Genomic DNA, 57,671 nt, shown 5'->3' with positions numbered 1-57,671 from the left:
ATGGGAAGAAAGCATTGCGTTACAATACTGAGTTGACACGTATGATGAAAGAACATGGGATTTTATTTGTATGTCGTGCTTTTGAATTGTGGCGTGTTGATGAAGAACAGTGTAAAAATATTTTGCGCAGTTTTAATGAAAAAACTATTGATCAGCGGCGGCAAGAGATTGGCGTAGTGCTAAAAGCCATTATGGATACCAATGCAGAAAAACGTCTGGAAAAGAATGAAGCATTGGGCAGTAACTACATAGAACAGTTTAAGCGATTGTCTGATATTACTTTGCTATATGGAGCAGATGATGTGATAAAAATGTTACCGTCTGTTCAGGAGAAAGATTACCAAGATACTATGAAAGAGCGATATGGATATGAAGTAGAATATGGGACAGGGGGGAAACGTGATGGAACTGATTGATCGTGCTGCTGTTTATGAGGATATGATGTATGCAATGTGTGGTACGGGGTTTCAGGCCAATGCGCTATCGGTAATTAATAGGCAGCAGGAAATAGAAGCTATACCTGTTCATTACGGACAATGGGTTAAACAATATCGGTCTGGCGTATCAGTAGCCAGTGGTGTTGTATCAAGCTGTTGTGATATGTGGAATGAGCGAAAAACTAAGTATTGTCCTCATTGTGGGGCAACAATGAATTTGGAGGAAAAAGATAATGGAACTTAGTAAAGTACAGCAAGAAGCTGTAAATTTTTATGAAGGGTGCTGTAATGTAATTGCTTCTGCGGGTAGTGGAAAAACCCGTGTGCTTGTTACTCGAATTGTAAAACTGATTGAGGACTATGACGTTGATCCCGGAAATATTTTAGCGATTACTTTTAGCAAGAAAGCAAAAGAGAATATGGTAGAACGGCTTGCAAAAATGATTCCGGGTTATGTAAAGTTCATCAATGTTGAAACTTTTCATTCTTTTGGATTCCGTATTGTTCGGAAGTTCAACAGAGAAGATTTTGAGATTTTGGATGCAGATTGGAAAAAAGTTAAAATTATTGAGGAAATTTTGCAACATTATTTTAGAGAGAAAGAGCCTGATGGACAAGAAATCGCAGATATTCTAAGTTATATTTCAATTCAAAAGAACCAGATGAAAAAGCCAGATACTTCTACAAAGTTTGGAAAAGTCTATAAGTATTATGAGAAATACAAGGCAGAACATAATCAGTTGGATTTTGACGATATGCTGGTAAAGTGCTATGAGATTTTGAACACTAATGAGGATGGCCTTCGTTATTGTCAGGAGCAGTATCAGTTTATTTTGGCTGATGAGATGCAGGACACAAATGCTGTTCAGTATGAAATTATCAGACTAATTGGCGCAAGGCATAAAAATGTTTTTGTTGTTGATGATCCACTTCAGAATATTTTTATGTGGCGGGGTAGTGATAACAAGTTTGTAATGAACTTTGATGAGGACTGGCCTAATGCAAAGATTATTCACCTAAACAAGAATTATCGGAGTAGTCAAGATATTGTAGCAGCGGCAAATCATTTTGCTGAATGTATTCCAGAATCGAAGCATCGACATTATGTAGAAAGTATTGCAGATAAGAAAAAGTTTGAAGAGCCACAGTATACCAGGTATGATGATGAAAGTGCAGAAGCAAATGGGATTGCGAAAAAGATTCAGACATATATTGAAGCAGGATATGATTACAAAGACATTGCAATTCTAACCCGAACAAATGCTCAGTTGCAGAATTTTGAAACGGCATTGTATCGAAGTGAAATTCCGTATTCGATTGTAGATGGTATGTCGTTTATTGATCGCCGTGAGATTAAGATTGTTTTGTCGTATTTGCGGTTAGTTTGTGACATAAATGACGATGAAGCATTTGAGTATATTTATAATCGGCCTAATCGTTATCTTGGTCAATCATTTTTACAGGAAGTTAAACGTACTGCCAGAAAAGAAAAAATGTCTCTTTATTGTGCCATGTTCAGAGTAAGTAGAACTAATTGGAAAGTAAAAAATAGCGTAAATAGTATTCATGCAACGATCAAGTCAATTAGTGAGTCAAAGTATAAAACAGTTGCAGATATGATTGCTGATCTGCGGGAAACGTTGAATCTGGATTCTTATGTTTCAAAGGATTTGTGTGACAACGATGATAGCCGCACTGATAACTTGAATACGCTTCAGCGTATGGCCTCGAATTACAATGATACAAAGCGGTTTATTTCCTTTATGATGAAATTTTCAAAGGAGAAAAAACATGATCCTAATTCCGTCCAGCTTATGACGATTCATAAGTCTAAGGGACTTGAGTTTCCGATTGTTTTTGTTGCTGGAGTTAATCAAGGATTGTTGCCTCATGAGAAAAGCGAAAACATTGATGAGGAAAAGCGACTTATGTATGTTGCAATTACGAGAGCAGAAAAAATCTTAAATATTTCTTCTACGTATTCTTATAATGGCAAAGATGCTATGGAAAGTGAATTTGTAGCAGCTATTTTTAACTAAATAACAACATTTATAATTACAAAGGAGGAATATTATGTGAATAGGAGTGTTTTGTTAATATGGAAACTGAAAAGTATACGTGCTTAGATTGTATTTGGCATGACCAATGTGAAAGTGATGAACCTTGCGACTTTTTTGATAGAGGACAAAGTGTTTTAGACTTAGAGGATACCGAAATTGAAAAAAATATTGAATCTGGTCGCAAAGAATATGGTCAGGCATATCAAAAATATATTCAAGAGTTTAGCGATGGGAATAAGGAGTGATTAAATGATCTATCTTGATAATGCTGCAACTACTAAAATTTCCAGAGATGCTTTTGAAGCTGCTTGTTGGGCAATTCATGATTGTTATGGAAATCCAAGTAGTTTGCATAAGGCGGGAACTGAAGCAGCACAGATGGTTGCGAAGGCCAGAAAACAAATCGCAAGATGTATAGGCGCAATGGATGATGAAATAGTTTTTACTGCTGGTGGTAGTGAAAGTGATAATTTAGCTTTGCGTGGTATTGCACCTTATTTGAAAGAGAACGGCAAGACAACAATTATCACAAGCCAGATTGAGCATCATGCAGTTCTTAATACTTGTAAGGTTCTTGAAAAGGATGGATTTAAAGTTATTTATATGCCAGTTGATGAGGATGGACGAGTAGATATTGAAGAATTGGAACGTGTTATGAAAATTTTCAAGGATACCCTTGGCCTTGTTTCAATTATGGCAGTTAATAATGAAATTGGTTCTATTCAGCTTATTGATGACATTGGCGATCTTTGTCAGGAATATGGTGTACTTTTTATGACAGATGCAGTTCAGGCATTGGGACATATTCATTTGGATGTAAATACAAGCCATATTGATTTGATGGCAATGTCTGGTCATAAGATTCATGCAATGAAGGGAATTGGCGCATTGTATGTGAGGCGTGGTATTAAGTTGGAGCCTGTTATTACAGGCGGAGGCCAAGAGAATCATCTTCGGGCAGGAACAGAAAATGTTCCGGGGATCGTGTCTATGGGTGAGGCTGCGGAAAAAATTATAAAGAATATTGATGCAGATAGAGCCTATTATGAACATTTGCGAAAGCTGTTTTTGGGTGAGTTAGATCGGCTTGGTGTCAATTATGTTGTGAATTGTTCTGGCGGTGTACCAAATATTATTAGTTTAACTTTGCCAAAGTGTGAGAGTGAAGCAATGTTGCTATTGCTAAATGAGAAAGACATTTGTGTGTCTGCTGGGTCTGCTTGTACTGCTGGTTCTCTTGATCCATCTCATGTTTTAAAGGCATTGTATCTTGATGATCAGGATGCAAGCTGTACTATCAGAATTTCTATGGGAGCAAATAATTGTAGTGATGATATGATAAAAACTGCTAATGCGATTTTTGAAAGTGTGCAGCAGCTTCAGGCGATGATGTGATGGAACAAGAAATATGGGCTGGTGCTTGGTATGATGGCATAGATTATTCTTGGCGTTTTGAAGTATCGACATGGGGTAGGATTCGGAACGCCAAGACTAAGCGAGTATATGCGCTTCATGCTGGAACAAATGAGTATTTACAAATTTGCACCTCAGTTTGTGGAAAGAATAAGAATATTAGAGTACATAGATGTGTAGCAGAAACATTTATTCCCAATCCAGATCATCTTGAAATTGTAAATCATAGGGATGGAAATAAGAGGAACAACCAGTTATCAAATCTTGAATGGTGTTCACGAGAATATAACTACGAACACGCAATGGATATGGAACTGATTAATCCGATTCATACATGGAAGTTTGCGTCTGATTCACATTATGGTCAATATCGTGGCAGTAATAATGGAATGGCAAAACTAACCGAGGAAGATGTTAGATATATTCGTGAACATTACATTCCTAAAGGCAAAGGGCAACAATGTAATCGTAAGCAATTAGCTGACCATTTTAGAGTAAGTGTTGGACTTATTTCAAGAATTGTTAAAAATCAGATTTGGACGCATATTTAGGAGGTTGTATGACAGCAGAAAACACATTGCAATGGATGATGGATTTTTATTCTGACTTATTTCCAACAAGGCAACGATGTTTAGATCATTTGTTTTGTACTATTGGAAATGGGTATGAATGGGTAAATGGAGAATTGGTTTGTGAAGATTTTCTAAGCAAAAGATATGTTATGGTTGAGCAAATTGAACGGGCTAAAGCATGGCATGAAGATTTATACGAGCAACATAGAAAAATTGAACTTGAATTAGCCAAAAAGCATCCCGATCACAAACCAAATCCTAAATATTTTCATCATTGGTATCCATTATGTAAGAAATATTCGTTTTTGTATAATTACCCGTCAGACATTAAACCAGATTGGTTTAAACTTTTGAATGAATGTAAAGAAATGCTTATTGCAGATGGAATCGAAGTTTGAAAGGAGAATCTTTATTGGATAAATTTTATACAGTCAACGAGGGATCATCACTATATGATGATTATTGGGCTTGGAAGAATTGCCTTGTACCAAATAAAAAGATAGTAGATGATTTCTTTAAAGAATTTGGAATTGAAGCAGACTTGTATTGTCAAAATTCTACGGTAATTGGAATTGTGCCAACTGAAAATGATAAGATTAAGTTTGCAAAACAACTTTGCTCAAAAGAGACAGATGAAGGACTTCGGTTCTTTTTGAAAAATTCTGCTATTAACAAGGAATGGGTAAAACGTGCTGTTGGTTTGAAGAATGTTCATAAACCTTCTCCTGCATGGCTCAATAAATATATGGGACGAAGTTCAAGTCGTTTGTTTGATCATAATGGTATTTTGTATTGTTCTTTTAGTGCTAATCAAATTGAAATGCCATCTGATGTATTTACTGAAATCAAAGGCAGCGAATTTTATAAAGTTATGGAGGAAATTGAAAATGGTAAAACTGATTAATGGTGATTTGCTGGAGGCCAAGGAAACTTATATTGCTCATCAAGTAAATTGTTATGGAGCAATGGGACGTGGGGTTGCTTTACAGATTAAAAACAAGTATCCCGATGTATACCGCCGTTATCATGAATACTGTGAAGATCATAGAGCGAAGAATCTTCTTGGGCGGATGCTGATTGTTCCTGCGGATAATGGTAAGGTAATTTGTAATCTGTTTGGACAAGAACGGTTTGGGTATGGGAAACAGTATACCGACATTGCTGCGCTTAGTAAGGCTATGAGCAGCTTGGCAGATATTGTACCCACATCTGAGGCTATTGCTATGCCGTATCAGATTGGATGTGGTCATGGCGGTGCTGACTGGAATATTGTTCACCAGCTTATTCAGGATATTTTTAAGAAGCATACAGTAGTGCTTTATAAACGATAATAGCAATATTTATAATTATATGGGGGTGGTTTAGTTGCTGAAATGTAAAATCTGCGGTAGAGAAATTGAAAAAAGTCAGTATCTTGGTGATGTTCTTTGTAGTGATAAGTGCTTTACAATTAATTTTTGGCGTGAAATCATTGCCGAAAAAGATAAACACATTGTTATTCATGGAGAATGTTATTGTGATGGAGGGGAAAATGCCCCCGGAGCCTTTCGTGGATTTTCTGGTCGTAGATTCTGGATCAGATTCAAGGATGGTTCGACATTGACTACAAACAATTTATGGTATCAAGGGAAGATTCCAGATGAATTTCGTGATGAACTTCCTGATACAGCAGAGTTCTATACGCCAGATCATATTAAGTTTGCAAATAGTCTTAAAAATCCATTTTGAACGGAGGGATTAAATGCTTGAAAGCGGCGTTCACATTCCATCATTAGACGGGAAAGATATTTACATATCAAATAGCTATTTAGTTCCCAAGGTGAATGATAAGGGATTGAAAATTGGATATAAGCTGCGAGATCAGAATGGTGATTTGAATTTAAAGAGATTTATCAATACGCTTGATTATAGTCTGGATTTGATTAAGATGCAGGAAGTATATGAAAGTGTATATCGGCGGAGAGATTTTTCATTTAATAAGAATGGCAAAGATTATACGCAGAGAGTAATCAATGTGACTTTTAAATACAACAACAAAGCATTCAATAGAATTCGGAACGGTGTTTATGTCAAATTTGGTTATGCTTATGAAGATTTGTTATTCAAAGATTGTATTGCAATGCAGGACGGAGTTTTAGTTGGCATTGAAGTTGATATACAAGTGGAGAATCCTGTACCTAATGATGTTCTTGGGAAGTGCTTTTATTATGAAGATGGAATGTATAAGGCCAAATCTAATATTCCAATTCTTAATAGTGTTGCTAACATTCGAGAAGAACTTTATAAAAATGGTTTTCTTTGTGATGGAATTAGGTATGTACGATTCAAACGGAGTGCTGGTTCAAGTCGTGTAGGAAAGTGTCTTTTTATTGATGAAAGACTTTATCGACAAATGCACAAGTGGGAAATGTGTGGCATTAAAGTGAAAAGGGGACAAGACATTGATCTTGCTGCGTTGGAGCCATACATCGCTTTAACATTAAGTAGTATTATTGATACAATTCAAATTCATCCTGAAAACATTCTGGTAGTAAAAGATTATAAGAGTGTTTTTAGGGATAGGGTTGTAGCAACACGGTTTGTTGATGGTAGACTGGTATCCAAGGTTGAGGATGTAGAAATCGGTAATAGCATTTGGGATGGTCAGTCCCTTATGGATCGAAGCGTATTTCTGGATTTTCAAAAGCAACAGCAGAAAACTAATCCTGATGTACGTGAACATGGTATGCTCTTGCTTCGTGCCAGATTTTTCAAGTCGTGTTGTTTTAATGCCAATATCCAACAGTGGTTTTCGGATAATGGTATAACCGATGTAGGCCAGTTGAACGGTGTAACTACAGCTAAAAGAATTGAAGATATTAAGTTGATTACTACTCTAAGTTCAATTAAATATGTGAAATTTGGGAAGTTAGAAGATTGGCTTAATACTTTGGAGTCTACGTTTGGTGTAGTAAAGCATGAAAAGCCGACACATTTTTTTAATGGACGCATGGTGCAGACTCATTATCAGTTATTGAATACTTTGCAGATGACATATGATGAAGTTGAACGATTGGTAAAACCGTCTTTGGATTATGCAAGAATGATTAAAATTGATATTGCTGTAATGCGGCATCAGATTGGGTATCAATATCAGAGTTTTAATGAGGATTTTTACAACAAAGCAATTACATCTAAAAACGACATAATATACAGAATGCTTGGGCTTACAGACAAGTTTGCTGAAACAAAGATATATCAACAGTTTAGAGATGATCTTGTAAAATCTTTTATAAAAAATCTGAGATTGGGCCATTTGCTTGTGCAGGGTAATTACAGTACCATTTGTGGAAATCCGATTGAAATGCTTAAACAGGCTATTGGAGTGTTTGATGGCAGTTCTGTTATAGAAAAGGGGACGGTTCATAGTACACGTTTTGAAAATCATAAAGAATTACTTGGTTCTCGAAGTCCACACGTGACTATGGGGAACATACTTGTTACTCGAAATGTGTTGCGTTCAGAAATTAATAGATATATGAATCCTACAAAAGAGATCGTATATATCAATAGTATTAATGAAAATATCTTGGAACGGTTATCTGGAGCAGATTTTGATAGTGATACTGTTATGCTTACAGATAATGAGATACTGGTTCAAGCAGCCAAGCGAAATTATGATCGTTTTCCTGTTCCAACAAAATTAGTTGAATCCGAAACTCGGCAAAGAAAATACACAGACATTGATAAAGCTGATTTGGATATAAAAACGAGTATTAATAAAATTGGCGAGATCATTAATCTTTCGCAGGAGTTGAATTCTATTCTTTGGGATCGTCTATATCATGGAGCCAGTATTGATAGTGTTATGGAACTATATTGTGACATTGCACAGTTGGATGTTATGAGTAATCTGGAGATTGATTCAGCAAAGAGGGAAAATCCTGCCGATAATACTTTTGAGTTACAATGTTTAAAGAAAAAGTATGATTTACGTGATAAGAAAGGTAGACATATAAGACCGCTATTTTTTAGATATATTGATGGTTATAAGGGTTATCGTGATGGATATTACATTTATGTAGAAGAAGATGGAGAATATGTTAAACAAGGAGTTGTGGAAAGTTATAAAGAAGCAAAAAAATTGAAAGACAATGAAAATGTTACCGTAGAACGTGGGAGAATGACATATAAGAAACATGAAACAAGTATGGATTATTTAGAACTCTGTATTAATAGATTTAGAAACGTTAGGTCAAAAAATGGTAGTAAAATCGAAGGATTACCCTTTAGTTCGTGCTTGATACCAGCATATAAATTAAATGGACAAGTAAGATCATATCAAGTAAAAAGAATTATTGATTGTGCAAATGAGTTTAAACAAAGTTGCAATGATATTTGGAATAGCGAAGAATTATCATTGTCAGAAAAACGAAAAATAGCAGACTGTTTAAAAGATGAATGTGTTCGATATATAAACTCAATGACACTTGATTTAAAAACAATGAGGCATTTGTTAGCTGTGATTGAGTCAAAAGAATTGTCGAAAATATCTAAATTCTTGTTCTATGTATGTTTTCAATCAAAAGACGGGCAGTTTTATGATTTGTTAGAGCAAAGCAGAACTCAAATATGCAAGTTAAAAGAGTCAGCGGATGGAAATATACACATTTATGATTTCACTTATTCCCTTGAACTCGTTCAAAATTCGCAAAAATGGGGGTAAATTTTGATACTTCGTTTTTTGTTAGGCTTTAGAATTTCCCCATTTTGGGGAGATTCTAAGGAAAATTTAAAAAAGATAAGGGAAGGATAACTCTAACCCAAAAATTTATTGTAAAGGACTGAATATTTTGATTTCTATTACTAAGGCAGAATCGGAGCGTGTGCGTGAGGTGTTCCCTCGTGCGGAGATTGTAAGAACCTGTATCCAGAAAAGCAAGCGGCATCACTATTATCTGCCAGAGGCCGAAAAGTATTTGCGGTTGATTGTTGATAGTAACTATGCGGCAGCTTCAATCTGTAAGCAGATTGACAAGGAACGTGAGCGCAATAAGCGCAGATACCGTCATTGATGGAGGTAAGTTTATGAGCAAACGTGGATTTTATGATATTGATTGCAGCTTCGATGAAGGGGCAGTTCTGAAATCTTGGGGGGTCGATGAACTTTTCTATTTGCGTAATTTGCAAAATAGAAAGCTGTATCTTAATGAAGATATTGATGAATGTGTCATTGATAATGTGGTACGACATATCCTCCAGTATAATGCAGATGATAAGGGCAAACCTGTTGAGGATCGTAAGCCAATTCTACTGTATTGTTCTTCTAATGGCGGTTCTATTGATCCGGGGTTTGAACTGGTTGATGTAATTCTCCAAAGTAAGACACCTGTTTACACAATTAATCTTGGTTATCAATATTCTATGGGATTCCTGATTGGCCTTGCAGGACACAAGCGTTATGCGTCTAAGACAGCTAAGTTTTTGATGCACGATGGAACAAATTTTGTTATTAATTCTGGTGCAAAGGCGCAAGATCAAATGGAATTTAATAAGCGCATTGAGCAGAGAATTAAGGCATATGTTTTGTCCAGAAGCAAGATTACGTCTGAGGAATATGATAGCAAACTTCGTGTTGAGTGGTATTTGTTTGCAGATGAGGCCAAGGAGAAGGGATTCTGCGACTATATTATTGGCGAGGATTGTAGCCTTGACGAAATTCTGTAAAGGTGGTTAGGATATGGATGAATACCGTGGATTTCAGGAAATTATGTGTGATGATTCACGCTTAAATGATTTTTATGGAAATCGTAACGATAACATTTTCGATTGTCTGCAAAATGAATATGTTTTGATTTATGACATTGAGGGTCAGGTTAAGGACTTTTATCAATGGAATGGTTCTACATATGTTCCCGTTGCTTACAAGGCAATCAAGAATTCTTATACTGGAAATATTAAGCCAAGAAATCCCCAACAGCGACTTGCTATGGATTTGCTTTATAATGATGATATTACAGTAAAAATTCTATCTGGTTGTTTTGGATCTGGTAAAGACTATCTTATGGCATCAGCAGCACTGGATTTAGTGTTGCAGGGAAAGTATGATAGGATTATGTGGGTTCGGAATAATGTTGAGGTCAAAAATTCTAAGCCACTTGGATTTTTGCCGGGTGATGCGTTTGATAAGCTGTTACCGTTTGCAATGCCGCTGGCAGATCATGTTGGCGGAGTTGACGGACTTGAATCATTAATGGATGAAGGCAAGGTCGAGGTTGAACACTTAGGTTTTATTCGTGGACGTGATATTAAGCATACGATTATCATGTGTAGCGAAGCTGAGAATATGACGAAGGAACACGTTCAGCTTCTTTTAGGCCGTGTTGGTGATGGTTCTGCTCTTTGGTTAAACGGTGACTATAAACAGACAGATCATAAAACATTTGCGGAAAATAATGGGCTTATGATTGCTGTAGATCGGCTCAAAGGACATAAGCGGTTTGGCTATGTCAAGTTTCTCAAGACTGAGCGAAGTGAAACAGCAGCAATGGCTGATTTGCTTGATTAAAATAACAATAATTATAATCAAAAGGAGAGATGTTATGATTAACAACTTTATGTGTGAACGTTGTGACCATTATATGGTTTGTGAAAAGCTGAAGCCTCTGATGAAGTTTCATGAGAGCGCAAAGAAGGATATGATGATTACACTGACAATGGAAGAGTGTATGGATTATGCGCCTGATGCAGATGTAAAGGGTGATGATTCTGCAAGCGAAGATTAAGGGTAAAATATTTGCCCTTAGAAGGGAGTGATAACAGTTGGAACAAGCAGAGTTTTTAAGCCGACAGTTTGATTTGCTCTCTCAACGTTTGACTGATCCTGCTATTGAATGGCAGGATATAGCGGACTTACGTGCTGAACATACAGGTGAGGATGAACACCGTGATACAATTCGTAAGGGAGCAAAATTGTTCTATGAGTATTTGGAGGCTGGTTGGATTAAAAATCCGCAAGAAAGTTCCACTGTTACTCCCACCGAAGCAACTGTTCAAATGCGTGAATTACAAAAAGAACGCTACAAAGTTCAAACTGAAAAGTTAGAATTAAATCGTTGGCTACGTGAAAATGCTCGTGATGAATTGATTGTAGAGCATATTTGTCAAGCAGTTGCACAGTTGAAACCTTTAGTGATTCCTGATCCAATTTATACTGAATTGTCTGACAGAGAAGGTGTTTTGTTATTTGGTGATGAACACTATGGTACTGAATTTGAAATTCGTGGCCTCAGTAATGAGGTAATTAACTCTTATAGTCCTGAAATATTTGAAAATAGAATGTGGAATTTGTTAGATCAAACTATTTCTATTGTTAGAAAAGAAGGTTTTTCAAGAATCCATGTATTTTCATTAGGCGATTTTGAGGATGGTTTACTTAGGGTTAAACAGTTAATGCAGCTTCGGTATGGCGTAGTAGAGGGTACTGTTCGATATGCGGATTTTATTTCAAACTGGCTGAATGAATTGAGCAAATACGTTGAAGTTGAATTTCAGACTACTAATGGAAATCATACAGAATTACGTATGCTTGGTCAGCCCAAAGGTACATTTACAAAAGAAAATATGAGTCTTGTGGTAGAAGCAATTATTACTACAAGGCTTGTGAACAATCCTAATTTTACTTTTACCAAGAATCCGACAGGGTACATTTATGCTGATATTCTTGGATATAAGTTACTTGGTATTCATGGTGAAGTGAAAAGTATGGAACAGGCCATTAAAGATTTTTCGCAGATATATCGTGTTCAGCTTGACTTTCTGATTGCTGGTCACAAACATCATTCTCGTAGTGAAACTGTGGGTATTAATCAGGAAGTGATCAATGTCCCAAGTATTATCGGCGTTGATGATTATTCTTTGTCTATTCATAAAACCTCAAATGCTGGAGCAACATTCCTTGTTTTTGAAAAAGGTAAGGGAAAATCTATTGAGTATGCAATTAAATTGTGAGGTGGTATATGAATAGAAATGAATTAATCGCAGATATTGCAAGTAGAACAGAACAATCTAAAAAGGATGTTGCAACTTTTATGGACGCATATGAGGCAGCGATTGTAAATGCAATTAGTAATGGTGATTCTGTTTCATTATATGGGTTTATGAAGATTGAACGCAGAGAGAAGAAAGAGTATGTTGGGCATGGATTTGGAACAAAAGATAGGAAAGTAATTCCAGCACATGATTTTGTAAAAATTCGTCCCGGTAATTCTCTGACAGATTGTGTCAAATGATTGGTGCAGGAGGATCGTCCCTCCTGCCCGGTATGGGAGAATAGCTTAACAGGCAGAGCATTTGGTTGAAGCCCAAAGGGAAAGGGTTCGAGTCCTTTTTCTCCCACCAAAATTTTTTGAAACAAAATTTAAAAATCTCTTGACAATAACAATATTTCTAATTATAATAAGTAGTGTCAGGTGAAGAAATAAACCTGACGCAAACAAAGTTAAATAGCAACATTTCTAATATGGGGTGTTGGTCAAGTGGTTAAGACTCCGCCCTTTCACGGCGGCATCACGGGTTCGAGTCCCGTACACCCTACCAGTGCCGTTTTGAGAGCAAATGTTCGGTTGGGTCAGTTAAACCGAGATGTGCTGTGTGGGCTATCATTAAGCCCTATGACTGTGGATAGACACTAAGATGTAATATCATTCCGATGTGATCACCGTATCGGTTAATACAGAGAGAAACTGTACGGTGATAACTACAAATAAGTTAAAAAGGTAGATGTAGAAATGACTCCGATTGCAAATATGAGTGTTTATAATGATGGAATGCGAAAAAGTATGCTGGATAAGATTTGGTTTTTAGATAAGATTGATGGCAGTATAAGTACCATTTATGATTATGGTTGTGCAGATGGATCGTTACTAAAAATGGTTGGCGAAATCTGTCCGAGCATGAAATTAGATGGTTATGATATTAGTCAAGAAATGATTGATATTGCCAAACAAAATGTTCCTAATGCCGATCTCCTTTCAACTGATCCGAAATCTAATTTGCATAATGCTGTTTTAAATGCTTCGTCTGTATTCCATGAAATTCATGCGTATTCGCCCGATGTTGAATGGGATTATCGGAATATTTTTGATAGTGGGGCAGCATACATTGCAATTCGAGATATGTTTTATTCTAAACATTCTTGTCATCCAACCAATCCTATTTCTTTAGCAAAAGTTCTTCAGCGTGAAAATCCTGATAAGATTTCAGAGTTTGAGGCTTTTAATGGGGGGGTTGACCAGTAACAAAAATTTTTTACATTACCTATTGACTTATCGTTATGTGGAAAATTGGGATCGAGAAGTTAGAGAAAATTATTTCCCACATAGCATTGAAGAATTTCTGAGTAAGATTCCTACAAAGTATGAAGTTATATATTTTGAACATTATACACTTCCATTTCTTAGGGATCAAGTTTGGAAAGATTTTGGATTTACATTATCCGATCCAACTCATGCAAAAATTCTTTTGAAATTAGCTGATTAGTAAATAAGCAAGTGTATACGGGGTATGAAAGTTTTGTGGTGTTCTCGTCATATAGCCCATAAACCACCGCTTGCTTTATATATTGCGGAGTAGAGAAGTCTGGTCTATCTCGCCATCCTCATAAGTTGGAAATCATGGGTTCAAATCCCATCTCCGCAACCATGTGGTATGTTGTAGGTGGATAGCATACTAACCCATAATGGGTTAGTGGGATAGGGTTCAAGTCCCTTTTACCACTTTATTAAAATGGCCTCGTAGTTCAGAAGAGTAGAACGCCAGCCTGTCACGTTGGAGGTCGAGGGTTCAAGTCCCTTCGAGGTCGCCATATTTGCCACTGTAGCACAACTGGTAGTGCAGCGCACTTGTAATGCGCAGGTTGCAGGTTCGAGTCCTGTCAGTGGCTCCAATGGGGTCATAGTTCAGTTGGTAGAACGTCTGCTTTGCAAGCAGAAGGTCGTGAGTTCGATCCTCACTGGCTCCACCATATGTCCCAATAACTCAGATGGTAGAGTAGCAGCCTTTTAAGTTGTCTGTCGTGGGTTCGAGTCCCGCTTGGGACACCATAAATTTTTAAGGAGCGTAATAAAAATGCTTGCTGAACATACTCGCATAGTTGAAGAAAATCATAATTTGATTTATGGATTTTTACATAAATACAAGTTAAGCGAAGATTTTTATGGTGATGCTGCAATCGGTTTGTGTAAAGCAGCACAAAGCTATGATGAATCAAAAGGTAGTTCGTTTGCAACATATGCGTATAAGTGTATGTTTAATGAATGTGGAATAACAATCAGAGCAGACAAACGCAAAGTTCAAACAATATCTTTTGAAGCACCAATAGCTGATGGCGAAAATGTAAATTTGGAATCTGTATTACCAAGTGATTTTTCAAATGAACACATGGAGTCTATTCCTTATATACAATGGTTTCTTGAAAAAATGTGCCTTGTTGATTTGCAAATTCTTTTGTATCGCTTAGAAGGTGATTCATATAGAGATGTTGCAAAGAAAATAGGGTATAGTTATCAGTATGTTAAAAATAGACTTTTTAAAATTGGGGAAGCGTATAAAGCGAAAAAACGTCCAAATACGAGAAATAGTTCAGATGATTGCTTTAAGTGCAGAAGTGTAAAAAATGAAATTCTTGCATTAGTTGGCGTTTAATAGTATGAAGAAGTAACATTCGCTGGTATGATGGAATTGGCAGACGTGGCAGACTCAAAATCTGTTGGTAGCAATACCGTGTGGGTTCAAGTCCCACTACCAGCACCAAATAAAGAAAACTCTGTGGTCAGCAGAGTGCGCCGGGTTGAACAAAGGGCGCATTTGCGTGGAGGTGGAGAAATTCTTTGGACTGTAAATGCCGGGAGGTGAAGAAGCCAAGGGAAAGCGGCTTCAATCGACTATGCGGAATCTCAAGTAATTAAATAGTCCTGAATAATCAGGACATGACATTGTAGCCAAGATTGGTAAGGCAATAGTCCGCAAAACTATGATCGTGGGTTCAAATCCCACCAATGTCTCCATATCCCGTATTACAATGGTCTTAGTACATTTCACTGTGACGTGAAGGCGGCTTGCAACGCAGCGGGATTTTATATAGGGGTATAGCCAAGCGGTAAGGCTGAGGACTTTGACTCCTTGATCGTAGGTTCGATTCCTACTACCCCTGCCATATTTTTAAGGTAGGTACTTTATGAGAAAGAAAGCAGAAGAAATAACTGAAAAGATTGTAAAAAATATTCCTACATCTGATAATGGTGCTGGCGTGTTATGTATGACAAAATCTGGTCAGAAATATCAGATCAGCCAGAATGTAGAAAAGATGAAATTTACTTTATGGAAAGTTGTTGATAAAGGATTTATAAAGATTAGAACAGCAAATTCGCCAGTTGATTTGTATGATCTTGTTCCTTGGGATGAGTAAATAGTTTATATGCGGGAGTGTCGGAATTGGTAGACGATGCGGACTTAAAATCCGCTGGCCTGTGGTCGTGAGGGTTCGATCCCCTTCTCCCGTACCAGCCGCCTTGGGTAAGCGGTGTGATGTTCTCCCTTTCTTTGCTATAACAAACTTTGTTGCTGGAGTTACAATATGACTTGACAAGGCACATTGAAAAGTAATTGTTTTAGACAGCAATACCACAATAGAGGATAGAATGGGCAGCTATCACCATGCCAGATTGTGCGTACTGGCGAAAAGGAGATGCCGAAGTGTCGCTCGGCCTATTGTGGATTTATCTGGATGTAGCTTAATGGTAGAGCGCATGATTTGGGATCATGTAGGTTTCAGTTCGAGTCTGAATATCCAGACCAGAGTATTCTTGTTTACACATTTCCTCCAAAATGTAATATGATCTGTGTTAGATAAGGGTCACGGTTGCAGCCGCTCCAGTGCAATTCTGGTGAATCTAACGTAAAGACCAAGGATTAATAGTCCTTGGTCTTTTTATATTCCTGTGTAGTTCAGTTGGCAGAACACTTGACTGTTAATTAAGGAGTCGCTGGTTCGAGTCCAGCCGCAGGAGCCAAAATAATTATAAGTGAGGTGGCAGTATGGCGAGAAAAACAGGCAGTTCTAATACTGCCAGAAAACCAGTTGTTAAAAAGGTATGTTCTGCTTGTGGGAAAGAAAAGTCGATTACACGTGACTTTTTTGTAAGTTATAATCCATTGCATAAAGATGGAAGAATCCCTATGTGCAAAGATTGTATTAGGAATGCTTGCTATAATGATGATGGTGAGTTTGATATTGAAAATTTCAAATCGCTATTGCGTCAATTAGATAAACCTTTTATTCAAGCATTGTGGGATAAATCTGAAGAAGAAGTAAAGAAAAATATTGGTTCCGATGATGTATCTAATGATGGCATTATTGGAAAGTATTTGAAAAACATTTCTTTACAGCAACATAGAAATAAAACTTGGAAAGATAGTAATTTTAGTGGTGGTTCAGAATCCGCTATTGAAAGTTCACGGCGAAAGTCAATGAACGCCGAAAAAGTTTATTATTTATCTGATGAAGATTTTGTTGTTACTGAGGATGTAATTCGTTTGTTTGGTGAAGGATATACTGCAAAAGAATATCAAACAATGAAACGAATTTATGAAGATAGTAAACAAGATTATCCGAATATTTCAAGCAGTCAAAAGAATCTACTTTTGCGATATGTTAGGTTTGCTGCAAAGGAAGAAATAGCAACCAGTTCTGGCGGCATTGCAGACGCAGAAAAATGGTCTAAGTTGGCTTCTGAAGCACTTAAACAGTTGAATGCTATTGATGTTCAAGGTGGTGTCACTTGCTTTTCTGAGTTTTTTCAAAAGTTTGAACGAGTTCAGGATGTTACAAGAATACTGCCTGAATTTAAGTACAGGGCAAATGATGCTCCAGATTTTATTATTTGGTGCTATGTGAATTATTGTCGCCGCTTGGAAGGAAAGCCAGAAGTTGAGTATTCTGACGTATATAAATTCTATGATGAAAAGGTTGCGGAATATATAAAGCAATATGGCGATCTTGGTGGGATTTTTGAGGATGATCCAACTTTATCTAATCGCAAAAATATTGAGGAATTCATTAAATTGCCTCCTGATTATTATGGGGATGGTGAGTAAATGACTTCTGAAGAAATTAGGAAAGCTGAATATTTTGCAAGTTGGTGGATTTGGTATCCAGATTTGGCCCTTGATTTAATGGCTCCAGAAGAAGGAGCGATTAAGCTGCACACTGATCAGCGTGTGTTTATGAGAGCAGGAACAAGATTTTTCAGCGAACATGGTTGTTTCAATCGAGGATATGGAAAGACATTTCTTGAATTTGCAAACATGGTTATTGTTTGTATTCGGTATCCTAACATTGAACTATCATTAACTGCGCAAACAAAAGAGAACGCCGCAGCATTGCTTAAAGATAAATATAATGAACTTGTTCGTTATTATCCAATGTTGGCAAAAGAAATTGTAAAAACCAGTTTTATTAAAGGTGATGCTCTTATTGTATTTAGAAATGGTGCAAGAATTGACGCATTAGCAAATGCACAAACAAGTAAAGGTCAACGTAGAAAAAGAATTAGTATTGAAGAATCTAACTTGATGGATAATGTTATCTTTGAAGATGCGTTGGAACCTGTTGTTGAAGTTGGTCGTACTACTTGTGGTAAGCTGGCAATCGTAAATCCAGAGGAACTAAATCAGCAGATCAATTTCTATACAACTCCCGGATTTAGAGGTTCGGATGAGTACAATAGAAATTTGGCAATGTTTCATGACATGAGAGATTTGAATGGAAAGATTGTTTTAGGGTCTAACTGGATGCTGGGCTGTTGGTATGGGCGTGGATCAAGCAAAAGTACAATTCTAAAAAAGAAAAAGGATATGTCTCCTATTGCTTTTGATATGAACTACGGCGGTAATTGGGTTGGTAGTTCTACAGGTGCGCTTGTTAATATCAATCGTCTTATGAATTGTCGAACGCTTACAGCACCAGAAGTAAATGCAACAAGCGATGAAGATGAATACTATTTAGGTGTTGACGTTGCTCGTTCTCAGAACAAGAGTAACAACCAATCATCTATTGCTGTTGGAAAAGTAATTCGTGGGACAGATGGAAAGATAACTGAAATTCAGTTAGTCAATCTTATTCATATGTCAAATACTTTGAATTTTTCAACGCAAGCAATAATGGTAAAGCGTGTTAGAAAGCGGTATCATGCACGAAAAGTTGTTGTTGATGGTAATGGCCTTGGTTCTGGATTAATTGATGAATTAATGAAGTCAAATTTTGATCCGCTTACTGGAGAAACATATCCTGCATGGGATACTATGAATACTACCGCAGAACCAGAGTCTCCAAAGGCAGAACAGTGTTTATATGATCTTAAAGCACAATCTTGTCAGACACAAATTCTTTCAAATTTTATCAATGTTATTGATTCGTGTATGCTAAAATTTCTTGAAAGTAGAAATGGCGGCGATGATTATTCAATTCGTACAGATGAAGATTTGAATTCAAAGGTTATGCCATATGTTCAAGAAGAATTGTTCTTCCAAGAAGTAGGCAATTTGAAACTTGTTCAAAATGGTAAAAATCTATCTGTTGAAAAAGTCGTTGGAAAGTTTGACAAGGATAGATTTTCAGCAACGGCTTACTTATTGTATTTTATTATCAAGGTTGAAGAAACTGATAATAACAAAAGCGATGTTGACATGAAATCTTTTGCAAAGCGGCTACAAGCATTGAATCGTAAGCCGAGAATGTATTAAGGAAGGATGGTGATTAAGTGTCAAAAACAAAGGTAATTTATTCTAAGCTGGATTATGACAGAGATTCAAAATCATTTGAAGATGCTGTCAGTGGCAAAGGCCGTCTTGACTTAGGTGCATTTAGAAGGCTTATGGTTCATGATTTGTGTGCAAATACGGAAGTATTAAAATCATATAAGATTGGTAGTTATCCTATTGAACGAATACAAGATGCTTTGAATAATCCAGCGGCTCATTCAAATATGATTATTGATGTTAGTCGCCAGCTTATGGGTACATCTCAATTTTATATGAGACTTAATAACTATTTTTCAAAAATGGGCTTATTCAATTATAACATTGATGTGTATGATGCAAAAACAAGCGAGTTAGATTCGGAAGAAAAAATGAATAAGCTACGAGATTCTTTCGCAAGTGTTTGTTCTGAATTTGAAAAAATGGGATTCAAACATGAAATGTTCAAAATTATGAGTACGCTTATTGTAGAGGATGTTTTCTATGGTTTGATTTTTGAAGATAGCTATGATTTTTTTATTCATAAGTTGAATCCTTCAATTTGTAAAATTCGGCAAATTCAAGATGGCGTTTTCAATTTTAGAATTCGTTTGAGTGGTATTGATCCATTAGAGATTGCTACTTATCCTACATATGTTCAACAAGCATACATTGAATATAGAAACGGTGATGATTATTTTGATGGGTGGTATATTCCTCCAGCAGATAAACAGGTATGCTTTAAGTTGAATGAATCGTGTTTGTATCCAATGCCGTTGCTACTGGCCTTGGTTAAGGATATTCTTGATTTGGATGTTTATAAGAAATTGAAGATGCAAAAGGCCAGAGTAGATAACTATAAGGCCATTGTGATTGAAATTCCTATTGATGAAAACTATGTTGATAAGCCGCTTTTGACAGATGAGACATTGGCTGTATTTGCGGAAATGAATAAAGCTAATATGCCTGATGATATTGGTTTGATTCATGCTCCGGGTAAAGCTACTGCGGTAAGTTTTAAGGACAACACAAATAATGCAAATAATTTGAGTGATGCAATTAAGAATATTTATGATAATGCTGGTGTATCAAGTGAAATGTTTAACAGCGGATCGTCTGGAACAGCGTTTAAGCTGTCTCTTGAGAATGATGCCGCTTTTATTTATGCCTTTTACAGACAGTGTGAAAGATATTTTACACGGTTTATAAAGTTGCGCAAATATAATAAACCAGCATATAAATTTGCATTGAGAATTCATGATTCTACTGTTTTCAATCGGAATGAAGTTGCAGACGCATTTTTGAAAGCTGCACAAAATGGTGAGCCTTTTAAGATTGATTATGGTGTTGCATTAGGAAAGTCACCAAGTAGACAGCTTGGCAGCATTTTCTTGGAAAATCATGTTTTGAAATTGCACGAGGAATATATTCCTTTAGCAACTTCTTATACATCTACTGGTGAAGATGTTTCAGGTGGTCGCCCTACAAATGAAAGTAGGGGGATTGATTTATCTGAAGAAGGCGAAGCTACAAAAGATAGCGATGCCAATTTGAATCGTTAATATCACCTTTTGGTGTTATTAAAATCTTTATAGAAAGGCGGTGATGAGGAAAGTGGGTCATGAACGAAATAGGTTGCCAGTTGCATTTACGATCAATAGTTGTGTAGATACTGAAGATTCTCGTTTTCTTGCCATTACGATTGATGTTCTACATACAGGTTTGAATTTTAACGGCAGTATTTTTGAAAAGGAAGTTGTTGATGCTAATGCCGATAGTATCATGAATACTCCAGTGTTGGGGTATATCGCTCTGAATCCAGACGGAGAATTGGACTTTCAAGGTCATGAATACAAGACTGTTAAAGGTGAAAACGGTAAAGATTATGTATATGCTGGTTCTGCCTATGGTGTAATTCCAGAGTCATGCAATTATCGTTGGATTGAAAAAGTTTGTTCCGATGGAATTTGCCGTGAGTTTTTTCAAGTTGATGCTATTTTATGGCGCAAATTTGATGATGCAGTTACAATTTTTGAGCGTGATGGCGGCAAGCCGCAAAGTATGGAATTAGAACTTTCTTCAATCACTGGCGAAGAAAATGATGATGGCACATTCACATTTACAGGTTTTAAGTTTGAAGGATGTTGCTTATTATCGTCAACAGATGAAAAAATTCAGCCAGCTATGATTGATAGTGGTGCTGTATCTAAATTTACTGCTCAGACTATTGCTCAAGAAATTAAGAATAAACTGACAGAATATAGTATGTCTGTTGAAAAGACAAGTGAAAATCAAGAAAGTGAGGAAGGTGAGAATATGCCAAAGGCTAATTTTACCTTGAATTTGATGGAGCAGATTGATGAAATTCGTGCTGTGCTGGGCGAGAAGAAGTATCGTGACAGTTGGGGCTATGAATGTTCTCAGTATTGTTTTGTTGATGTTCAGGGCGATGAAGTAATTGTTATGGATCGTGCTGACCATTATCGTATTTATGGTATGAAGATGACTATGGATGGCGATAAGATTAGCGTTGATTTTGCATCTGCTACTCGGAAGAAAACTACATATGCTGATTTTGATGAAGGTGCGGATGATTCTGCGCCTTTTGTGTTTGAACAGGCTGTTTCTGATGTTGCTACGTATATGAGCGGTCAGGTGGACGCAGCCAATGAGGAAAAGGCTACGGCGGAGGCCAATTATACTGCCGTTAAGGACGAGTTGGATGAAATGAAGCCAAAGTATGATGCTTATGTTGTTGCAGAGCAACAGCGTGAGGCCGCAGCTATTGAAGCCGCCAAGGATGCAGAGTTTAGAAAGTTTGATCAGCATTTGGCTGATAGTGCTGATTATACTGCGTTGAAGAAAGATCGGGATAAATACACTCTTGAGGATATTCAGAGTCAGTGTGCAATTATGTTCACACAGAAAAACTTGAATACAAACTTTAGTCGTAAGCCTAAAGATGGTGGTGCGCCTTTGACCGCAGATGTGTTTGAACAGAAACCACAGGCAGAGGTAAATTCTCGTTATGGTGTGCTGCCTACAAAGACTAATTAAAATGAAAGAGAGGGATTAAGACTATGGATAAGAATTATACTGTCGTTGAGACTTCTAAGATTGCCGCTGTTCGTGGTGGAGGTCATTTGTATAGTCTGATTGCTGATGTTGATGTGGAGAATGGTCACATTGGCTATGTTGGTGATCTGGCTGATGATGTGGAGGGTCTTGAAACTCATGAGTTCTTGGCTCCTACTGCTGATTTGATTGGTAAGGATCGTGTTGTACTGGTTGCAAATCCTGAGTGGGATTATGACGAGACACGGCGCACTAATCAGGCTCTTTATAACTATATCAATGAGGCTGATCGTCCTTTCCGTGGTTATGATCTGATTGCCCGTGATGTGTATGCTGTGAGCAAGGAAGGTATTAACTATGGTTCTGCCGATGCTCCTGAGATTGGCAAGTACGTGATTGTTGAGGCTGGTAAGACTACCGTGAAGATGGTAGAGAAGGCCGATACTACTGGTCAGGGTTTTGTTGGCAAGATTATCGGTACGGCAAAGCGTGGCCTTGGTTGGAAAACTGAGGGTGGTAAGCAGTATGGTCGCCCTTACATTATCTACTTTATCGAGATTCTGCGGAACGATATTGTGGGTTAATTGAAAACAAGAAAGAGAGGTATTGAATATGGCTTGTGATATGAGTAAGCTGGCTAATTTCTCTACTGAGAAGCAGCAGTTGATCGCACTTGGTATTGATACTTATACTGGTGATGTGGCTAATTATGTTGCCAAGGATGTTGATACAAGTGCTGGTAGCATGGATGATGTTATGCGTGAACGTTTTGAAAAGGATGTCCTGCATGGCGAGAAGTATAATTATCGTACTTATCGTAAGTACAAGAATGAAATTTTTGAAATTATTGAAACTGTTCTGGATCAGACTTTACCTGAAGGCTGGAGTGAGAATGAGTTCTTCAATCGTTTTGTTGAAACTATTCGTGTTGACTTGGGTGATAAGAATGAATTTTATGCCGAGGATAATGGTAATTTCATTGTTTCTAAGTTTAGCGGAAACCATTGGGATACTATTCGTGAGCGTATGGATATTGGCAAGTCTTTCTCTGTTGAAACTTCTTGGTGGGAGGTTCATTTCTATAATGAGTTTGAGCGTTTTATGAAGAACATTGATTCTTGGACTAAGCTGATGGATAAAGCCCGTAAGTCCTTCTTGCAGGCGTTCCAGAATGCTGTGTACGCTGCGTTTGCTGATATGGCTGATATGTCTCCAGAGGGTTTTGTTGGTCATGGTGCGCTGTCTACTGATACTGAACGTGATAATTTGCTTGAACTGATTGAGAAGGTTGAAACCGCCAATGGTGTGAAGCCCGTCATTGTTGGTACTGGTTCTGCTTTGCGAAAGCTGCAAAAGAATATTGATGAGAACTGGATTCCTGATTCTGCAAAGGAAGAGCGCAAGCGTAATGGTGTAATCTCCAGTTGGGAGGGGTATGACCTGATGCCAATTCCGCAAGTGTTCAAGCAAGGTACTTTTGACTTTATGCTGTCTACAACTAAGATTTTGATTGTGGCTACCAATGCAAAGCCTATCAAGTTTGTGTTTGAGGGCGATTCCCGTCTGAAAGAAACGACTGATAATCGTGAGAATAGGGATATGACTCTTGAAGGTCAGATTCAAGTTAAGGCTGGTTTGGCTGCTGTTACCAGTGACTTTATTGGGCATTGGGATTTGGCCTAATTAAATCCTAAATATATATTGGGAGGCGTTAAAATTGGCACAGGAAAATAAGAATTTAAATCCTGATAATGGGGCGGAAGAGCAAGTCGCCCCTGCCACTTCCAACGTTTTAAATGATGATACAAGGATTGTAGTAGAAGCACGTGTTCCTGCTGTTTATTATAGTTGTCCAGTTACATTTGAAACTTTTTCATGGTTGGAAGTCGGTGATACACAGGAAATGACTTTTAAACAGCTTCGTATTATGAATACAAAGCATCCACGTTATTTTACTGAAAAGTGGCTTCTGCCTAATAATGAAATTGTTATGAAGAAGTTGCACTTGGATAAGATTTATGCGACAAAGGTAAATCGTTCTGATATGAAGCGGTTTTGTGGAGATAACATCAAAGATGTTGACGAATTGCTTTCTGGCTTGGATTCAACAGTAAAAGCAGAATTAACACCCAAGATTGTCAAGTATGTTAAAGACGGAAAGATTGCAAATGTTAAGATGATTCGGTTGCTTGAAAAGAAGTTGAGCATTGAATTGATGGATTTGGTGTAACGGAGGTGATTCCTTATGGGTACACCTTTTACTGAACTTTATGGAAGTGTTTTATCAAAAATAAGGAACTATGACTTTATACATCTGGAGGAAGATGAAATCAATGAAATTCTTTCAGATTATATACGTCCTGCGGTTGCAAACTTTAGAGGTTGCAGACAAGATTTATCACAAAGGAACAAGGTCAAATTTAAGTGTAAGTTGACAGATGCGGAAATCGAAATTCTATCTAATTATATGGTAATTGAATATCTTGATAGTAATTATATCCGTGTCCCTCTTATGTTAAAACCAACACTTTCAAGTAAAGATTTTAATGCTTTTTCGCCAGCAAATCATTTGAGTAAAGCGTTAGAAACACGTGAGACTTTTCGTAAAGATAATGAGGCAAAGTTATCAAGGTATCGCTGGATCAAGCGTGATGAAGATAAATAGGAGGTGATCGTTTGTGGGTGCATATCAAAATTTCCTCCGTAGAATGAAAGCTGGAGGAAATTCGATGCGTGATGACCAAATACATAATGCCTTGCATATGGTTCAAGAAACTTTTGCAGACGATCCTTCTTATGTACCAGATGGTGTAACTATATGGAATTCAGATAGAATTATTCATCCAAGAATCTATAATCAAACATATCGCTCTACATCGCCAGCACAAGCAAATATTCATACAATGATTCATGAGCCTATTTATATGGGTGATGTGATTCCTTGGCCTGAACATGGATATTGGTTGTGTGTTAATGCTAATAATTTACATGGGATTCAATGGGAAGGAAAATTATCTTTTTGTAATCATAAGGTTAAGTTTTTTTCACCATTAACACATGAAATCGTGGAATATCCAATTAGTGTTATTAACTCAACACAATATGGTAGCGGTGAAACGGATAGATATGATGAGAAGTTGCATATGACGATTGGTACATCGCAGATGATTGTTTATATTACTTTTGATGAGCATACGAGATTAATTGATGGTGGATTCCGTTTCTTGTTAGATAGGAATTTAGAAAAGCCTACTGCTTTTGAAGTAAAACAGGCTGATACTATTAGCTATTCTGATGCTGGAGAAAGAGGATATATTCATCTTACTGTTGCGGAAGATCAGTTTGATCCTAAACGTGATAATAAGGAATTAATGATTGCGGATTATGTTTTCGATCCGATTGGAACAGGAGCAGAATTGAAAGATAATCCTGATATGTGGATTTGAGGTGATAAAAATGGCTATGTTGTGTGAATTAAAAGAATTTCGCAGTCGAATTAATGAAAAACTTTGTAGTGATCAAACGATTGTTGATTTGATTAATGATAGGCCAAATTCCTCAATTCCAGATCGTGATTTGATGTATAAGCAGATATTTCCTTATGCTTATACTCCAGATGCAGTTAAGGATACAGGTACTTTTATTTGCCATCGAATTTATGTACCAGAAGTAATGAACAAAACATTTAAAAATATGACTATTGCCTTTTACGTGTTTGTTCATCAAGATAATATTCGTACAAGTAAGGGTTTAAGATATGACTTGATTGCAGAAAGAATTGAGGATTTATTTAATGGTTCTTTTGATTTAGGTGTTGGAAGAATGAAACTTTACGGTTTTAATGATATTAGCCCAGCCCCTAAATTTCATGGTGTATCTTTAGAGTATACTGTTACAGACCTTAATCGGCCTACCATTAATGGAAATTCTGGAACTGGTGCAAAGGTATGATTCAGAAACCAAATTTACTTAAAGTCAGCGATTACAAAATAAACGATAAAATTTCAGTTCATGTTCCAACTGTTGATGAAATTTTTGATTTTGGAGATATGAAATATTATAGTATTATTCAAACACTAATTGCAACTCCGTTCGATCTTATGGTTGAACTTGATGATATTGGAATTGATTATGAGACAATTACCAATTTTCAGTTATTCATGTTGATGATGGAGTCGATTATTGCCAATGAAGATGATACGTCCATTTTGTTTGGTGGCTTGAACCTAAAGAACTTCCAAGAAGCGGTTAATTGCAAGAATAACGAAAAAGTTCTTTGGGACAAAGAGAATGATATTGTAATTGACCAAATGATCGCTTTAGAAATTTGCAATACGATTCGTAAAATTCATTTTTGGGAGGCTCCTGTTGGTCAGGCTGGTAATGCAGAAGCAAAAAGATATTTGATTGAACGAAATCGAAGGAAGAAACAGCGACTTGCTAAGAAACCATACAAGTCATTTTTGGAAAATATGATTATTTCTTTGGTTAATACTGAAGAATTTCCATACAATTATGAAACTGTTATGGGGCTTAGTGTATATAAGTTAAATGCAAGTTGGAGGCAGATTCAAAAAAAGAAACATTGGGAACAAACAATGAATGGTGTTTATTTTGGAACTGTCGATACGTCAAAAATTAATCTGGAGAAGATTAATTGGTTGTCACCAGAATGAATTTCTGGTGATTTTATTATGTGAAAAATGAAGGAGGATTAGATATGTCTAAGGTTGTTGTTAATGATCTGATTATTTCCAGTCTTGAGACTATTATGGCATTTGGCATCAATGGCGGCGCACATCGGTTTACGTTGGATGAGTTGCAGAATGCTACTATTGCCAATAGTCAGGACAATACTGCTCTGACTGGTAAGGGTGGTCGTACCATCGGTCAGTTGAAGCGGAATAAGTCTGTTACTGTGTCTGGTACAAACGGTATGGTGTCTATGGGTCTGGTCGAGGTCGAAGTTGGTTCTGCTGGTGAGCATAAGGATTCTACTCCTGTAAAGGTTCCTGATTATCTGGTTGTTGCGGGTAATAAGGCTACTACCAGTTATAAGGCTGTCGGTACGGCTGGCAACGAGATTCAGGAAGTTATTGTCAAGAACTCTGATGGTACAATTAATAAGCGACTGACACAGGATGCTACTGCTACTGAGGGCAAGTTTGCTTATGATCCTGCTACCAAGGAACTGACTTTCGCTGATGGTGAGATTGAGGATGCTACATCTATTGTTGTGTATTACACTCGTAATGTTGAGGGCGATGTTATCAGCAATATTTCTGATAATTATTCTGAGACTGTTGAGTTGTACGTTGATGCACTGGCAAAGGATAAGTGTCAGAATATTTATCATGTTCAGTTCTATATTCCTTATGCTGACTTTACTGGTGCGTTTGATCTTGCTTTCGGTGATAGTCAGACTACTCATGGCTTTGAAGCTACCAGTATTGCGTCTGCTTGTACTAATGGTGGCACTAAGTTTTGGGATTTGACTGTGTTCGGTGAGGACGCTGAAGATGCCGAGGATGCGGGGAATACTGACGAAAACCCTTAATTGGGTCTGACCGCTTAACTATCCCCGCCCAAGGTCAGACTCTTTTGGGCAAGTCTGTTTCTGATTTAATTGGCACAGATGTAAAAGTGTATGCTGACGGTTCTGTAACAGGTACACTTAAAAATGTGAGTGGTTTTACTGAGTTCAATTCTGCCGATGTAAATGAACAGTCTGGTCATTATTTCCCGCTGCGGCTTACTCAGGCAGGAACTAAAATGACTTTAAAGACAAATGGTGTTGCGAAGCCCGGAAAAGAGAATATGGACTTTGATCCTGATATTCTTTTCCGTGTTACTGATAAAAACACTACTTTTACCATTGAAGTTGATGGCAATGAGGTCGTGACTTTGAACTTTAAGAAGGCTACTTTTGCTTGATTGAGGTGATTTGATATGGCAGTACATACTATTCCGTGTCGTGTGTGCGGAAAGATGTTCACTCCTTGTAATAAAACGAGTGGTGCGCTTGGTGCTTTCAATTATCGTGAAGTAGCTTGTAGCCCTGAATGTGGTACAGAATATTTGCGCCGTGTTCAGGCTGCTCGACAGAAACCTTCCAATGCCCCTGATGCAACAGTGTCTACGGATGACAAGAAGGTAACTGAAAATAGTCCAGAGCCAAAGCGTACACGTGGTAGGCCACGAAAGAAGGTAGATTAATAAAGAGTGGGAGGGCTGATGCTCTCCCCTTTTTTAGTTTTGTGGAGGATATGTGGAAAACTTAAAATTAGTTATAGATGGCAGGACTTTAGAAGATTATGAAAGAACATATTTTCGATTGCATTCTAAAGCAACAAAAAAGCCAATAGAAAATCCTTATCACCCGCTTATGAATCAGTGGATGATAATGAAGCGTCCAATGATGAACGCATTAAAACAAAAGTGGTCGGATTTCATAGTATGGTTTATTAATAAACAAGGTTATTCTAACCTACTCATTGAGAAATGCAAAATGAAATTCACTACATATTATAAAACAAATCGCAGACATGATGTTGATGCTACAACTCCGAAATTCATTCTTGATGGATTTGCAAAAAGCGGATTTATCATTGATGATGATAGTAAACATTTAACATCATTAACGCTTGAATGTTATGTGGATAGTGATAATCCACGTACAGAAATTGAAATAACAAATATTATTTTAAAGGAGAATTGATATGGGAAAGATTACTAAAAAGTCAATTAATGCGGTTCTTGATATTTATAAGCGCAATTCGGGTGATACTGTACTGAAACTTGGCGATCCTGATAATGGTGATTCTATTGTTATGGAAATTGCCCTCAAAACTTCTTTGACAATTTCTGAAAAGGGTATTTTTGTTGACCGTGTTGTAACGCCATGCTTTGATGAAAATGGCGATTTTATGCCACAGTATCTTGATCCATTGTTTATGATTGCTTTGCTCCAGATGACAACCAATGTACCGCCAATCGAGGATACAATTCCGATTCTTGATGAAGTTGGTAATGAAACTGGTGAGAAGTCTACGATTATGAATATTGAAAAGACTTATGAACTTTGTAAAGCAATTAATCTTGTAAAGAATGTCGCAGATACAAAGTATCAGGCTTTGATCGAGGAATTGCGTCAGATGGCTGCTGATAAGTTGGCTTATATGAAAGATGTGAATGCACGAAAGGCAACATCTTTTGGAATGCTGTTAAAGCCATATTTAGATGCGGCTGGCAATGAAGCAAATATTAGCCAAGAAGCATTGACACGTATTTCAAATGCGATTGAAGAGTATAAGCCAGATAAAGTCGTTACAATGTAAGTTGGGATATAATCGTGTCATTAGATAAGATATTAAAAAGTCTTGATATAACAAAGATAAAAACCTCATCTGGATTGACATTATCACAAGAATTGGTAAATGCGGCAAATTTGTTAAGAGATTGTATTCAAGAACGGATCAATCGTGAGACAATGGGGGATTGTATTTCAACTTCTGATTTGGCAGATATTAAAGTTGATGGTAATTGTTTGACAATCACATTAAAAATTCAAAACTCAAAACGTCCATCTATTTTTAATGAATCAAATCACAAATATGCAAATGTGTTTTGGCTTATTAATGATGGTTTTGTTGTACGAAAGGATTGGCATTTCGATGGATTTGCTCATAAAGAGCGATGGGTATATCGTAAGGCAGAACACTTTGTAGAACAAGGAATTGAGGATTTCAACAATAAGATTATGTTGCCTATAAAGGTAAAGCTGATAAAAAGACCTGATAAATATTATTGGGAAGAATAAATCGCCTCTTTCATTATGAAGGAGGCGATAAATTTTTATTATGGAGGTGAATGTTATGCCTGATGTAGATGGTCAGATTGTATTAGGTTTGGATATAGCGAGAACTACAGAACAGATGAGTCAAGACCTAAACCGAGTGTTGACTAATATTGGCAAAAAGGAAATTACTTTAAGTGCCAAAATTGATAATATTCGGAGTGAGCAAATTACTTCGCAGATTAATAATATTGCCAAGCAACTCAATCAATCTTTAACTGTTAAAGATATTAAGATTAATGTTGGCCTTGAGCAAAGTAATATTGAGCGGATCAGACAAGAATTATCTGGCTTAAAGATTAGTGATTCTGGTGCAAAAGAATTGACAAAAGAATTCACCTCTATGAATGTTGCTTTGGAGAAAGTACAGCATAAATGGGTCGAAGTTAAAAAGGCTGAAGATGATGGGACTGAATCTACACAAAAACTTTTAAACTTGATGATTCAAGGCTCAACTGAACAAGGTAAACTTGTTTCTGTGACAAAGCAATTCAATGTAGAAACAGGCAAGGTTGTACGGACACAAACTGCAATTACAGATAATTTAAAGGCACAGCAAAGAGAGCAAGATGCTTTAGCAAAGAAAGCCCAAGCAGATAATGATGCCCGGATTAAATATTTATCTCAACAGAAATCTTTGCTGAAAGATATTGCGTCCGCTTATACAACTTCTCCTAAGAGTGTTAAAGATGATAGTCATTTGAAAGCGTTAGAGAAGCAGTATCAGGCAATCAAGATTCAAATTGAACAGCTTGAAAGTGCTGATGGCGCATTGTCTCAAAAGCAGAAGTCAAATATTAGTTCGCAGATTTCAGATTTGAAGCGTTTAGCAAAAGAATATCAAAATGCAGAGTATGTTGCTACACAGCTTAGAACTAAAGATATTACTCCTATTAAAGAGGAACAATTATCTAAACTCTCTAATTTTGAAAAAGAACTTGATAGGTCAAACATTTTAACTGGAGAGTTCAAAAATAAAATTACCGAATTGACAGGTGTGTTATCAAATGCTTTTGATCAAAAATCTCTTACTGCATTTTTGAACAGCTTTGATTTGCTTAAACTTGATGCACAAGCTGTAAAGCAGGAAATGTCTGGACTTGAAGCTCAATTCAAACTTTTACAAACTGTTGATAATAAAATTGCTAATCTTCAAAAGCAAAAGATTCATACGCAAGTTGATTCAAATGAGTATAATGCTATTAATCAGCAGCTTCAGCAACAGTATACTATTAGGCGACAAATTACTGCTGAAATTGAAAGAACTGCTGCTGTACATCCAGAATTAATTCAGCAATCTCAAGAGTTATCAAAATATTTTCAACAGTCTCATGAAAATGCAGCTAAACTTGCACAAGAAGAAGCAAAAGTTGCTGATCAGATTGCCAAAACAGCAAATGCGTATCGTAGTCAGGCAAAAACTAACGGATTAGAAAATAGTATCAGTGCTTTAGAGGCAAAGTTTCTTTCTTTAAAAAATGTTTCAAGTAGTGCTGCTACAACTATGCAAAATGAATTTGCAAATTTGCGTTCTTTAGCTGAGACTATTGCTACGAGTACAGATAACTCAAAAGTTATCAGTGCCTATAACCAATATGACGAGGCTATCAAGAGAACGTCTAATAGTCTGGATATATTGGCAAGACAGTCTAAAACTGCTGAACAGGCTACAAGAGAACATGAACAGGCAGTTAAAGATGATGCTGCGGCTCAGTTGACTTTAACCAGATCGTCCACCCTTTCAAACACTATTGAATCATGGATGAATCAAAATACAAAGGCTGCTCAAGCATATGGAGATAAGTTACGTGAAATACAATCCATTTTAGCAAATAACACTAATCCAGCGATGCTTGCAAATGCGAGAGCGGAATTTGCCAAGATTAAATCAGAAGCTAAAGCTGCTGGCCTTATTACAAATCAGTTTGCAACTTCTATCAAGAATACAACATTACAGTTGCTTGGCTTAACAAGTGGAGTAATGGTTTTGCGGAAAATTATTTCTCTCATTAAAGAAGGCGTAGATACTGTTGTCGAACTTGATACTGCGTTAGTTGACTTACAAAAGACAACTACAATGTCTGGATCAGATTTAGCATCTTTTTATAAAGAAGCTAATGATGCCGCAAAGGAACTCGGAGTTACAACAAAAGATATTATTCAATCCGCAGCGGATTGGTCACGTTTAGGATATAGTGATAAGACAAGTTCTAAAATGATGGCAAAGTTGGCTGCTCAATTTGCGGCGATTTCTCCCGGTGTAGATATTGGGACAGCTACAACAGGACTTGTTAGCGTTATGAAAGCCTATGGTATTGAAGCGGAAAATGTTCTCGATGGGGTAATGTCTAAAATCAATATCGTTGGTAATACTGCTGCTACATCCAATGCTGAGATTATTAATGGATTGCAAAATTCAGCATCGGCAATGGCGGCAATGAATTCTACTCTTGATGAGAATATTGCACTGTTTACTGCTGCGCAAGAAATTACTCAGGATGATTCAAAGGTTGGCAATGCCTTACGTAGTATTTCTATGCGTGTGCGTGGATATGATGAAGAAACAGGGGAACTTTCAGAAGAACTTGCGAACATCACTGGTGAAGTATATGATTTGACAAAAGCCACTGAAGATTCTCAAGGCGTTTCTTTGTTTACAGATGAAACGCAAGAGCATTATAAATCTATCTATCAATACCTGAAAGATATTTCTGAAGTTTATGATGATCTTGGTGAAAAGCAACAGCAACAGTTGATGGAAAAGTTGTTTGGCAAAAATAGAGCCAGTGTTGGTCAAGCCATTCTGCAAAACTTTGAAGCGGCAGAAAAGGCAATGCAGAATATGACAAATAGTGCTGGTAATGCTGATGCGGAGATGGAAGTTATCACTAAGTCTCTCGAATTTAAGCTGAATGCTTTAAAAGAAACTGGTGTGGGTATCTTCCAAGATATGTTTAAGCGTGAAGAAGTGGGTGCTGTTATTGATATGCTCACTACTTTACTTGGTTTATTTGGAAAATTAACCGCAGCACTTGGGCCGTTTGGAACGGCACTTGCTGGGGTGGGTATTGTAGCATTTGTAAAGAACTTGGATTGAGTGATAAGATCACACACTACCTATGGATAGTGAGTCTAATTATATCAAGAAAATCACAATATGGCGTGATTGACAAGATATAGTGATGGGAGTTCTAAAATAATCAAAGAAGTAAATACTGGAAAGCCTTTAAGGGCCAGATAAACTACAACGTAATCAGTAATGATAGGCGTGAATGTTGCGAAAGCAGAAAAAATTATCTGGATGGTCTATGCTGAGATAAAAGCAGGAGTAATCCTGTGCTACGGACTATTGACAAGAGGCAATCAGTAGGACACAGACCTTCGTGGCCTGAATCCTCAGAGACTACCGATTCTTGGAGCCATAAACCGCCAAAAGTGTTTATGACTTTTATTGTATAGTGGATAAAGTCTTTTTGAATTTAGCTTTATTCCTTGCCAAGTTACCGAAAGGGGCGTAAGAAATTCAATCATAGATGCGGTTGCCAAGTATGACCGCACTTCGCACAACGGTTGACTGTTTTACTTGCACCGATTAATCCTAATGTCCAGTTGATTCCTCTTGCTCCTGTAGTGATAGATGTGGAACCGCAACGAGGACAGCATACTTTGGTTTTATCAAAAGAAAGAGGATCAGGGAAATCAGATGAATTGAATGATTCTGGTATTGATTTTAATGAAATAATTTTGGATGCTAATGTTGCACCAGCAACGTCATTAATTCCAGTTAGTTGTCTTATCTTCCTGTTTAATATTAATCCTAAGTTTGATTTTTCGATAATAGATGTGTTGGAAGAATTTTTATAAAAGTTATTAACATCTTCTATGATTTCAGTGAAATTAAATGGGATGCCATTAACAACACAGATGTTTTCAGAGCATTCTTTTTCAAGTTGAGATTTTAAAGGAAATCCACAATGAATGCAAACCGAAGATTTGTCACTTATTTCTTTTCCGCATTCAGGACATTTGATTAAAGCCATATTTATTCCTCCAATCTTTTCTTTTATTTTACCATTTTATTAAAATGAAATCAAGCGCATTTTTGAATTATGTCGCTTAAATCCATAGGTGCATTATCAAATATCTTTAAAGTGCTTACATCTGATTTGCAAAATGGTAAAAATGCAGTTATTGCAATGCAATTTGCATTGCAAGGAATGAAAGCCGAACAGGTTGAAGCTGCTGCAAGTGCATTGGGATTGAATGCAGCACAAACGGCAGTTGCATTATCTGCCGTCAATATGGAGGCATCTGAAATTGCGGCAAAATTAGCAATGCAAGGCTATAATAAAGAAATGATTATTTCTGCGTTGACTACCGCAGGATTTAGCGAAGAACAAATTGTAGCCGCAGTATCCACAGAGGCGTTTGCGGTTGCTGAAGGAACTGCAACAGTTGCAACACAAGCATTTGGTGTTGCTTTGGCAAATGTTGTAAAAGGATTAATTGCATTTCTAACAACTAATCCTGTTGGATGGGCAATTTTAGCTGCTGGCGCAATTTTTGGTGCAGTAAAGGCATATGATGCTCTTACTGTTTCTGCCGAAGAAGCTACAGAGCAGATGAATGAATCTTTCTCTGAATTTGAAGAAGCAACCAGCACACTTGAAAGTCTTAATAAAGAACTTGAAACAACAAATGAGCGAATTGCCGAACTGGAGGCCAAAGATACTCTTACATTTGTAGAGGAATCTGAACTTCAAAAATTACGTGAATCAGTTGAACTTTTACAGATTCAAGCTGATTTAGCTGAAAAGAAAGCATTGCGTGAAGGCAAAGAGGCCGCAGAGGATACGGTTACTGCATACAGGAAGAATTATAAAAATGAAATTACTTCTGATGCGGTAGACTATTATATTTCCAATTCAACCTCAACTGGCAATAACGCAATATTGTTTTCTGATGAAAGCGATATTTCTGCGCTACTTGCAGGAATAGAGCAAATGCGAAAATTGCAGGATGAACTTGATAAGAGTAGCGAATATTATGAGGAAGATTATCAAGACTATCAAGATTTAATTGATGATACAACAGATAGTATTTGGGAACAAGTTGAAGTTTTAAGTGATTATAGGAGTAAACTTGAGGCCATACCATATGATCAGCTTACAAGCGATCAAAAAGATGCACTTGATGAGATTAATTCTGCAATAGAACTCATATATACTTCCTTAGACCCCGGCAAGTGGAAGGATATGCAATGGAACAGCATTATTAATAATGAACAATATGCTGATGATGTTAAACGACTGAAAGAACTTGCGTCAACAACTGAAATTACTGCAAGCACAATTAGATCAGAGTTTCCAGAACTTGCACAAGCCTGTTCTGATGCAGGATTAAAAATTAGTGATGTTGTAGATAATCTGAATGCGTCCTTTGATAGAGCAACAGACGAAATCGGGAATAAAAAGATAAGGATTTTATCGTCTTTGTTTGATATGCCTGATGTTGATTTTAAATCTGGTAATTTACTTAGTAATGGATTAGCATTTGGCGCAGATATATTAAAGCAATATCAGGAATATGCAGACTATATTGAATCATTGTCAGATGATGAAATTGAATTAGCATATAATATTGTAGTTACTTCAAAAATTGATGGGCTTGATGAATTAAAGACAGCTATTGAGGCTGCTGGTATTGAAGATATTGTTTCTGCGGATGAATTGCAAGAATACGAAGAACTGTTTTCAGAATATCAGGGTGTTGTTAATGAAGCAAGGTTGTTAGGTGTTGATTTATCAAATACAGTTTATGGTAATATTGATACTAATAATCGTCAGATTCTTGAATGGACAGACGAAAATCTTGCTACATATAAAGATGCTATTGAATCTTGGGGTGCAACTGTAGATGAAATGAAAGGTTCTATTTCTACAGTATTTGGTTCATCGTCCGAATATGATGGAGTAGAAATTGCGTTTTCCCCTATCCTACAAACAGAAAATGGCCCTGTTCTTTTGGATTCTCATACAGTTGATGAATACATTTGGGGATTGATTGATAAAGCTGGTGAAGGTTGGACAAGCGAAGATTTATTGCGATTGGACACCGAGGGCTTAGAGTTTGATGGGCAAATAGTTAAGAACTTACTTGCTGATATTGGAGATACTGCAATCCATACTGGCGAGGCTATGCACTTTACTGGTGAAACTGGTGCTGTCAATGAAATGTATGACGCTCTTAGAGAATCTGCTGATGAAGCTGGAATTTCTATTGAAGCGTTAATGTATTATTTCGAGCATAGTAGTAGTGAAATTGATGTTCAAGCGACTAATATTCGTAATTCCTTAAAGGGAATGTGGGATTCTGAGGATTTTGCAGATACAAAAACATCCTTAATGCAGATGGCAAATACTCTTGACGGAATTACGGGAGAAAACATTAAAGACCTTGCAAAAGAAAGTTCGACATTGAAATCTATTCTTGATCAGGATGGCATGAGTGCAGAATTTCTTGCAAAGGTTCTTCAGACTGTGGCTGATGGTGAAGATGGTTTTGCATTAATTACTGAAAGTGCTTTGTTACTTAACCAAGCCTTAGAAGGTATGGTTCGTGACTTTGATCAGGTAACAGAAGCTAAGGCTCGTTATGATGCAGCTATGAATGTTCCAGAAAAAGATGAAGAATTTAAATCTTATGCTGAAGCATTTAAGGTTTTAAACGAACAGTTTGAAGCTGGAACTACTAATAGTAACGCATTTTGGGCCGCTGCCGAATTTTTATTTGGTTCTGAACAACTTCAAACATGGGGTTGGACTGATGGACTGGATGAAATTTATGCTGCCATGCAAAAGAATGTTGGTATTTTTGAAGATGCCGATAGTGCTGGAGCAGGATTTCTTGATAGATTATATGAAATTGCAGAAAATGGCAAAGTGTTGGATGAAAACGGCAATGTTCTTGCTACAATCGAAAAACTTTCAGATGGCTCATTTACATTCGATATTGATGCAACATCAATAGATGAAATTGCTCAAAAGTTAGGCATTACAGAAGAGGCAGCATTGTCATGTTTAAAAGCATTGTCAATGTGGGGCAATATTGATTTTTATAATGTTGATGAAGTCCTGGATGCTATTGAAAAAATTGGCCTTTCATCTGATTCTTTAGAAGGAACTGCGGTTAATGTAGATGCCCTAACGGATCAATTAATTTCTTTAGGATATACTAATAAAGATATTTATGATTTGTTACAAACATTGCAAAACGTTGAAGGCATTACATTTTTATCTGCATCATCTGATGTAGATACTTTGACCAATAGCCTTACCACTTTAGGTTTAGCAACAGGTGATGGCATTGAAGTAAAGGTGAATACTGAAAGCCTATCAATTTTGATGGAGCAATTAAACTTCACCAAGGAGGATGCCCAAGGTCTTATTACAAAGTTAGATGAAGCTGATGGAATTACATTAACTAATGCCAAAGGTGAAGTTCATGATTTAAAAAGTGCATTAGAGTTTATTGATACATTGGATTTTGCAACAGTTGAAGGAAAAGTTAATGATTTAGAGAAATCAATAGACGGCGTTGATGAATCGTCAACAGATAATGCACAAACACAGTTAGAAGCTATTGGCACGTCTGCGGAAACGGCAGAGGGGAAAGTTGAGCAATTACAAACAAAGATTAATGGTTTAACAGGTAAGACTGTTACTGTTTCTGTTGATGTTAAACGAAAGAATAGCTTGTTTAGTATGCTTGGCTTTGCTAACGGAACTAAGAATGCTCCTGATGGTGTAGCATTAACTGGTGAAGAAGGAGCAGAACTTGTTAAATCTGGTGATCAGGCTTACTTAGCTGGTGCAAATGGCCCTGAACTGGTTCATCTTAATAAAGGCGATACGGTTTATACTGCTGATGAAACAAAAGAAATTCTAAAAAGTGGTAAATATATTAGTGGTACAATTCCTGCTTATTCTGGTGGCTATAATGGCGGTGCAAGTGGAACAATCAAGCCAAAGGGCGGAACTTATAAGTCTGTTTTGTCTGGTAATAATTCTTCTACTACAACGAAAGAACTGAAAGATGCGGTAAAAGAAACTGAAAATCTTGAAGATGCTTTAGAAGATACCTTAAAGAAAATGAAAGAGGTTATGGATGATCTTATTGGAGATTATGAACATACTATTTTCATTATGGAACATAAAGGTGTAAACTCCAATGAAATTATTAAAATCTATAAAGCAATGCAGGATGCAGTACACCAACAAGCAGAGGAATATCGTGCATTAGGGCTTGATGAAAATTCTGATTATATTCAAGAATTGCAAAAACAATGGTGGGAATATCAGGATAGTATTCAAGATTTAATTATTGAAACATATGAGAAATCTGTTAAAGAACACGAAAACGCTATTACCTTAAATGAAAATTGGCTCGACAAGGCAATTACAAATAAGGACTTTAGTGGGATCACAAAATATACGTCTGATATTATTAGTCATTATAAGGCGATGCAGGATGAGATACATCAACAAGCAGAGTATTATCGTTCTCTTGGATATTCTGATACCAGTGATGAAGTTAGTAAACTGTCAGATTTGTGGTGGGACTACTATGATAAAATTGCCGAGACTTCTGCAAACGCATGGCAACAGGTAGTAGATAACGCCAATGATGCACTTGACGAAATTACAGGTCTGTACGATACATTAAAAGATGCTGCTCAAGAATATGCGGATAGTGGTTTTATTACCATTGATACTTTACAAGAAATTTGTTCTTGGGGTATTCAGTACCTTGCCTATTTGCAGGATGAAAATGGGCAGTTAGTTATCAATGAAGAAAGTTTACAAAAGGTAATTGCAGCCCGTACCGAACAGATGGCGGTTGAAACAGCACTTAGCTATGTGCAGCAGATTCGTAGTGCTATTGAGCGCAATGAGATTAATGAACTTATGAATCTGACACTGGCAACAGAAACTACTACAAGTGCCACTTGGGATTTAGTTTATGCACAGTTGAAGTTGTTGAATGTTTCTGGCGATCTTAATGATACGATGTATGCTGGAGCATTACAGAATATCAATAACCTTCGTGCATTATCTGGTATTTCAATTACCAGCATTGGTAAGGTTGAAGGCTCCGTAAAAGAGGCCAACGAGTCTGCTAAAAAGGCATTGAAAGAACAGTCTGATGCACTTGATGATTTGCTCAAATATGTCATGGCTATGATTAAACAAGAGGTTAAGAATCAAATTGAAGCCCTTGAAGATCAAGTTGACAAGATGAAAGAAATTGTCGATCTGCAAAAGCAATCATTGAAGTTAGAGAAAGAAAAAGACGATTATACTAAGACTGTTGCGGAAAAGACTAAGGAACTTGCCAAACTTCAACAGCAGCTTGCTTTGTTGGAATTGGATGATAGTCGTGAATCTGCTGCTAAACAAGCAAAGTTGAAAGAGGATATTGCAAAACTGTCGAATGATTTGGCAGACAAGCAAGCAGATCATGCCTATGATGCAGCCAGTGATATGCTTGATGATATGGCAGATGCCTATGAAAAGGAAAAGAAGAAAGAAATCGAGGTTCTGGAGAATAGTATTTCTTCTGAAGAAAAGTTGTATCGTCTTGCTATTGAACGGATTCAGACACAATGGGATACACTTTATCAGCAGCTTCTTGATTGGAACTATGAGTACGGCACTGTCACAAATAATGAGATTACTGCGGCTTGGGATGCGGCGTGTATTGCTGTTGAAAAGTATGGAAGTTATCTTAATGCTGTTCTGCAAACGCAACAGCAACTTGCGGCATTGGAGGCCAGTTCCAGTTCTTCAAGCAGCAGCACAATCATTGGTGGTGGGTTGACTGGAACATCTACTACTCCGAATGTGATCGGTAACTCTGGCAATTATGATACCAGTGGTGGGCAAGAAACTGAAAATGCGCATAATATCATTAAAAAGATGTATGCAAATAGCCGAGCATGGGGTGATGCAAGTGAAAGCGAACGAAAGCGGCTGGATGCAGAAAACCTCCAGCTTGGGCAAAGTCTGGCCCGATATGGTATCAACGCTTATCGTGATAATGGTACATGGTATACATCTGATGGTTCATTGCTGTATGAGAAGTATAAGAAATACACTTATCATACTGGCGGTATTGTTGGCGATGATCCTACGCTGGAGCAGGATGAGGTATTTGCAAAGCTGAAAAGGGGCGAAGCTGTATTTACCGAAGAACAGCAAAAGCCTATTTATCAGGCATTAGACTTTGCAGAAACTATGTTAGGCAAGTATGGCAAAGTGATTAATTCTATTTCTGATACTGACCTTATGGGGAGCAGGATGCAGGAACAGATTAAGCAGGATGCCCAGCAAGCACAGACAGTTGTTGAGAATAGCGGTATGTCGAATGAATTTAATTTGACATTCCCAATGCAAGTTCTGCAAAAGCTGGATGATGCTGAAATCAAGAGTCTGACAAAGAAAATCAGTAAATATACCATCACACAGCTTGACGATGTGTTTAGTTTGCGTGGTAAGAGAAGTTTCAGACAATAATTTAAATGTGGAGGATGACATTGTACGTCCTCCACTTATTTATAGAAAGGAGGTCATTGTTTGGTTGTTAATTTTTCAAAGATAGATTTTCGTAAACGTCCGAATTTCATTTTGCGAAATTTTGATGGAAAAGCAATCGGTGTTTTAGGACATATTATAAAACCAACGGCAGAGATTAGATATAATGAAATATCTGAAATTTCTTTTGAATATCCATCACACGTCAATGGAAAGAAACTAAGTGAATATGATCTTCTGACTGGCTTGAGAATTATTGATGTTGAGGGATTTGGACAATTTACTTTGCGAAAGCCAGAAGAAAATGATAATGGCGTAAAAGCAAGTAAAACTTGTTCAGGCTATTCATTGGAATATGAATTCACAAATAAAAGTATCTCATTGGAAGAAGGTACATATAACTTTTGGAATCCATTCACACCAGATAGCACTATTTTAGGCATTATTTTGTCAGAGATGCCTTCTTGGAGCATTGGTACAGTTTCTTCAAGTTTAATTGGTAAGTATCGTACATTTAGTGTAGATGGCTCATCTATTTATGATTTTATGAAATCAGAGTTAGAAAAGACATATGAATGCGTTTTTGATTTTGATACTTATAATCGTAAAATTAATGTACGTAGTAAATATGATGCTGTCCCAGCGAAACCAGTTTACATTTCAACCAGTAATCTTGCAAAAGAAATTGTGGTCGAAGAAGATATTGATGATTTATTTACAGTGCTGGATGTAAACGGAGCAGATGGTGTTGATATTCGTAGTGTGAATCCAATGGGAGAAAATCGAATTTACAATTTGGATTCATATATGAATGAGGGATATTTTTCAGCAGACATTATTCAAAAGTGGAATCGTTGGAAAACAACATTCGAAAGTTACCAGACCTTGTATTATTCCATAGTCATTGCTCAAAATATGCAAATTTCACGTTATGCTACCGAGAGTGCCGTTTTGACAGATATGCAAGGTGAATTAACGGGACTTGAATCACAAAAGGCTGCATTGCTTCAGGCCGTTGCAATGGATAGTTCTTTGCAATCGAAATTAAATACTGTCAATTCGCAAATAAGGTCTAAAGAAAGTGAGATTAATTCTCAGAAAAGTTTACTTACCACAATTCAAAATCAAATCAATAACTATACAAGTCAGTTGAAACAGATAAATAAGGAAACGGCATTTTCTTCGTTTTTTACAGATAACGAATTGAAAATTTTAGACCGTTACTTTAAGTGCGGTAGTTTAACTGACAGTTCTTTTGTGGCGAGCGAAGTAGATAGTTATTCGTCTGAATCAAGTGTAACTCGCGGATTATCGTCTGTGTTCAATATTACAAATTGCACAGATGTTAGACCAGCAACTTATACGAGTGATATTACATTTTATACTATTCGTGGCGGTTCTATCAATGTTAATGATTCTCAACTTAAATTGAATGCAGATGTTGTAAATGGAACATTGCAAGTCAATCGTGATAATACTTTTATTATGTCATTGTATTTGAACCAAGGCTCAATTAATGGCAATACATTTCCAAGTGGAACATTATCGTTGACTGGCAGATTATATACGAATGTGTCTTATGGCAATACATCTATTCGGATTAGCACATCTGCTACAACTGCATATATGACTTATGAAACAAGCGAATATCAAAGAATGTCGATTGCATGGGATTTGTTTGAATATGGCAAAGAAACTCTTGATATAAAGGCATATCCAGTATATCACTTTGAAGTTGACAGTTCAAATTTTTTTGCAATAGATGATTTCATTTCGTTTGCAAAAGAGTTTACATTAGGAGAAAGAATTTACTTGCATTTAAATATGGGGGTAATTGAGCCTATTGTAACTGGTGTGTCAGTTGAATTTGATGATTTAACACAACTTGAGTTGGAATTTGCAAGTGATTTTCAAGTGAAAAATGGAAAATTCAGTTGGTTAGATAATTTGGATCAATCTGTATCTGTCAGCAAAACTCTGGATTTTAACCAATATAATTACAGTAATTTCGTTAATAGTGGTGCTAATACCAATATCAAGAAGTTTATGGATTCTGCTCTTGATACAATGAAGAATATGATTCTGTCTGGTACACATAACGAAATCACTATTGATCAAGCTGGGTTACGCTGTCGGAAGTATGATGAGGCAAGTGGTGGCTATAGTCCAAAGCAAATCTGGATGGCTCATAATGCCTTGATGTTTACAAACGATGGATGGAACTCTGCGACTATCGGTATCGGTGAATTTGTAGACAAGAACTTGGGATCGTTATATGGCATTGTAACTCCTGCTCTGGTAGGAACTATTCTTGCTGGTAACAACCTGATTATTGAAAGCGAAAAGACTGATGGTGGTGTTGCCGTTTTCAAGATGGATGGAGAAGGTGCTTCGCTGCATAATGCTTCGTTTAATCTCTATGGTAGCACTGGTGGCAGAATTGATTTAGGAGCCGTATTTGGTATTGTTGGTGGTGGCGATAAGAACACTATGTTCTATTACAATTCTAAAGGACAGCCAACGGGTGTCAGGACAGCAAATAACCGCAGCGTAACAAGAATTGCAAACTTAGCATCCAATGATACACCTAATGCAAATTTCTGGATTGATATGTATGGTGACGTGTACTTAAAAGGTACGATTGACGCTGTTGCTGGTATTTTTAGAGGTTCACTTGAGGTTGGTGGCCCTACTGCATTTCGTGTTGATTCGCAGGGCAATTTGAGTATCGGTGGTACTGCTACTAATCCAAATTTCTATGTTGATGCAAACGGAAACATGAGAGCGAAAAGTGCAGATATTAAAGGCCGTGTTGATGCTTCTTCACTGTATATTGGTGGCAGAAATATTCTGACAAATACATCTGGCAGTAATAACTTGGCAACCAGTTCTTCTAAGATTGATTCTGACTATCTTGATCTGTATGGTATTACCATTAGAAACAAGTCAACAAACGCTGTTACGTTCCAAGTGACAGATAATGGTGCTGTTACTATTAATGGTAATATCACAATGGGAGCAGGAAGTTCAATAAATTGGGCGACAGTTGATGAAATCAATCCTACTATGAGTCAGGCATATCAACGTGCAAACGGAGCCTACAACTATGCTGATGATGCTTGGAGATATGCTGGAGATGCGTATACACGTGCTAATGGTGCATACAATCTTGCTTATGATGCTCTTGATGATGCGGATGCCGCATATCGTTACGCCAATGATGCTTATAATTTTGCTTGGGATAATAGATGTAATGATTTGAATGTTTTTAATGTTTTAACAAGTGGCGGAACACGATTCGGGATTTTTAGTGATTCTTATGGCGGTAGACTTTATATTAATGCGAATTATATTAGGTCTGGCACGATTGATGCTGATATTGTTACATTAGGAACAAGAACTGGCGGTTTTTGTTGCGCTCAAGGTAGTGATGGAATTCGTGTCACCAATGGAGCAAAAATGTATGGCTCTGCTGGCCCATATGCTGATTATTATGTTTTTGTGAGTAATGCGGGAGCATTAATGTCAGGGGGTAGTGCGCAGTTTTATTGTGCTGGTAGTAGTATTCATGCAAATCGTGAAATCACTGTAGATTCTGATAGAAGATTTAAGAACAATATTCTATACAATATCGACAGATATGAAGATTTTTTCTTGAAACTTAATCCTGCATCATTTCTTTTGAATAAGCAAGAAGATAAAAAGCGGCATATTGGGTTTATTGCTCAAGACGTTGAAGCTGTGCGGAATGAATGTGGTTTGTCAGAAGATGAACTTGCCTTATTAGAAACATTTGAACGTGAAGATGAAAATAGCGAATTGCAAACTTATTATGGAATTAGATATGGCGAAATAATTCCTGTGTGCGTTCACATGATTCAAAAGTTATTTAAAGAAATTGAACGCTTGAAATGTCAAATTAAGGAGGATGACTAAATGGAAAAAGTAGAAATTTTAAATAGGGTCGATGCTGTATGTAAGGCTCTTGACAATATTTCTGTAATGGGGATTCAAAATGCTGGCAATTTGGCGGGGTGTTATGCAATTCTGAATGAAATTCGTATTGCTTTGCAGGATGAAGCAAAGCAGAATGAAGGAGAGAAAAAGACAGAGTAAAATTGATTGTGAGGTGAGTAGATGGGGTTTATCGCAAAGCGGTTTTCTTTCAATAGAATCCCATGTGAACAATTTGGACTACGGATTTTTGATATTGATGGGAATACCAATGAAGCTACTCCCTTTGCCAGTACAGGCAAATTACAAACTGATGTGATTTCGTCCAAGGGACGGACTTTTTTATATGGTAGATCATTTGAAAGTCCACTTGAATTTAATTTAGTTTTTGGTGTCGATCCATCGGAGATACTAAGCATGGATGAGCATTTGGATCGCTATGAGATGAATGCTATCGCAAACTGGTTAGCTGGACACAATACATATCATTGGCTGGAGATTGAACAGCCAGATTTAGAAATGATTCGTTATCATTGTGTAATCAGTGACTTACAGCCGATTCAATTATCTTGGTTGCCGTGGGCGTTTACAGCAAAAGTAACTTGCGATTCACCATATGGATATATGTTTCCTAAGAGTTTCAATTATTCATGTAGTGGTGTTTCAAATATTCAACTGATTAGTCGTGCTACTATTAATCGACTTTATTATCCAAAAATGAAAATTCAACTAAATGGCAGCAATACAATTTCAATAGTTAATCAATCTTGTGGTAATTCGGAGTTGAAATTCTCTGGATTGCCACAAAGTTATTTCTTGACAATTTCGATTGATAATGATTTGAGCATAATTGAATCTTCTGATGATGCCTATTCTAACTTATATCAATATTGCAATTTTAATTGGTTTCCATTGAAAAAAGGCATGAACAAAATACGTGTAACAGGTAATTGCATTTTGGATTTCATTTGTGAATTTCCTGTGGATTGTGGAGGGTGATTTATGAGGCGTGATATTTACACAATGCCAGAAGTAATGTTCGTTTCAGGCCAGTCCAATACTTTTCACTGGCATTTATTCACAATGGCTAAAGTCCCATTTAATGCAGATGGTTGTACTGGCAACTTTGCTGTCGTTGATTATTCTGATCAGACTGGCGATCCGTTAATTTCAAAGCCACTTACATTTCTTATTGGTGATGATGAAGTGAAAAATGTTGCTGCGGTCGATTTAGAACCACGTGATACTTTGGGATTACACGGAAAATACATTTATCAAATCACTATCAAAGATGTTGATGGAGAAGTAGAAGTCCCTAATCAGGGATTCTTGCAAATTGTACATAACATCAATGAAAGTTTTTTGAAATAGATAAACCAAAAAATATTATGAAAGTGAGGTTGAGAGTAAGATATGACTTCTACATATTTTCTGAACTGTATTATGGGCAACGTTTTTAAAACGCAAACAAGTCCGGGATTGCCAAGTAAAGTATATCTTGGTTTAAGTTCTTCCGCTCCTGATGTAGATGGTTCTGGTGCAACTGAACCTCTTGCATCGGCTGGATATGCACGTGTAGAATTAACATCTTTAGATGTTCCTGCAAATGGTGTAATTACTAATAAGAATGAGATTTCTTTTCCTGAGAGTTCTGCAAGTTGGGGTACAGTGACGCATTTTGTTTTATACGATGCGCCTACTAACGGTAATTTGCTTATGTTTAATGTATTATCACAGGCTCGAAGCGTTGAAACTGCAACAATCGTTATGGTTAAAACAGGTAGCTTGAAGCTGACCTTGGCAAATCCAGCAGCACCAGCAGTTCCAACCACGTAAAATTATTCAAAGAAAGTAGGTGAGATAATTGCAATCATTTGATGTTTATTTAAAGAAGCGGCTCACCGAAATTGATGTTATTATCACGCAATTAGTTCAAAGAGATTCTTTTTCAATTTATGATTGGCTATACATATATGCGACATTAGATGATATTGAAGTGCGCAAGAGTTTGAAGATTGATGCTTCAATGATTTTGGACACAACAATGGAAAATATTTTAGAAATTGTTGCAGAAAAAATTCATAATGAATTTTATGTGGATGTTGATATGGATTTGGTGAACCAAGTAATTACAGGTGGGGAAACAGAAATGGTTTCGTTTGCAAGTGAACTTGATGTTACAGAAAAATCATTCACTGGAGGCGATTCTTCTCTGGAAATTGCTGTTGATCCGCTTGATTATTATATTGCTCATTCATTCGGCAATGTTGAGTTTGATATGCAATTACTGGTTAATGAACTTGATGCTTTGAAATACAGTTTCGAGAAGATTATAAATGATGCAGAATTGTTGGCAGATATTGATTTTGCAAGCGTGAAAAACATTGGGATAGATGAATCTGAAATGTTTCTTGATGTTGAGCCAACAGATATTTTTTATTTGCTTACAATCGCTGGTCAAGCAATTTCATATATGAGTGCATCACCTATTGAAAAGTATATTTTAAAAAAGGTGTTGTATGGTGTGGAATCCGAAATGTATCTAAGTGCAAATGCAGATATAGATTGGCAACTGCAAAAGTTTATTGAGATTGACAATTCCTTGAATCTACTTGTGGAAATGACAGAAGTTTTGATTCAGTTTATTTCTGGACAATCTGAAATGTATTTAGACTGTGAGGCAAGCGCAGGCTTGAAACGTTATCGGTTGTTATCTGAAATGGACGATCTTACTTTGAGTGATTTTGATAATATGACTTTGAACGAAGTCGATTATGTGATAATTACAGAATAACATAAAGAACTCGATTTATAAAAGGTGGTGAAGTAATGGTAAGAAAACAAGGTGGATTGATCCATCAAAATTTCCTTGCAAACGAGAATGTTGTTGAACGTTGTTTAGCGGAAATTAAAAAGGTGGAGCCAAGTTCACGTGCTGACAAATTATATCATATCACCATGAAAACAGCGGCTTATACTGAATTTATTATGGATGGGTTTGAGTACACAACTGATGGTTTGGGCAATTTTTCAAGTATTGCTCTTGGTGGTACAAATACCGCAGAAATCAAAGAAGTAAAATTCAAAAAGCCTGTAAGCGATTGTATCATTTGTTTTATTTATTAAGGCGGTGATGTGATATGTCTATGGCCTATGGTTTCTATTGGGGTGTATTCTATCCCGTTCACAGCCCTCCGTATGAGCCGCCCGGAGGCGGTGATGATCCTGTTATTACTGGTAGCTGCTTTGCTCCAGTAGGACAGCCAGAGGACTATAAAGGGTTCCTTTTTAATACCGCTGAATTACGTTCAGATTATATTCTGTATGCTTAAAGGGAGGCGGTGACTGATTGAATGAATTTCGTTTATGAGTTGTTAAGAGCAGGAACAACACAGGCTAATTCTGATTCTGGTTCCGAAGTTGCACGAAAGATTAACGATAACTTCAAAAATGTTCAGAATAAATTTACAGAATTAGATAAAACAATCCAAGAAGGTGTCACTGTTAATGTTCCTATTGGTGATGCAACTACGGCTGGTATAGTAAAATCCAGTGATTCAGAAAACATGGTTACTATTGGCAAAGACGGCACAATGGAGGTCGTTTCGTTGAATGTAAACAAATTAAAGCAAGATAATGGTGATTACATCATTCTTGATGGTAACGTTTAAAAATATTAGGAGGTATTGATTATGGCTACTACTAAGACTATTGCTGTTCAGTATAAACTTCGTGGTGATACTTTAGCTAATTTAGAGGCCAAGAATGCTATTTATGCTGTGAATGAGCCTATTGTTGTGCTGATCCCCGCCGATACTGATGCTGGTACTAAGGCCGCTATTTTGCTGAAGCTGGGTGATGGCACTACTGCTTTTAATGATTTGCCTTATATTACAGCTCTGGCGGGGGATGTTCCTGAATGGGCAAAGGCTGCTACTAAGCCCGTGTATGAGGCAAAAGAGATTAAAAATATTGACACATATATTGCTGGTAAGGTACAGGACACCGATACTCAATATAAGCTGGAGCAGGATGCTACTGATCCGCATATCCTGATTCTGTCTGCGAAGGCTTTGGCTGACGAGGATTATACTGAGGTTGTGCGGATTACTACTGCTGATACTACTTACACCGCTGCTGATGGCTCTGTTACTGTTGATGCGGATGCTAAGACTATCGGTGTGAATATGTCTGCCGAGGCTGATAATGGTTTGGAGAAAAAGGATGATGGCCTGTATGTTAAGGATCGCACTGTTGATGTGGTGAAGAAGGCAACTGCAAATGCTGGTTATATTGCTTCTTATCAGGTGACAGTGGATGGCACTGTGGTTGGTGCTGATATTAACATTCCAAAGGACTATCTGGTGAAGTCTGCCGATATTAAGGTGGTTGCCGCCGCTGATGATCCTTACGCTGGTGCTGTTGTGGGTGACAAGTACATTGACTTTGTTGTGAACACTGTTGGCGGTGATGGCAATGAGTCTCACATCTATCTGTCTGTTCAGGATTTGGTTGATGAGTATACCGCTGGTGATGGTATTGAGATTTCTGCAACCAATGTCATTGCTATTAAGCTGGGTACGAATGCCAATGGCCTGAAGGTTGGTGCGGCTGGTCTGGAGTTGGACGAGGCTACTACTACTGCTGCTGGTGCTATGTCTGCTACCGATAAGACTAAGCTGGATGGTGTTGCAGAGGGCGCAACTAAGGTTGAAGCCTCCGATACTAACGGCAATGTGAAGATTGGTGGTACTGAGACTACTGTTTACACTCTGCCTGATACTGTGGTGCATGACACCGACACTATCATTCTTGATGGCGGTAATGCGTAATTAAAAGCTAATTGGGGGAGGTGAAAACCTTCCCCTTTTTATTCTAAAAGCGGAGGTGAAGTGAATGGCTGAAAAGGTCGTAAAGGTATCCGCAATTCAACAGCGGCGTGATACTGTTGCAAATTGGACAGCTAAGAATCCTATTTTGCTGGATGGCGAACAAATTACAGTAATTTTTACGGATGGTAGTACACGTCATAAAACAGGATATGGTAATAAACGATATAACGAATTGCCTTTTGATGGGGCTGAAAGTTGTGAACCGAGTACAACAGTGAATGCTACGTTACTGGCAAGTGCTTGGGTAAGTGGGCAACAAACTGTCTCTGTATCTGCTATTATGGCTAATCAGAATGGTTATGTAACTTTACCACAAGCATTTAGTGATGCACAGTATGAAGCTGTGGTTGCCGCTGAAATGTTTGTAACTGCTCAAGCAGATGGTTCTATTACAATTTCCTGTCGTGGAGATACACCACAAATTGATATTCCTATCCTCATCACTCTGCTTGGTTAATTCAAGGAAGGGTGGTGTTTTATTTTGAGCGCAACGAAAAACTATGATCTGGCACTCACAGATAATGACCAGACAAAATTTAAAGAATGGCGTGAAAGCATCAATGGCAACTCAAATTCCAATATGGAAAAAATTGATACCGCCCTTGGTGAAAAAGCCAATCTTAGTGTAGCAATCAATGCTGTTTTGCTTATGTCTGCATGGAGTGATGATTCTCCGTATGTTCAAACAATTTCTGTCGAAGGGCTTACCGCAGACCAAAACGGCATTATTACTATCGGGCAAAATATCACAACTGAACAGCTTGAAGATGTTGTGGCTGCTGATATGCGTATTAGCGATCAAGCAGATGGTTCTTTGACTGTTACAGCATACGGTGATAAGCCTACACGTGATATTCCTGTGACAATTATTCTTCTTGGTTAAAGGAGGTTATATATGCCTATTGTTTCTATTTTCCCAACTGGTAGTGGCGGTTCTGGTGGCGGTGGCGGGATTCCTCTGGCTCCTGTGACTGGCCTTGCTACGTTGGCTGCTTCAGGTAAAGCATACTTGAAATGGACCGATCCTATTGATACGGTTGTTGGTGATGCTACTCTTGCTGCATGGGCTGGTACATTGCTGGTTCGTAAGGCAGGTTCTATGCCAGCAAGTCGCCGTGATGGTACAGTCGTTCTTGATAATAAAACTCGTGACGCATATAAGACACAGTATTTTTGTGATAGTGGTTTGAGTGATGGCGTGACATATTATTACAAGTTCTTCCCATATTCTACCACAAATACTTATGCTGATAATCCTGCAAACGAGGTGACAATTACACCTAATCCTGTTCCTACTGGTGATGTGTCTGCTTTGGCGGTTGCCGCACAGTTGAATGGTCGTGTTCAGCTTACATGGACTGATCCTGCTGCAACTAAGGTAACTGATGGTGTGACGCTCTCTACATGGGCAAGTACAAAGGTGGTTTATAAGACTGGCGGTTATCCTACATCTCCTGAAGATGGTACACTGGCTTTAAACAGTACAACTCGAAATGCACACAAAAGTAGTCCGCTGGAGGTGACTGGCCTCACAAACGGAACTACTTATTATTTTGCCCTATTCCCCATTTCTGCTGAAGGTGCAGTAAACGCAAGTACGGCTGGTCAGATTACCGCAATTCCTAATAAAACTAAGCTGTCTGCGGTTCCTGCTCAAAGTGGTACATTAACTTATACAGGGGCAGAACTTACACCTACATTCAGCAATTATAATACTGATCAGTTGACTATCGGTGGCGTTATCAAACAGACTGCCGCTGGTACATATAAAGCCACATTTACGCCAACTGATGATTATTGCTGGTCTGATGGCAGCACTGGATCAAAGGAAGTTTCTTGGACAATCGGTAAAGCGGCTGGCAGTTTAAGCCTGAGTAAAACTACTGTGACACTGAATACTGATAAATTAACTGATACCGTGACTGTGACACGTGCTGGTGATGGTAAAATTTCTGTTACGTCCAGTGATACCAGTGTTGCTACAGTTTCTATCAGTGGCAATGTAATTACTATTAGCCATGTCAATAAGAAGTCTGGTACGGCGACAATTACTGTTGCAGTTGCGGCTGGCACTAATTATAATGCACCTTCAAATAAGACAATTACTGTCAAAGCTGAGTTTATTCCTGCATCTGGTAATGCACTCAATAGTTATACTTGGGCGCAGATTAAGCAAGTGTCTGATGCTGGTGTGGCTTCAACTTATTGGAATGTTGGTGATGCAAAGCAAATTGCTGTTAATGGCACTATTGGTTCTACTACAATCAATATGAATGTGTGGGCTTTCATTTTGGGCTTTGATCATAATAGTGCAAAAGAAGGCGCAAATCGTATTCATTTCCAGATTGGTAAAGTCAGTAATGGCGGTAATCCGATTTGCTTTGTTGATAGCACTTATGGTAGTTATAATGCAAATCAGGGTTCTTTTACCATGAATCCTGCATCTGGCTCCAGTAGTAGTACAAACTCTGGAGGCTGGAATAATAGCCATATGCGCAAGACTTTGTTAGGTTCCGCTAACAGCCCAACAAGCCCAGCCGCAAATACATTTTTGGCTGCTTTGCCAAGTGATCTTCGTGCTGTCATGAAGTCTTGTACAAAGTATTCTGATAATACTGGTGGAACTACCAACGCAGCAAGTGCAATAACTGCAACAACAGACTACTTATGGTTGCTGTCCGAATTTGAAGTTCAGGGAGTAAGAACATACGCCAGCCAGTATGAACAGAATTCACAATTACAATATGATTATTATAAAGCCGGGAACAGTAAAGTGTTCTACCGCCATAGTGCTACAACAGCCCCTGCGGCTTGGTGGCTGCGCTCTGTGCATGCTGGCTTCACGAACAATTTTTGCTTTGTCTTCACTTCTGGAGCGGCGAGTTTCGACACCTCTGGCGCTTCCGGTGGGGTCGCCCCGGCCTTCTGTGTTTAAGCTAATCAGTGAATCCCCCTATCTTGTCTAAGGCGTAAGCCGGGACAGATAAGGGGGATGAACGGTTTACCCCCTTAACTTAGAAAATTTTCTCAATTTGCCCTTGACAATGAGAAAACAATCTGCTAACATAAAGGGCGGGTTGAGAAAACAATCTCATGTCTGCTTAGATGTGGGGCAAATAATCTAAATATGATAAATGGGAGGATCATCAATGTCTGTCTACGCTTCTAAGCGCAATGAATCAAAAGCTGAATTCATTCGAGTAGCACAACAATTAGCTACATATACGCTGGAACAAGTTAAGAAGTTCCCAAAATCTTACAGGTTTTGTCTGACCAACGATATTACCCGGCTTGCGTTGGAAATTCATGAAGATGTATTACGGGCTAATTCCATCTATATTCATAATAATATGATGGAAACAGAATTTAATCTTCGAGAAAAATATTTCGCAAAAGCACGATCCGCAATTTTCGCATTAAGTGGTTTGCTTACTGTGACATTTTCGTTGGTGCTAAAAGGAAATAATTTTCTTGGTGATAAGAAGAAAACATCTGGAATCTTTAAAGAATGGGCGAGGCTTTTGAACTACGAAGCGGCTCTGGTAAAAGGAATCATTGAATCTGATAAGAAACGTTACAAAAAATATCAGAATAAGAAATCTTGGAGTAAACTTATTAATTTCAAATTCTTCTGTGAGTTCTTGGATTATCTTAAACAAGAACTTTGGGAGTACATCAAGCGTGATGGTAAACCTAAACCCAAGAAGAAGGATGAAATAAATGATACTGCGATTGAAAGTGAGGTTGTTTTATCAGAAGATATTTTTGATGTAGGTGACTCTGAAAAATAAATTGCCGACAACGGTTACATCCTGATAAAACCCCTGCGAATTGGTGGCTGCGCTCTGTGAATGCTGGCAACACGAACAATTTTTGCAATGTCAACACTTCTGGAGCGGCGAGTAACAACAACTCTGGCAATTCCAATGGGGTCGCCCCGGATTCTTGAAGCTGTTTGTGGTGCATCAAATTTAGTACACAAACTTGGATTAGACTTAGTAGCCCTTATAGGCTGAAAAATACTGGCCTTTACTGGCGAACACAATATCCGTTATTTCAGAAGGAGGATGTATGCCGTGGCTCTGCCTGATGGCATCCTAAAATACTTTTTCGATACTTGCATCTGGACGCTGCTTGCATGGTTTATTGACATTTTGCTGATTTGAGCGGTGTGTCGGAAGGAAGTAGCATCCCGTTTCATTCTTGCGGTAATTGGCTTCGGCTAATGATCCGTGGCACGTTGCTCCCTTAAATTTCATAGGTGCATAGTTACGTAGCTTAGTAAATCAGCATCGGAAACTGCCAACGGATACGGTTGTGATGCGTAGACGTATTCGCCAGTGGATGATAAGGCTATACGGAAAGGATTTGTTCTTTGGCAATATGACAAGCGAGGAAAGAAAACAGAAAAGATACGAAAAGCGTAAAAGAGAACGAGAAGAAAAAGCAAGGTTGGTCTGCGGCAAGGCATTTGAGGATGTGTTTGAATTTGATAAAATGTGGGACGCTGGTGAAAGCTGCTGCGAAGGAGTGAACTGGAAAACCTCTACTATCAATTTCAAGTCAGTGCTTTTGACGCAGACTGATTCTTTGCAAGAACGAGTTCTCAATGGCACATATGAATCAGGTGGTTTCAAACATTTCAAAACTGTTGAACATGGTAAAGAGCGTGATATTAATTCTTTGGTTATTCAAGATCGTAGTGTTCAAAAATGTTATTGTGATGAAATCATGACAGAAGCCTATTCCAGAAGTTTCATTTATGATAATAGTGCAAGTTTGCCTGATAAGGGCATGGACATGACGTTAAAAAGGCTTGTTGAGTTCTTGCATCATCATTATCGTTTATATGGTCTGGAAGGTGGAATTTATCAATTTGATTTTCATGGATATTTCGCTTCGATACCACATGACAAAGCGAAAGAACGTTTAAAGAAACATATTCTTGATCCCAAATTACAGGAAATTGGTTGTCAATTAATTGATGATTTCTTAGAATTGGGTGGCGTGGAACATGACCCGGACAATCCTCGTGGCGTTGGATTAGGTAGTCAAGTATCACAGAATATTGCTTTAGATTATGCCAGCCCGATTGATCATTACATCAAAGACAAACTTGGAGTTCATGGATATGCGAGATATATGGACGATGGATATGTAATAAGTGATTCTTTGGAGTTTTTAAAAGGATTACATGATACTTTGGTTGAACTCTCTAACGAAATGGGAATTGAACTAAATGAAAAGAAGTGCAAAATAACTCCATTTAAAAATCACAGTTTTAAATTTCTTAAAATGCGTGTTCGCTTAGAGCCTACTGGAAAGGTTGTCATTAAATTAAGCCGTAATAGCATTAAAGCAATTCGGCGCAAATTAAAAATCTTTCGTGGTTGGGTTGATGAGGGAAAGATGAGCGCAGAAGATGTGTTTACTTCTTATCAATCTTGGCGGTCACACGCTGCAAGGTGTGATAGTTATAAAACAGTACATGATATGGATTTGTATTTTATCAGTCTATTTGAACAAGAATTGGCTGAATGGGATAAGAAGTTCAAATGTACTTTAGATGCAAGATGGAATTATGAGATTGGGTGGTTCTATTTTACATCTCCCAAAGAGTATGAGGCCAAAATGGAAGAATTGGATCGTACACGTTATGAACGTTATATGAATGGTTTTATTCCTTTGGTTGATCGCTGGGATTATCGTATGAAAAATAGAAGCAAAAGTGCTGAAGCGTTTGACTTATTAAGGGAAATTCGTGAGACTTTTTATGATAAGGAGGATGAAGAATGTATAAATTAATGTCTGGTGACAAACTGATTGGGGTATTTCAGAAAGTGGTTTTTATTCGGAAAGTTACCGAAACTAATACGAATATTGAATGTCCCAAAGGTGAAGCAGACGCTATTGTAGCTGGCGGCATTGTATACGCCATTACTAATTCAACCGATTATCAGGATTGTGAACAAGTTGCGATTTTTGAATTAGATAGTGAAGTAGAGCGTACTGCTGAACTTGATTATATGCGAGTAATGGCAAATCTTATTTAAGGGAGGATGGAATATGACAGCTTTAGAAATGGTTCAGAAATACTATCCTGCATTGTGGTGCAAAGAACAGGTTAATGAATTACTGACGAACTGCAAGATTACTGTTGCTGATTATCTGACTGTCTTTCCTATTAGCGAAGATAATCCTGTGACAGACGAAATGATGAATTTATTGCGGACAGCTAAATTGAATGAACTTCGCAATTATTGCAATGGTTCAATCGAAGCTGGCGTTGATGTGCCTACATCTAACAGTGGTGATACTACTGAACACTTTTCTTTGGACAGTTATGATCAGAATAATATCACTAATATGTTTTATTCTGTGATGGCTGGTGTAGAGGAATATCCGTATCATGCTGATGGAAAAGAATGCACCACATATAATAAATCTGACATTGTAGCAATTTATGTTGCGGCTCAGTCTATGATTACATACCATACCACGTATAACAATATGCTTCGTGTATTGGTAAATCGAACAACTGACGTTAATGATTTAGCGGGTATTGTTTATGGTATGGAATTGCCAGAAGATTTAAATGCTTTGATGCAAAGTAATATTGCTGCTGCACAAGCGCAGATTCAAAAGATTTTAACTACTTTATCTGGTGGTTCAACAGTAGTGCTTGATTAAAATAAAAAGGAGATTGTGTAAATGCAAATTTATAACAAATACGTTGTGACAAGGCGATATAAGAAATTGGCTCAATGTGGCAATGTAAATATCCCTTATGGAACAGAGTGTAATGTTGTAAACAGTCACATTACTTGTGATAAGGGAACTATTTGCTTTGTTGCAAGTCAAGATGCCTTTGATTATTTTTCACAAAATGATGATGGTAATGGTCTTGAAAGGGGTCGTTTAACACAGGCAATTATAAAGTGTCTGGAACTAAAAGAATATGATACTACATATCAAGATAGATGGGATAAAGTTTGGACTGATCCTGTATGTCAAAAGTATAAGCGTTCTGATTTTGCTGACCATTGGCTTTGGAACTATGAATTTTATAATGCGCCTTTATTCGATCTCCAATATATTGCTAAATTGGTAGGTGCAAAATGAAAATTAAAAATGCGCTGAAGATGATCGTGCTGCTGATGATTGGCGGCACGATTTATTTTTGTATTGAAATGCTCTGGCGTGGTCACAGTCATTGGACTATGGCTTTAGTTGGTGGCATTTGTTTTATTGCTATCGGTGCAATCAATGAGTATATCCCTTGGGAAATGGGCATGGTACAGCAATCATTAATTGGTGCTTGTTTAGTAACAGGCATTGAATTTATTGCTGGACTGATTCTAAATGTATGGCTTGGACTTGCAATTTGGGATTATTCTAATTTGCCATTTAATATTATGGGACAAATTTGCTTACCTTTTTTCTTTGCTTGGATTGCTTTGTCTGCTGTTGCGATTGTGGTTGATGATTATTTACGATATTGGCTTTTTAAAGAGGAAAAACCACATTATCAACTGATGTGAACTGGAGGTGATAGTGATGGCCTTAATTGGTGCAACAATTATTGAGCGAATTATAAATTTTCTTAGAAGCAAGGGTTTAAATGATTTTGGGATTGCTGGTGTATTAGGTAATCTGTTTGCTGAATCTGGATTAAATTCACGCAATTTGCAGAACACATATGAAAAGAAATTTGGTATGACAGATCAGCAATATACAGATGCAGTTGATAATGGTACGTATACTAACTTTATTTATGATAAAGCTGGTTATGGATTGTGCCAGTGGACATATTGGAGTCGTAAACAGAACTTGCTTAATTTTGCAAAAGAAAGAAAAGTATCTATTGGCAATGAAGAAATGCAACTTGAATTTTTCTATCAAGAGTTAAGTACAAGTTATCCTGCTGTGTTGAATGTTTTAAAAACCGCAACGTCTGTACGACAGGCTTCTAAGGAACCACTGATTTAATCCCCCCCGCCCGGAAAGTATGGTAAAATAGAAGGGAAGGGGGCAGAAGAAATGAAA

Annotated in this window: 59 protein-coding genes and 13 tRNA genes (1 of these 72 running past the window's edge); 71 read left to right on the top strand and 1 reads right to left on the bottom strand. The window is 37.4% G+C overall.

Annotated elements, in window-relative coordinates; genetic code table 11:
- From NFS22_RS05345 to NFS22_RS05105, 49 genes are all read left to right on the top strand, one after another.
- Window positions 1–416: the final stretch of a hypothetical protein gene (locus tag NFS22_RS05345; RefSeq protein ID WP_251316690.1), read on the top strand. The gene continues 661 nt to the left of window position 1, outside the view; 416 of the gene's 1,077 nt are visible here — the last part of the coding sequence; its start codon lies beyond the left edge, outside the window; the stop codon is at window positions 414–416.
- Window positions 403–681, top strand: coding sequence for a hypothetical protein (locus NFS22_RS05340; protein ID WP_251316689.1), 279 nt, complete (start codon window positions 403–405; stop codon window positions 679–681). Before NFS22_RS05345 ends, NFS22_RS05340 begins: the two co-directional genes overlap by 14 nt.
- On the top strand, window positions 671–2,476 hold the full coding sequence (locus tag NFS22_RS05335; RefSeq protein WP_251316688.1) for an ATP-dependent helicase: 1,806 nt from the start codon (window positions 671–673) through the stop codon (window positions 2,474–2,476). Before NFS22_RS05340 ends, NFS22_RS05335 begins: the two co-directional genes overlap by 11 nt.
- A gap of 59 nt (window positions 2,477–2,535) precedes the next feature.
- Complete coding sequence (locus tag NFS22_RS05330) at window positions 2,536–2,742, top strand: hypothetical protein (protein ID WP_251316687.1); 207 nt, start codon at window positions 2,536–2,538, stop codon at window positions 2,740–2,742.
- 4 nt (window positions 2,743–2,746) lie between these two features.
- The gene (locus NFS22_RS05325) at window positions 2,747–3,892 is read left to right on the top strand and encodes a cysteine desulfurase family protein (RefSeq protein ID WP_251316686.1); all 1,146 of its coding nucleotides are present in this window, start codon (window positions 2,747–2,749) and stop codon (window positions 3,890–3,892) included.
- Window positions 3,892–4,461 (top strand): HNH endonuclease, encoded by a 570-nt coding sequence (locus NFS22_RS05320; protein WP_251316685.1) that lies wholly within the window; start codon window positions 3,892–3,894, stop codon window positions 4,459–4,461. The genes NFS22_RS05325 and NFS22_RS05320 overlap by 1 nt, the downstream gene beginning before the upstream one ends.
- A gap of 8 nt (window positions 4,462–4,469) precedes the next feature.
- The gene (locus NFS22_RS05315; RefSeq protein ID WP_251316684.1) at window positions 4,470–4,880 is read left to right on the top strand and encodes a hypothetical protein; all 411 of its coding nucleotides are present in this window, start codon (window positions 4,470–4,472) and stop codon (window positions 4,878–4,880) included.
- Window positions 4,881–4,894: 14 nt separating this feature from the next.
- Window positions 4,895–5,386 carry a hypothetical protein gene (locus NFS22_RS05310; protein ID WP_251316683.1) on the top strand — a complete coding sequence of 164 codons (492 nt, stop codon included), beginning with the start codon at window positions 4,895–4,897 and terminating at the stop codon, window positions 5,384–5,386.
- Entirely contained in the window at window positions 5,370–5,813 is a 444-nt protein-coding gene (locus NFS22_RS05305) for a macro domain-containing protein (RefSeq protein ID WP_251316682.1), read from the top strand. The genes NFS22_RS05310 and NFS22_RS05305 overlap by 17 nt, the downstream gene beginning before the upstream one ends.
- A gap of 34 nt (window positions 5,814–5,847) precedes the next feature.
- A complete protein-coding gene (locus NFS22_RS05300; RefSeq protein ID WP_251316681.1) occupies window positions 5,848–6,210 on the top strand; it encodes a hypothetical protein in 363 nt (120 codons plus the stop codon).
- Between the two features lie 13 nt (window positions 6,211–6,223).
- Window positions 6,224–9,187, top strand: coding sequence for a hypothetical protein (locus NFS22_RS05295; RefSeq protein ID WP_251316680.1), 2,964 nt, complete (start codon window positions 6,224–6,226; stop codon window positions 9,185–9,187).
- Between the two features lie 362 nt (window positions 9,188–9,549).
- A complete protein-coding gene (locus NFS22_RS05290; RefSeq protein ID WP_251316679.1) occupies window positions 9,550–10,188 on the top strand; it encodes an ATP-dependent Clp protease proteolytic subunit in 639 nt (212 codons plus the stop codon).
- A 13-nt stretch (window positions 10,189–10,201) separates the two neighbouring features.
- Window positions 10,202–11,029: a PhoH family protein gene (locus NFS22_RS05285; protein WP_251316678.1), complete on the top strand. Its 828-nt coding sequence runs from the start codon at window positions 10,202–10,204 to the stop codon at window positions 11,027–11,029.
- Between the two features lie 34 nt (window positions 11,030–11,063).
- The gene (locus tag NFS22_RS05280; protein ID WP_251316677.1) at window positions 11,064–11,246 is read left to right on the top strand and encodes a hypothetical protein; all 183 of its coding nucleotides are present in this window, start codon (window positions 11,064–11,066) and stop codon (window positions 11,244–11,246) included.
- 37 nt (window positions 11,247–11,283) lie between these two features.
- Window positions 11,284–12,471 carry a hypothetical protein gene (locus tag NFS22_RS05275; RefSeq protein ID WP_251316676.1) on the top strand — a complete coding sequence of 396 codons (1,188 nt, stop codon included), beginning with the start codon at window positions 11,284–11,286 and terminating at the stop codon, window positions 12,469–12,471.
- 8 nt (window positions 12,472–12,479) lie between these two features.
- The gene (locus tag NFS22_RS05270) at window positions 12,480–12,752 is read left to right on the top strand and encodes an HU family DNA-binding protein (RefSeq protein WP_251316675.1); all 273 of its coding nucleotides are present in this window, start codon (window positions 12,480–12,482) and stop codon (window positions 12,750–12,752) included.
- A gap of 34 nt (window positions 12,753–12,786) precedes the next feature.
- Window positions 12,787–12,861: transfer RNA gene (locus tag NFS22_RS05265), tRNA-Phe, on the top strand.
- Between the two features lie 123 nt (window positions 12,862–12,984).
- Window positions 12,985–13,059: transfer RNA gene (locus tag NFS22_RS05260), tRNA-Glu, on the top strand.
- A gap of 191 nt (window positions 13,060–13,250) precedes the next feature.
- Window positions 13,251–13,760 (top strand): class I SAM-dependent methyltransferase, encoded by a 510-nt coding sequence (locus NFS22_RS05255; RefSeq protein WP_251316674.1) that lies wholly within the window; start codon window positions 13,251–13,253, stop codon window positions 13,758–13,760.
- A 324-nt stretch (window positions 13,761–14,084) separates the two neighbouring features.
- Window positions 14,085–14,163 (top strand) — tRNA-Met (locus tag NFS22_RS05250).
- Window positions 14,164–14,249: 86 nt separating this feature from the next.
- Window positions 14,250–14,326 (top strand) — tRNA-Asp (locus tag NFS22_RS05245).
- Window positions 14,327–14,331: 5 nt separating this feature from the next.
- A tRNA-Thr gene (locus NFS22_RS05240) sits at window positions 14,332–14,407 on the top strand.
- A gap of 2 nt (window positions 14,408–14,409) precedes the next feature.
- Window positions 14,410–14,485: transfer RNA gene (locus NFS22_RS05235), tRNA-Ala, on the top strand.
- 3 nt (window positions 14,486–14,488) lie between these two features.
- A tRNA-Lys gene (locus tag NFS22_RS05230) sits at window positions 14,489–14,564 on the top strand.
- Window positions 14,565–14,589: 25 nt separating this feature from the next.
- Window positions 14,590–15,165, top strand: a complete 576-nt coding sequence (locus NFS22_RS05225) for a sigma-70 family RNA polymerase sigma factor (RefSeq protein WP_251316673.1) — start codon at window positions 14,590–14,592, stop codon at window positions 15,163–15,165.
- 21 nt (window positions 15,166–15,186) lie between these two features.
- Window positions 15,187–15,273 (top strand) — tRNA-Leu (locus tag NFS22_RS05220).
- 178 nt (window positions 15,274–15,451) lie between these two features.
- A tRNA-Cys gene (locus tag NFS22_RS05215) sits at window positions 15,452–15,527 on the top strand.
- 75 nt (window positions 15,528–15,602) lie between these two features.
- Window positions 15,603–15,676, top strand: a tRNA-Gln gene (locus NFS22_RS05210).
- Between the two features lie 21 nt (window positions 15,677–15,697).
- Window positions 15,698–15,928 carry a hypothetical protein gene (locus NFS22_RS05205; protein WP_251316672.1) on the top strand — a complete coding sequence of 77 codons (231 nt, stop codon included), beginning with the start codon at window positions 15,698–15,700 and terminating at the stop codon, window positions 15,926–15,928.
- A gap of 11 nt (window positions 15,929–15,939) precedes the next feature.
- Window positions 15,940–16,025, top strand: a tRNA-Leu gene (locus NFS22_RS05200).
- 217 nt (window positions 16,026–16,242) lie between these two features.
- Window positions 16,243–16,317, top strand: a tRNA-Pro gene (locus NFS22_RS05195).
- 139 nt (window positions 16,318–16,456) lie between these two features.
- Window positions 16,457–16,532: transfer RNA gene (locus NFS22_RS05190), tRNA-Asn, on the top strand.
- A 25-nt stretch (window positions 16,533–16,557) separates the two neighbouring features.
- Window positions 16,558–17,616, top strand: coding sequence for a hypothetical protein (locus NFS22_RS05185; RefSeq protein ID WP_251316671.1), 1,059 nt, complete (start codon window positions 16,558–16,560; stop codon window positions 17,614–17,616).
- Window positions 17,617–19,263 (top strand): hypothetical protein, encoded by a 1,647-nt coding sequence (locus tag NFS22_RS05180; protein WP_251316670.1) that lies wholly within the window; start codon window positions 17,617–17,619, stop codon window positions 19,261–19,263.
- Window positions 19,264–19,280: 17 nt separating this feature from the next.
- Window positions 19,281–20,819, top strand: a complete 1,539-nt coding sequence (locus NFS22_RS05175; protein WP_251316669.1) for a hypothetical protein — start codon at window positions 19,281–19,283, stop codon at window positions 20,817–20,819.
- A gap of 52 nt (window positions 20,820–20,871) precedes the next feature.
- The gene (locus NFS22_RS05170) at window positions 20,872–22,314 is read left to right on the top strand and encodes a hypothetical protein (RefSeq protein WP_251316668.1); all 1,443 of its coding nucleotides are present in this window, start codon (window positions 20,872–20,874) and stop codon (window positions 22,312–22,314) included.
- 23 nt (window positions 22,315–22,337) lie between these two features.
- The gene (locus NFS22_RS05165) at window positions 22,338–22,916 is read left to right on the top strand and encodes a hypothetical protein (protein WP_251316667.1); all 579 of its coding nucleotides are present in this window, start codon (window positions 22,338–22,340) and stop codon (window positions 22,914–22,916) included.
- 28 nt (window positions 22,917–22,944) lie between these two features.
- Window positions 22,945–24,015 (top strand): hypothetical protein, encoded by a 1,071-nt coding sequence (locus NFS22_RS05160; RefSeq protein ID WP_251316666.1) that lies wholly within the window; start codon window positions 22,945–22,947, stop codon window positions 24,013–24,015.
- 34 nt (window positions 24,016–24,049) lie between these two features.
- Window positions 24,050–24,562 carry a hypothetical protein gene (locus NFS22_RS05155; RefSeq protein WP_251316665.1) on the top strand — a complete coding sequence of 171 codons (513 nt, stop codon included), beginning with the start codon at window positions 24,050–24,052 and terminating at the stop codon, window positions 24,560–24,562.
- Between the two features lie 15 nt (window positions 24,563–24,577).
- The gene (locus NFS22_RS05150) at window positions 24,578–24,997 is read left to right on the top strand and encodes a hypothetical protein (protein ID WP_251316664.1); all 420 of its coding nucleotides are present in this window, start codon (window positions 24,578–24,580) and stop codon (window positions 24,995–24,997) included.
- Between the two features lie 13 nt (window positions 24,998–25,010).
- Complete coding sequence (locus NFS22_RS05145) at window positions 25,011–25,778, top strand: hypothetical protein (protein WP_251316663.1); 768 nt, start codon at window positions 25,011–25,013, stop codon at window positions 25,776–25,778.
- Between the two features lie 10 nt (window positions 25,779–25,788).
- A complete protein-coding gene (locus NFS22_RS05140) occupies window positions 25,789–26,283 on the top strand; it encodes a hypothetical protein (RefSeq protein ID WP_251316662.1) in 495 nt (164 codons plus the stop codon).
- Entirely contained in the window at window positions 26,280–27,008 is a 729-nt protein-coding gene (locus NFS22_RS05135; RefSeq protein WP_251316661.1) for a hypothetical protein, read from the top strand. The genes NFS22_RS05140 and NFS22_RS05135 overlap by 4 nt, the downstream gene beginning before the upstream one ends.
- A gap of 44 nt (window positions 27,009–27,052) precedes the next feature.
- The gene (locus NFS22_RS05130) at window positions 27,053–27,889 is read left to right on the top strand and encodes a hypothetical protein (RefSeq protein WP_251316660.1); all 837 of its coding nucleotides are present in this window, start codon (window positions 27,053–27,055) and stop codon (window positions 27,887–27,889) included.
- A 44-nt stretch (window positions 27,890–27,933) separates the two neighbouring features.
- Window positions 27,934–28,266, top strand: coding sequence for a hypothetical protein (locus NFS22_RS05125; protein ID WP_251316659.1), 333 nt, complete (start codon window positions 27,934–27,936; stop codon window positions 28,264–28,266).
- 334 nt (window positions 28,267–28,600) lie between these two features.
- Entirely contained in the window at window positions 28,601–29,050 is a 450-nt protein-coding gene (locus NFS22_RS05120) for a RusA family crossover junction endodeoxyribonuclease (protein ID WP_251316658.1), read from the top strand.
- Between the two features lies 1 nt (window position 29,051).
- Complete coding sequence (locus tag NFS22_RS05115; protein ID WP_251316657.1) at window positions 29,052–29,669, top strand: hypothetical protein; 618 nt, start codon at window positions 29,052–29,054, stop codon at window positions 29,667–29,669.
- Window positions 29,670–29,683: 14 nt separating this feature from the next.
- Complete coding sequence (locus NFS22_RS05110) at window positions 29,684–30,151, top strand: hypothetical protein (protein WP_251316656.1); 468 nt, start codon at window positions 29,684–29,686, stop codon at window positions 30,149–30,151.
- Window positions 30,152–30,206: 55 nt separating this feature from the next.
- Entirely contained in the window at window positions 30,207–33,284 is a 3,078-nt protein-coding gene (locus NFS22_RS05105; protein WP_251316655.1) for a phage tail tape measure protein, read from the top strand.
- 430 nt (window positions 33,285–33,714) lie between these two features.
- Here the strand turns inward: NFS22_RS05105 and NFS22_RS05100 are convergent, their stop codons facing one another.
- Window positions 33,715–34,227, bottom strand: a complete 513-nt coding sequence (locus tag NFS22_RS05100) for a zinc-ribbon domain-containing protein (RefSeq protein ID WP_251316654.1) — start codon at window positions 34,225–34,227, stop codon at window positions 33,715–33,717.
- 69 nt (window positions 34,228–34,296) lie between these two features.
- On the opposite strand from NFS22_RS05100, the gene NFS22_RS05095 reads away from it, so the two are divergent.
- From NFS22_RS05095 to NFS22_RS04995, 22 genes are all read left to right on the top strand, one after another.
- Complete coding sequence (locus NFS22_RS05095) at window positions 34,297–40,761, top strand: hypothetical protein (protein WP_251316653.1); 6,465 nt, start codon at window positions 34,297–34,299, stop codon at window positions 40,759–40,761.
- Window positions 40,762–40,821: 60 nt separating this feature from the next.
- A complete protein-coding gene (locus tag NFS22_RS05090) occupies window positions 40,822–44,715 on the top strand; it encodes a tail fiber domain-containing protein (RefSeq protein ID WP_251316652.1) in 3,894 nt (1,297 codons plus the stop codon).
- A complete protein-coding gene (locus NFS22_RS05085) occupies window positions 44,716–44,895 on the top strand; it encodes a hypothetical protein (RefSeq protein WP_251316651.1) in 180 nt (59 codons plus the stop codon).
- Window positions 44,896–44,916: 21 nt separating this feature from the next.
- On the top strand, window positions 44,917–45,732 hold the full coding sequence (locus NFS22_RS05080) for a phage tail domain-containing protein (RefSeq protein WP_251316650.1): 816 nt from the start codon (window positions 44,917–44,919) through the stop codon (window positions 45,730–45,732).
- A gap of 3 nt (window positions 45,733–45,735) precedes the next feature.
- Window positions 45,736–46,104 (top strand): hypothetical protein, encoded by a 369-nt coding sequence (locus NFS22_RS05075; protein WP_251316649.1) that lies wholly within the window; start codon window positions 45,736–45,738, stop codon window positions 46,102–46,104.
- 42 nt (window positions 46,105–46,146) lie between these two features.
- Window positions 46,147–46,569 carry a phage tail fiber protein gene (locus tag NFS22_RS05070; RefSeq protein ID WP_251316648.1) on the top strand — a complete coding sequence of 141 codons (423 nt, stop codon included), beginning with the start codon at window positions 46,147–46,149 and terminating at the stop codon, window positions 46,567–46,569.
- 28 nt (window positions 46,570–46,597) lie between these two features.
- Window positions 46,598–47,527, top strand: coding sequence for a hypothetical protein (locus NFS22_RS05065; protein WP_251316647.1), 930 nt, complete (start codon window positions 46,598–46,600; stop codon window positions 47,525–47,527).
- A 35-nt stretch (window positions 47,528–47,562) separates the two neighbouring features.
- Window positions 47,563–47,859: a hypothetical protein gene (locus NFS22_RS05060; RefSeq protein WP_251316646.1), complete on the top strand. Its 297-nt coding sequence runs from the start codon at window positions 47,563–47,565 to the stop codon at window positions 47,857–47,859.
- A 14-nt stretch (window positions 47,860–47,873) separates the two neighbouring features.
- Window positions 47,874–48,065: a hypothetical protein gene (locus tag NFS22_RS05055; RefSeq protein ID WP_251316645.1), complete on the top strand. Its 192-nt coding sequence runs from the start codon at window positions 47,874–47,876 to the stop codon at window positions 48,063–48,065.
- A gap of 21 nt (window positions 48,066–48,086) precedes the next feature.
- Window positions 48,087–48,404: a hypothetical protein gene (locus NFS22_RS05050; RefSeq protein WP_251316644.1), complete on the top strand. Its 318-nt coding sequence runs from the start codon at window positions 48,087–48,089 to the stop codon at window positions 48,402–48,404.
- A gap of 21 nt (window positions 48,405–48,425) precedes the next feature.
- The gene (locus NFS22_RS05045) at window positions 48,426–49,565 is read left to right on the top strand and encodes a hypothetical protein (protein WP_251316643.1); all 1,140 of its coding nucleotides are present in this window, start codon (window positions 48,426–48,428) and stop codon (window positions 49,563–49,565) included.
- Window positions 49,566–49,629: 64 nt separating this feature from the next.
- The gene (locus tag NFS22_RS05040) at window positions 49,630–50,082 is read left to right on the top strand and encodes a hypothetical protein (RefSeq protein WP_251316642.1); all 453 of its coding nucleotides are present in this window, start codon (window positions 49,630–49,632) and stop codon (window positions 50,080–50,082) included.
- Window positions 50,083–50,106: 24 nt separating this feature from the next.
- Window positions 50,107–50,508: a hypothetical protein gene (locus NFS22_RS05035; RefSeq protein WP_251316641.1), complete on the top strand. Its 402-nt coding sequence runs from the start codon at window positions 50,107–50,109 to the stop codon at window positions 50,506–50,508.
- Window positions 50,509–50,520: 12 nt separating this feature from the next.
- On the top strand, window positions 50,521–52,560 hold the full coding sequence (locus NFS22_RS05030) for a DUF6273 domain-containing protein (RefSeq protein ID WP_251316640.1): 2,040 nt from the start codon (window positions 50,521–50,523) through the stop codon (window positions 52,558–52,560).
- A 214-nt stretch (window positions 52,561–52,774) separates the two neighbouring features.
- A complete protein-coding gene (locus NFS22_RS05025) occupies window positions 52,775–53,416 on the top strand; it encodes a four helix bundle protein (RefSeq protein WP_251316639.1) in 642 nt (213 codons plus the stop codon).
- The gene (locus NFS22_RS24025; RefSeq protein WP_420908846.1) at window positions 53,413–53,574 is read left to right on the top strand and encodes a DUF6273 domain-containing protein; all 162 of its coding nucleotides are present in this window, start codon (window positions 53,413–53,415) and stop codon (window positions 53,572–53,574) included. Before NFS22_RS05025 ends, NFS22_RS24025 begins: the two co-directional genes overlap by 4 nt.
- Window positions 53,575–53,945: 371 nt before the next feature.
- Window positions 53,946–55,430: a reverse transcriptase domain-containing protein gene (locus NFS22_RS05020; protein ID WP_251316638.1), complete on the top strand. Its 1,485-nt coding sequence runs from the start codon at window positions 53,946–53,948 to the stop codon at window positions 55,428–55,430.
- Window positions 55,418–55,678 carry a hypothetical protein gene (locus NFS22_RS05015; protein ID WP_251316637.1) on the top strand — a complete coding sequence of 87 codons (261 nt, stop codon included), beginning with the start codon at window positions 55,418–55,420 and terminating at the stop codon, window positions 55,676–55,678. The genes NFS22_RS05020 and NFS22_RS05015 overlap by 13 nt, the downstream gene beginning before the upstream one ends.
- 13 nt (window positions 55,679–55,691) lie before the next feature.
- Window positions 55,692–56,315, top strand: coding sequence for a hypothetical protein (locus NFS22_RS05010; RefSeq protein ID WP_251316636.1), 624 nt, complete (start codon window positions 55,692–55,694; stop codon window positions 56,313–56,315).
- Between the two features lie 21 nt (window positions 56,316–56,336).
- Window positions 56,337–56,747 (top strand): isoaspartyl peptidase, encoded by a 411-nt coding sequence (locus NFS22_RS05005; protein ID WP_251316635.1) that lies wholly within the window; start codon window positions 56,337–56,339, stop codon window positions 56,745–56,747.
- On the top strand, window positions 56,744–57,166 hold the full coding sequence (locus NFS22_RS05000) for a putative ABC transporter permease (RefSeq protein WP_251316634.1): 423 nt from the start codon (window positions 56,744–56,746) through the stop codon (window positions 57,164–57,166). The genes NFS22_RS05005 and NFS22_RS05000 overlap by 4 nt, the downstream gene beginning before the upstream one ends.
- A 16-nt stretch (window positions 57,167–57,182) precedes the next feature.
- Complete coding sequence (locus NFS22_RS04995) at window positions 57,183–57,614, top strand: phage tail tip lysozyme (protein ID WP_251316633.1); 432 nt, start codon at window positions 57,183–57,185, stop codon at window positions 57,612–57,614.
- The last annotated feature ends 57 nt before the right edge of the window (window positions 57,615–57,671 follow it).

The sequence above is a fragment of the Flintibacter muris genome (genome assembly GCF_943192995.1).
Classification (GTDB): domain Bacteria; phylum Bacillota; class Clostridia; order Oscillospirales; family Oscillospiraceae; genus Lawsonibacter; species Lawsonibacter muris.
Note: the sequence above shows the minus strand (reverse complement) of the source record. Positions and strands in the feature narration are given on the sequence as shown.

Bases quoted from the DNA above. Each gene is read 5' to 3' on its own strand.
- NFS22_RS05070 (WP_251316648.1), top strand. From the start codon at position 46,147: ATGACTTCTACATATTTTCTGAACTGTATTATGGGCAACGTTTTTAAA.
- NFS22_RS05285 (WP_251316678.1), top strand. From the start codon at position 10,202: ATGGATGAATACCGTGGATTTCAGGAAATTATGTGTGATGATTCACGC.
- NFS22_RS05060 (WP_251316646.1), top strand. From the start codon at position 47,563: ATGGTAAGAAAACAAGGTGGATTGATCCATCAAAATTTCCTTGCAAAC.
- NFS22_RS05340 (WP_251316689.1), top strand. From the start codon at position 403: ATGGAACTGATTGATCGTGCTGCTGTTTATGAGGATATGATGTATGCA.
- NFS22_RS05030 (WP_251316640.1), top strand. From the start codon at position 50,521: ATGCCTATTGTTTCTATTTTCCCAACTGGTAGTGGCGGTTCTGGTGGC.
- NFS22_RS05160 (WP_251316666.1), top strand. From the start codon at position 22,945: ATGGCTTGTGATATGAGTAAGCTGGCTAATTTCTCTACTGAGAAGCAG.
- NFS22_RS05085 (WP_251316651.1), top strand. From the start codon at position 44,716: ATGGAAAAAGTAGAAATTTTAAATAGGGTCGATGCTGTATGTAAGGCT.
- NFS22_RS05115 (WP_251316657.1), top strand. From the start codon at position 29,052: ATGGGAAAGATTACTAAAAAGTCAATTAATGCGGTTCTTGATATTTAT.
- NFS22_RS05050 (WP_251316644.1), top strand. From the start codon at position 48,087: ATGAATTTCGTTTATGAGTTGTTAAGAGCAGGAACAACACAGGCTAAT.
- NFS22_RS05000 (WP_251316634.1), top strand. From the start codon at position 56,744: ATGAAAATTAAAAATGCGCTGAAGATGATCGTGCTGCTGATGATTGGC.
- NFS22_RS05130 (WP_251316660.1), top strand. From the start codon at position 27,053: ATGTCTAAGGTTGTTGTTAATGATCTGATTATTTCCAGTCTTGAGACT.
- NFS22_RS05095 (WP_251316653.1), top strand. From the start codon at position 34,297: ATGTCGCTTAAATCCATAGGTGCATTATCAAATATCTTTAAAGTGCTT.
- NFS22_RS05040 (WP_251316642.1), top strand. From the start codon at position 49,630: ATGGCTGAAAAGGTCGTAAAGGTATCCGCAATTCAACAGCGGCGTGAT.
- NFS22_RS05140 (WP_251316662.1), top strand. From the start codon at position 25,789: ATGGCTATGTTGTGTGAATTAAAAGAATTTCGCAGTCGAATTAATGAA.
- NFS22_RS05255 (WP_251316674.1), top strand. From the start codon at position 13,251: ATGACTCCGATTGCAAATATGAGTGTTTATAATGATGGAATGCGAAAA.
- NFS22_RS05320 (WP_251316685.1), top strand. From the start codon at position 3,892: ATGGAACAAGAAATATGGGCTGGTGCTTGGTATGATGGCATAGATTAT.
- NFS22_RS05015 (WP_251316637.1), top strand. From the start codon at position 55,418: ATGTATAAATTAATGTCTGGTGACAAACTGATTGGGGTATTTCAGAAA.
- NFS22_RS05020 (WP_251316638.1), top strand. From the start codon at position 53,946: ATGCGTAGACGTATTCGCCAGTGGATGATAAGGCTATACGGAAAGGAT.
- NFS22_RS05180 (WP_251316670.1), top strand. From the start codon at position 17,617: ATGACTTCTGAAGAAATTAGGAAAGCTGAATATTTTGCAAGTTGGTGG.
- NFS22_RS05225 (WP_251316673.1), top strand. From the start codon at position 14,590: ATGCTTGCTGAACATACTCGCATAGTTGAAGAAAATCATAATTTGATT.
- NFS22_RS05270 (WP_251316675.1), top strand. From the start codon at position 12,480: ATGAATAGAAATGAATTAATCGCAGATATTGCAAGTAGAACAGAACAA.
- NFS22_RS05075 (WP_251316649.1), top strand. From the start codon at position 45,736: ATGAGGCGTGATATTTACACAATGCCAGAAGTAATGTTCGTTTCAGGC.
- NFS22_RS05010 (WP_251316636.1), top strand. From the start codon at position 55,692: ATGACAGCTTTAGAAATGGTTCAGAAATACTATCCTGCATTGTGGTGC.
- NFS22_RS05305 (WP_251316682.1), top strand. From the start codon at position 5,370: ATGGTAAAACTGATTAATGGTGATTTGCTGGAGGCCAAGGAAACTTAT.
- NFS22_RS05100 (WP_251316654.1), bottom strand. From the start codon at position 34,227: ATGGCTTTAATCAAATGTCCTGAATGCGGAAAAGAAATAAGTGACAAA.
- NFS22_RS05295 (WP_251316680.1), top strand. From the start codon at position 6,224: ATGCTTGAAAGCGGCGTTCACATTCCATCATTAGACGGGAAAGATATT.
- NFS22_RS05290 (WP_251316679.1), top strand. From the start codon at position 9,550: ATGAGCAAACGTGGATTTTATGATATTGATTGCAGCTTCGATGAAGGG.
- NFS22_RS05025 (WP_251316639.1), top strand. From the start codon at position 52,775: ATGTCTGTCTACGCTTCTAAGCGCAATGAATCAAAAGCTGAATTCATT.
- NFS22_RS05335 (WP_251316688.1), top strand. From the start codon at position 671: ATGGAACTTAGTAAAGTACAGCAAGAAGCTGTAAATTTTTATGAAGGG.
- NFS22_RS05280 (WP_251316677.1), top strand. From the start codon at position 11,064: ATGATTAACAACTTTATGTGTGAACGTTGTGACCATTATATGGTTTGT.
- NFS22_RS04995 (WP_251316633.1), top strand. From the start codon at position 57,183: ATGGCCTTAATTGGTGCAACAATTATTGAGCGAATTATAAATTTTCTT.
- NFS22_RS05165 (WP_251316667.1), top strand. From the start codon at position 22,338: ATGGATAAGAATTATACTGTCGTTGAGACTTCTAAGATTGCCGCTGTT.
- NFS22_RS05325 (WP_251316686.1), top strand. From the start codon at position 2,747: ATGATCTATCTTGATAATGCTGCAACTACTAAAATTTCCAGAGATGCT.
- NFS22_RS05105 (WP_251316655.1), top strand. From the start codon at position 30,207: ATGCCTGATGTAGATGGTCAGATTGTATTAGGTTTGGATATAGCGAGA.
- NFS22_RS05080 (WP_251316650.1), top strand. From the start codon at position 44,917: ATGGGGTTTATCGCAAAGCGGTTTTCTTTCAATAGAATCCCATGTGAA.
- NFS22_RS05315 (WP_251316684.1), top strand. From the start codon at position 4,470: ATGACAGCAGAAAACACATTGCAATGGATGATGGATTTTTATTCTGAC.
- NFS22_RS05330 (WP_251316687.1), top strand. From the start codon at position 2,536: ATGGAAACTGAAAAGTATACGTGCTTAGATTGTATTTGGCATGACCAA.
- NFS22_RS05055 (WP_251316645.1), top strand. From the start codon at position 47,874: ATGTCTATGGCCTATGGTTTCTATTGGGGTGTATTCTATCCCGTTCAC.
- NFS22_RS05005 (WP_251316635.1), top strand. From the start codon at position 56,337: ATGCAAATTTATAACAAATACGTTGTGACAAGGCGATATAAGAAATTG.
- NFS22_RS05135 (WP_251316661.1), top strand. From the start codon at position 26,280: ATGATTCAGAAACCAAATTTACTTAAAGTCAGCGATTACAAAATAAAC.
- NFS22_RS05205 (WP_251316672.1), top strand. From the start codon at position 15,698: ATGAGAAAGAAAGCAGAAGAAATAACTGAAAAGATTGTAAAAAATATT.
- NFS22_RS05185 (WP_251316671.1), top strand. From the start codon at position 16,558: ATGGCGAGAAAAACAGGCAGTTCTAATACTGCCAGAAAACCAGTTGTT.
- NFS22_RS05045 (WP_251316643.1), top strand. From the start codon at position 48,426: ATGGCTACTACTAAGACTATTGCTGTTCAGTATAAACTTCGTGGTGAT.
- NFS22_RS05150 (WP_251316664.1), top strand. From the start codon at position 24,578: ATGGGTACACCTTTTACTGAACTTTATGGAAGTGTTTTATCAAAAATA.